The sequence below is a fragment of the Bradyrhizobium sp. Kon10 genome, from assembly GCF_055807395.1.
Genome location: NZ_JBVVOZ010000011.1, coordinates 168,923 through 220,940 on the forward strand (window position 1 = coordinate 168,923; position 52,018 = coordinate 220,940).

50 protein-coding genes and 1 pseudogene (1 of these 51 only partly in view) are annotated in these 52,018 nt (G+C 64.3%); 13 read left to right on the forward strand and 38 right to left on the reverse strand.

Annotated features, from left to right (window positions below):
- From AC0L2O_RS17740 to AC0L2O_RS17750, 3 genes are all read right to left on the reverse strand, one after another.
- Nucleotides 1–201 carry the 5' end (the start) of a TetR/AcrR family transcriptional regulator gene (locus AC0L2O_RS17740; protein WP_473370602.1) on the reverse strand. 540 nt of this gene lie to the left of the window's left edge, so 201 of the gene's 741 nt are visible here — the first part of the coding sequence; the start codon lies at nt 199–201; its stop codon lies off the left edge, out of view.
- Between the two features lie 98 nt (nt 202–299).
- Complete coding sequence (locus tag AC0L2O_RS17745) at nt 300–662, reverse strand: hypothetical protein (RefSeq protein ID WP_473370603.1); 363 nt, start codon at nt 660–662, stop codon at nt 300–302.
- A 57-nt stretch (nt 663–719) separates the two neighbouring features.
- Nucleotides 720–1,127 carry a YciI family protein gene (locus AC0L2O_RS17750; RefSeq protein WP_473370604.1) on the reverse strand — a complete coding sequence of 136 codons (408 nt, stop codon included), beginning with the start codon at nt 1,125–1,127 and terminating at the stop codon, nt 720–722.
- Between the two features lie 234 nt (nt 1,128–1,361).
- Here AC0L2O_RS17750 and AC0L2O_RS17755 point away from each other — a divergent pair, with 234 nt between their 5' ends.
- Together AC0L2O_RS17755 and AC0L2O_RS17760 are read left to right on the forward strand one after the other, a co-directional pair.
- A complete protein-coding gene (locus AC0L2O_RS17755; RefSeq protein WP_369721417.1) occupies nt 1,362–2,150 on the forward strand; it encodes an SDR family NAD(P)-dependent oxidoreductase in 789 nt (262 codons plus the stop codon).
- A 33-nt stretch (nt 2,151–2,183) separates the two neighbouring features.
- The gene (locus AC0L2O_RS17760) at nt 2,184–2,597 is read left to right on the forward strand and encodes a hypothetical protein (RefSeq protein ID WP_369726649.1); all 414 of its coding nucleotides are present in this window, start codon (nt 2,184–2,186) and stop codon (nt 2,595–2,597) included.
- A 400-nt stretch (nt 2,598–2,997) separates the two neighbouring features.
- On the opposite strand, the gene AC0L2O_RS17765 is transcribed toward AC0L2O_RS17760, so the two are convergent.
- The 4 genes from AC0L2O_RS17765 to AC0L2O_RS17780 all read right to left on the reverse strand — a co-directional run bounded on the left by AC0L2O_RS17765 (nt 2,998) and on the right by AC0L2O_RS17780 (nt 5,751).
- A complete protein-coding gene (locus tag AC0L2O_RS17765; protein ID WP_473370605.1) occupies nt 2,998–3,411 on the reverse strand; it encodes a VOC family protein in 414 nt (137 codons plus the stop codon).
- A 26-nt stretch (nt 3,412–3,437) separates the two neighbouring features.
- Nucleotides 3,438–3,974 (reverse strand): SRPBCC family protein, encoded by a 537-nt coding sequence (locus AC0L2O_RS17770; protein WP_473370606.1) that lies wholly within the window; start codon nt 3,972–3,974, stop codon nt 3,438–3,440.
- Between the two features lie 110 nt (nt 3,975–4,084).
- On the reverse strand, nt 4,085–5,386 hold the full coding sequence (locus AC0L2O_RS17775) for an RNA polymerase sigma factor (RefSeq protein WP_369721414.1): 1,302 nt from the start codon (nt 5,384–5,386) through the stop codon (nt 4,085–4,087).
- Nucleotides 5,383–5,751 (reverse strand): YciI family protein, encoded by a 369-nt coding sequence (locus AC0L2O_RS17780; protein WP_409192075.1) that lies wholly within the window; start codon nt 5,749–5,751, stop codon nt 5,383–5,385. The genes AC0L2O_RS17775 and AC0L2O_RS17780 overlap by 4 nt, the downstream gene beginning before the upstream one ends.
- A gap of 142 nt (nt 5,752–5,893) precedes the next feature.
- On the opposite strand from AC0L2O_RS17780, the gene AC0L2O_RS17785 reads away from it, so the two are divergent.
- Complete coding sequence (locus AC0L2O_RS17785) at nt 5,894–6,859, forward strand: 2-hydroxyacid dehydrogenase (protein ID WP_473370607.1); 966 nt, start codon at nt 5,894–5,896, stop codon at nt 6,857–6,859.
- A gap of 270 nt (nt 6,860–7,129) precedes the next feature.
- Nucleotides 7,130–9,097 carry a methyl-accepting chemotaxis protein gene (locus AC0L2O_RS17790; protein WP_473370608.1) on the forward strand — a complete coding sequence of 656 codons (1,968 nt, stop codon included), beginning with the start codon at nt 7,130–7,132 and terminating at the stop codon, nt 9,095–9,097.
- A 99-nt stretch (nt 9,098–9,196) separates the two neighbouring features.
- Here AC0L2O_RS17790 and AC0L2O_RS17795 read toward each other — a convergent pair whose 3' ends face one another.
- Nucleotides 9,197–9,895, reverse strand: coding sequence for a TetR/AcrR family transcriptional regulator (locus tag AC0L2O_RS17795; protein ID WP_473370609.1), 699 nt, complete (start codon nt 9,893–9,895; stop codon nt 9,197–9,199).
- A 110-nt stretch (nt 9,896–10,005) separates the two neighbouring features.
- On the opposite strand from AC0L2O_RS17795, the gene AC0L2O_RS17800 reads away from it, so the two are divergent.
- Complete coding sequence (locus tag AC0L2O_RS17800) at nt 10,006–10,650, forward strand: glutathione binding-like protein (protein ID WP_473370610.1); 645 nt, start codon at nt 10,006–10,008, stop codon at nt 10,648–10,650.
- A gap of 53 nt (nt 10,651–10,703) precedes the next feature.
- Here AC0L2O_RS17800 and AC0L2O_RS17805 read toward each other — a convergent pair whose 3' ends face one another.
- Nucleotides 10,704–12,362: a hydantoinase B/oxoprolinase family protein gene (locus AC0L2O_RS17805; protein WP_473370611.1), complete on the reverse strand. Its 1,659-nt coding sequence runs from the start codon at nt 12,360–12,362 to the stop codon at nt 10,704–10,706.
- 2 nt (nt 12,363–12,364) lie between these two features.
- The gene (locus AC0L2O_RS17810; RefSeq protein ID WP_473370612.1) at nt 12,365–14,449 is read right to left on the reverse strand and encodes a hydantoinase/oxoprolinase family protein; all 2,085 of its coding nucleotides are present in this window, start codon (nt 14,447–14,449) and stop codon (nt 12,365–12,367) included.
- Nucleotides 14,450–14,462: 13 nt separating this feature from the next.
- On the opposite strand from AC0L2O_RS17810, the gene AC0L2O_RS17815 reads away from it, so the two are divergent.
- Entirely contained in the window at nt 14,463–14,612 is a 150-nt protein-coding gene (locus AC0L2O_RS17815; protein ID WP_409192070.1) for a hypothetical protein, read from the forward strand.
- On the opposite strand, the gene AC0L2O_RS17820 is transcribed toward AC0L2O_RS17815, so the two are convergent.
- Entirely contained in the window at nt 14,609–15,544 is a 936-nt protein-coding gene (locus tag AC0L2O_RS17820) for an NmrA family NAD(P)-binding protein (RefSeq protein ID WP_473370613.1), read from the reverse strand. The two genes, AC0L2O_RS17815 and AC0L2O_RS17820, sit on opposite strands and share 4 nt — an antisense overlap.
- Between AC0L2O_RS17820 and AC0L2O_RS17825 the strand changes: the two genes are divergently transcribed.
- Nucleotides 15,532–16,284: a TetR/AcrR family transcriptional regulator gene (locus tag AC0L2O_RS17825; RefSeq protein ID WP_473370614.1), complete on the forward strand. Its 753-nt coding sequence runs from the start codon at nt 15,532–15,534 to the stop codon at nt 16,282–16,284. The two genes, AC0L2O_RS17820 and AC0L2O_RS17825, sit on opposite strands and share 13 nt — an antisense overlap.
- Before the next feature lie 48 nt (nt 16,285–16,332).
- Here the strand turns inward: AC0L2O_RS17825 and AC0L2O_RS17830 are convergent, their stop codons facing one another.
- The 3 genes from AC0L2O_RS17830 to AC0L2O_RS17840 all read right to left on the reverse strand — a co-directional run bounded on the left by AC0L2O_RS17830 (nt 16,333) and on the right by AC0L2O_RS17840 (nt 19,423).
- Nucleotides 16,333–17,139, reverse strand: coding sequence for an NAD-dependent protein deacetylase (locus AC0L2O_RS17830; protein WP_473370615.1), 807 nt, complete (start codon nt 17,137–17,139; stop codon nt 16,333–16,335).
- A 54-nt stretch (nt 17,140–17,193) separates the two neighbouring features.
- A complete protein-coding gene (locus AC0L2O_RS17835; protein WP_473370616.1) occupies nt 17,194–18,030 on the reverse strand; it encodes an SDR family oxidoreductase in 837 nt (278 codons plus the stop codon).
- Nucleotides 18,031–18,103: 73 nt separating this feature from the next.
- The gene (locus AC0L2O_RS17840; RefSeq protein ID WP_473370617.1) at nt 18,104–19,423 is read right to left on the reverse strand and encodes a solute carrier family 23 protein; all 1,320 of its coding nucleotides are present in this window, start codon (nt 19,421–19,423) and stop codon (nt 18,104–18,106) included.
- A 120-nt stretch (nt 19,424–19,543) separates the two neighbouring features.
- Here AC0L2O_RS17840 and AC0L2O_RS17845 point away from each other — a divergent pair, with 120 nt between their 5' ends.
- A complete protein-coding gene (locus AC0L2O_RS17845) occupies nt 19,544–20,878 on the forward strand; it encodes a dicarboxylate/amino acid:cation symporter (protein WP_473370618.1) in 1,335 nt (444 codons plus the stop codon).
- A gap of 246 nt (nt 20,879–21,124) precedes the next feature.
- On the opposite strand, the gene AC0L2O_RS17850 is transcribed toward AC0L2O_RS17845, so the two are convergent.
- From AC0L2O_RS17850 to AC0L2O_RS17860, 3 genes are read right to left on the reverse strand one after another with little or no spacing between them, the layout of a single operon-like run.
- Nucleotides 21,125–22,372 carry a metal-dependent hydrolase family protein gene (locus AC0L2O_RS17850; protein WP_473370619.1) on the reverse strand — a complete coding sequence of 416 codons (1,248 nt, stop codon included), beginning with the start codon at nt 22,370–22,372 and terminating at the stop codon, nt 21,125–21,127.
- A gap of 18 nt (nt 22,373–22,390) precedes the next feature.
- The gene (locus AC0L2O_RS17855; RefSeq protein ID WP_369721400.1) at nt 22,391–22,888 is read right to left on the reverse strand and encodes a GAF domain-containing protein; all 498 of its coding nucleotides are present in this window, start codon (nt 22,886–22,888) and stop codon (nt 22,391–22,393) included.
- Complete coding sequence (locus tag AC0L2O_RS17860) at nt 22,885–24,243, reverse strand: MFS transporter (RefSeq protein ID WP_473370620.1); 1,359 nt, start codon at nt 24,241–24,243, stop codon at nt 22,885–22,887. The genes AC0L2O_RS17855 and AC0L2O_RS17860 overlap by 4 nt, the downstream gene beginning before the upstream one ends.
- 117 nt (nt 24,244–24,360) lie before the next feature.
- On the opposite strand from AC0L2O_RS17860, the gene AC0L2O_RS17865 reads away from it, so the two are divergent.
- The gene (locus AC0L2O_RS17865; RefSeq protein WP_473370643.1) at nt 24,361–25,287 is read left to right on the forward strand and encodes a LysR family transcriptional regulator; all 927 of its coding nucleotides are present in this window, start codon (nt 24,361–24,363) and stop codon (nt 25,285–25,287) included.
- Nucleotides 25,288–25,291: 4 nt separating this feature from the next.
- Here the strand turns inward: AC0L2O_RS17865 and AC0L2O_RS17870 are convergent, their stop codons facing one another.
- Genes AC0L2O_RS17870 through AC0L2O_RS17910 form a run of 9 tightly spaced genes read right to left on the reverse strand, consistent with a single transcriptional unit; the run spans nt 25,292 to nt 33,432 of the window.
- Complete coding sequence (locus AC0L2O_RS17870) at nt 25,292–25,639, reverse strand: RidA family protein (protein ID WP_409192064.1); 348 nt, start codon at nt 25,637–25,639, stop codon at nt 25,292–25,294.
- Nucleotides 25,640–25,654: 15 nt separating this feature from the next.
- Nucleotides 25,655–26,776 (reverse strand): NAD(P)/FAD-dependent oxidoreductase, encoded by a 1,122-nt coding sequence (locus AC0L2O_RS17875; RefSeq protein WP_473370621.1) that lies wholly within the window; start codon nt 26,774–26,776, stop codon nt 25,655–25,657.
- The gene (locus AC0L2O_RS17880) at nt 26,773–28,191 is read right to left on the reverse strand and encodes an FAD/NAD(P)-dependent oxidoreductase (RefSeq protein WP_473370622.1); all 1,419 of its coding nucleotides are present in this window, start codon (nt 28,189–28,191) and stop codon (nt 26,773–26,775) included. Before AC0L2O_RS17880 ends, AC0L2O_RS17875 begins: the two co-directional genes overlap by 4 nt.
- Nucleotides 28,188–28,484 (reverse strand): (2Fe-2S)-binding protein, encoded by a 297-nt coding sequence (locus AC0L2O_RS17885; protein ID WP_473370623.1) that lies wholly within the window; start codon nt 28,482–28,484, stop codon nt 28,188–28,190. The genes AC0L2O_RS17880 and AC0L2O_RS17885 overlap by 4 nt, the downstream gene beginning before the upstream one ends.
- 30 nt (nt 28,485–28,514) lie before the next feature.
- The gene (locus AC0L2O_RS17890; RefSeq protein ID WP_473370624.1) at nt 28,515–29,651 is read right to left on the reverse strand and encodes an NAD(P)/FAD-dependent oxidoreductase; all 1,137 of its coding nucleotides are present in this window, start codon (nt 29,649–29,651) and stop codon (nt 28,515–28,517) included.
- Nucleotides 29,652–29,659: 8 nt separating this feature from the next.
- Nucleotides 29,660–30,466 carry an ABC transporter permease gene (locus AC0L2O_RS17895; protein ID WP_473370625.1) on the reverse strand — a complete coding sequence of 269 codons (807 nt, stop codon included), beginning with the start codon at nt 30,464–30,466 and terminating at the stop codon, nt 29,660–29,662.
- Nucleotides 30,463–31,338: an ABC transporter permease gene (locus tag AC0L2O_RS17900; protein WP_369721392.1), complete on the reverse strand. Its 876-nt coding sequence runs from the start codon at nt 31,336–31,338 to the stop codon at nt 30,463–30,465. The genes AC0L2O_RS17895 and AC0L2O_RS17900 overlap by 4 nt, the downstream gene beginning before the upstream one ends.
- Entirely contained in the window at nt 31,335–32,369 is a 1,035-nt protein-coding gene (locus tag AC0L2O_RS17905; RefSeq protein WP_473370626.1) for an ABC transporter ATP-binding protein, read from the reverse strand. Before AC0L2O_RS17905 ends, AC0L2O_RS17900 begins: the two co-directional genes overlap by 4 nt.
- A gap of 28 nt (nt 32,370–32,397) precedes the next feature.
- Nucleotides 32,398–33,432: an ABC transporter substrate-binding protein gene (locus tag AC0L2O_RS17910; RefSeq protein WP_473370627.1), complete on the reverse strand. Its 1,035-nt coding sequence runs from the start codon at nt 33,430–33,432 to the stop codon at nt 32,398–32,400.
- A gap of 136 nt (nt 33,433–33,568) precedes the next feature.
- Here AC0L2O_RS17910 and AC0L2O_RS17915 point away from each other — a divergent pair, with 136 nt between their 5' ends.
- On the forward strand, nt 33,569–34,468 hold the full coding sequence (locus AC0L2O_RS17915) for a LysR substrate-binding domain-containing protein (protein WP_369721390.1): 900 nt from the start codon (nt 33,569–33,571) through the stop codon (nt 34,466–34,468).
- A gap of 196 nt (nt 34,469–34,664) precedes the next feature.
- On the opposite strand, the gene AC0L2O_RS17920 is transcribed toward AC0L2O_RS17915, so the two are convergent.
- The 9 genes from AC0L2O_RS17920 to AC0L2O_RS17960 form a co-directional block, all read right to left on the reverse strand.
- Nucleotides 34,665–36,038 carry an amidohydrolase family protein gene (locus AC0L2O_RS17920; RefSeq protein WP_473370628.1) on the reverse strand — a complete coding sequence of 458 codons (1,374 nt, stop codon included), beginning with the start codon at nt 36,036–36,038 and terminating at the stop codon, nt 34,665–34,667.
- Nucleotides 36,035–37,618, reverse strand: a complete 1,584-nt coding sequence (locus AC0L2O_RS17925; RefSeq protein ID WP_473370629.1) for an ABC transporter substrate-binding protein — start codon at nt 37,616–37,618, stop codon at nt 36,035–36,037. The genes AC0L2O_RS17920 and AC0L2O_RS17925 overlap by 4 nt, the downstream gene beginning before the upstream one ends.
- A gap of 225 nt (nt 37,619–37,843) precedes the next feature.
- Entirely contained in the window at nt 37,844–38,500 is a 657-nt protein-coding gene (locus tag AC0L2O_RS17930) for an aspartate/glutamate racemase family protein (RefSeq protein ID WP_473370630.1), read from the reverse strand.
- Nucleotides 38,501–38,508: 8 nt separating this feature from the next.
- Nucleotides 38,509–39,393, reverse strand: a complete 885-nt coding sequence (locus AC0L2O_RS17935; RefSeq protein ID WP_473370631.1) for a polysaccharide deacetylase family protein — start codon at nt 39,391–39,393, stop codon at nt 38,509–38,511.
- Complete coding sequence (locus tag AC0L2O_RS17940; protein ID WP_473370632.1) at nt 39,380–40,195, reverse strand: ABC transporter substrate-binding protein; 816 nt, start codon at nt 40,193–40,195, stop codon at nt 39,380–39,382. Before AC0L2O_RS17940 ends, AC0L2O_RS17935 begins: the two co-directional genes overlap by 14 nt.
- A gap of 15 nt (nt 40,196–40,210) precedes the next feature.
- The gene (locus tag AC0L2O_RS17945; RefSeq protein ID WP_473370633.1) at nt 40,211–40,975 is read right to left on the reverse strand and encodes an amino acid ABC transporter ATP-binding protein; all 765 of its coding nucleotides are present in this window, start codon (nt 40,973–40,975) and stop codon (nt 40,211–40,213) included.
- Complete coding sequence (locus AC0L2O_RS17950; protein ID WP_473370634.1) at nt 40,972–41,829, reverse strand: amino acid ABC transporter permease; 858 nt, start codon at nt 41,827–41,829, stop codon at nt 40,972–40,974. Before AC0L2O_RS17950 ends, AC0L2O_RS17945 begins: the two co-directional genes overlap by 4 nt.
- On the reverse strand, nt 41,826–42,653 hold the full coding sequence (locus tag AC0L2O_RS17955; protein WP_473370635.1) for an ABC transporter substrate-binding protein: 828 nt from the start codon (nt 42,651–42,653) through the stop codon (nt 41,826–41,828). Before AC0L2O_RS17955 ends, AC0L2O_RS17950 begins: the two co-directional genes overlap by 4 nt.
- Nucleotides 42,654–42,699: 46 nt before the next feature.
- Nucleotides 42,700–43,656, reverse strand: coding sequence for an N-carbamoyl-D-amino-acid hydrolase (locus AC0L2O_RS17960; RefSeq protein ID WP_473370636.1), 957 nt, complete (start codon nt 43,654–43,656; stop codon nt 42,700–42,702).
- Nucleotides 43,657–43,807: 151 nt separating this feature from the next.
- Between AC0L2O_RS17960 and AC0L2O_RS17965 the strand changes: the two genes are divergently transcribed.
- Nucleotides 43,808–44,731, forward strand: coding sequence for a LysR family transcriptional regulator (locus AC0L2O_RS17965; protein ID WP_473370637.1), 924 nt, complete (start codon nt 43,808–43,810; stop codon nt 44,729–44,731).
- Nucleotides 44,732–44,769: 38 nt separating this feature from the next.
- A complete protein-coding gene (locus AC0L2O_RS17970; protein ID WP_473370638.1) occupies nt 44,770–45,474 on the forward strand; it encodes a type 1 glutamine amidotransferase in 705 nt (234 codons plus the stop codon).
- Nucleotides 45,475–45,517: 43 nt separating this feature from the next.
- Here the strand turns inward: AC0L2O_RS17970 and AC0L2O_RS17975 are convergent, their stop codons facing one another.
- Both AC0L2O_RS17975 and AC0L2O_RS17980 read right to left on the reverse strand, forming a co-directional pair.
- Entirely contained in the window at nt 45,518–45,985 is a 468-nt protein-coding gene (locus AC0L2O_RS17975) for a nuclear transport factor 2 family protein (RefSeq protein ID WP_473370639.1), read from the reverse strand.
- Between the two features lie 77 nt (nt 45,986–46,062).
- Nucleotides 46,063–46,467, reverse strand: a complete 405-nt coding sequence (locus tag AC0L2O_RS17980; RefSeq protein WP_473370640.1) for a YbgC/FadM family acyl-CoA thioesterase — start codon at nt 46,465–46,467, stop codon at nt 46,063–46,065.
- Nucleotides 46,468–47,673: 1,206 nt separating this feature from the next.
- Here AC0L2O_RS17980 and AC0L2O_RS17985 point away from each other — a divergent pair.
- Nucleotides 47,674–48,408 (forward strand): outer membrane protein, encoded by a 735-nt coding sequence (locus tag AC0L2O_RS17985; protein WP_473370644.1) that lies wholly within the window; start codon nt 47,674–47,676, stop codon nt 48,406–48,408.
- Between the two features lie 2,508 nt (nt 48,409–50,916).
- On the opposite strand, the pseudogene sbmA reads toward AC0L2O_RS17985, so the two are convergent.
- Nucleotides 50,917–52,018, reverse strand: a pseudogene (gene sbmA, locus AC0L2O_RS17990) (peptide antibiotic transporter SbmA); the annotation flags it as partial.

Sequence of the window (52,018 nt, forward strand, 5' to 3'; positions counted from 1 at the left end):
GGACAGCAGCTCTTCGCGATCGCGAAAATGCCGGTAAGGCGCCGCCGCGCTGACGCCGGCCATGCGCGCCGCGTCGGCAAAGGTGAAGCCGGCCGCGCCCTTCTCGGCGATCAGCCCGAGAGCGGCCTGCAACAGGGCTTCCTTCAGATTGCCGTGGTGATAGCCGCGCTCGGCGCGGCGCTCTTCCTTGCGCCAGCTCATGTGAACGGCTTTAACATGAGCCGGCGGTGAAGGTCACTAGCGCGGGCGGGATTTGATGAACCCGTATGTCCCGCAACCCCGGGGCGGTGCCTGAAGCCCTAGCTGCCCGGGATCGGAAGCACCGGCATGATCTCGACGCGTTCGCCGGGGAAGATCGCGAAGTGCGGATGGTTCTCGAACATCTTCGCCGCGGCCTCGTGCGAGGCGGCGCGGATCACGGTGAAGGCGCCCATCTCGTTGGCGATGTCGGCGACACCCTGGCCATCAACCCTCTTGGTCTTGCCCAGCGGGCCGCCCATGGCCTGGATCGCGCCCTGGTGCTTCTCGACCCAGGCTTTCCAGGCGGCCATGCCCTCCATTTCCTTTGCCTTGCGCTCCGCTTCCGACATGGCATTCCACGCGGCCATTTTCGCGCTCGTCTTGCTACCGAGGAAAACGGCGAGATAGGTATCGGTGCTCATCAGTTCGCTCCCATGGTTGACGGATTGACGAAAGCCGCGAGGCCGCGGCCGTGTTTGTTATTTCCTCTTCAAGTCCCCAAAGCCGGCGGCAACCTCCTGCACTTCCGGCGAAAAGTCGGCCATCTCCTGCACCTGCCGGATCTCGATGACCTCGTTGGCCGATGCCGGGCACTTCTTCGCCCAGGCAATCGCCTCCGCGCGCGAGGCGACGTCGATCATCCAATATCCGCCCAGGACTTCCTTGGCTTCGGTGAAGGGGCCGTCCGTGACAACAGGCACGTCGGTCGCAAACGTGACCCGCGCGCCCGTCGAGGGCGGGTGCAGGCCGTCCAGCGTGATCAGCACGCCGGCCTCGCTGAGCGCCTCGTTGTAACGCATCATCGCGGCGACGCGCTCGGGATCGAGTTGCACGTCCGCCGGTGCGGTCTCGTAACCGAGCGGGATCATCAGCATCATGAATCGCATGGAAGTCTCTTGCTGTTAAAAACGTTCGGATCGTTCCTCGCTTGTAAGACGAATGGCATTCCAAGGAACCGACAGGCGCGCGAAATTTATTTGCAGTCTCACGCCGAGGCTTGGGTTCCCCCGAGCAGGAGCAATCCGACATAGGCCGCCTCAGATACGTGGTCCCCCATTTGTGATCCCTTGCGCGTCACTGGCTAAACTGTCATGCCGCAGGCCCGAGCAATGGACCGCGCCATGACCTCCTCTCCCGCCAAAGTCGCCCTCGTGACCGGAGCCGCACGCGGTATCGGGCTTGCGACCGCGAAGAAATTCCTGGCCGAAGGCTGGCGCGTCGCGCTGCTCGATATCGAGGGCGAATTGCTCGGCCGCGCATCGGCCGAACTCGGTCAAAGCGAGGCGACGCTGGCGCTGACCTGCGACGTCTCCGACGCGGCCGCGGTCGGTGCCGCGATGACGGCGATCGAGCGGCGTTTCGGCCGGCTCGATGCGCTGGTCAACAATGCCGGGATTGCCGTGTTCGCACCCCTGATGGAGACCGCAGAGGCCGACTGGCGCCGCGTGATCGAGGTCAACCTCACCGGCCCGTTCCTCTGCACGAAGGCCGCGGTGCCGTTGATGCGCGACAACAATGGCGGCGCCATCGTCAACATCACCTCGATCTCGGCGGTGCGCGCCTCGACGCTCCGCTCGGCCTACGGCACCAGCAAGGCCGGGCTCGCGCACCTGACGAAACAGCTCGCGGTGGAGCTCGCATCGCTCAACATCCGCGTCAATGCCGTGGCACCAGGGCCGGTCGACACCGCCATGGCGAAGCAGGTGCACACGCCGGAAATCCGCGCCGACTATCACGACGCCATCCCGCTCAACCGCTACGGCCTGGAAGCGGAACTCGCGGAGGCGATCTACTTTCTATGCTCAGGAAGCGCGAGCTATATCACCGGCCAAATTTTGGCCGTTGATGGCGGCTTCGATGCTGCGGGTATCGGTCTGCCGACGCTGCGGGGCCAGCGGCGCAACGGTTAGGAGTGCTGCATGCAATGCCCCGCGTTCGTCACGATGATCACGCTGGCGACTGCGCTGTTCAGCTCCACGCCCGCGTCCGCTGAGGTCCGCATCATCCAGAGTCCGGGCGGACAGGTCGGACCGTTCCTTGATTTGTTCGAGAAGGTGCGCGATAGCGGCGAACGCGTCGTGATCGACGGGCCGTGCCTGTCCGCCTGCACGCTGGTGCTAAGCATCGTGCCGGGCGAGCGCATCTGCGTCACCCGGCGCGCAGTGCTTGGCTTCCATGCGGCGCGCTCGCTCGACCGGCGCGGACGCTTCTATGCCGAACCCGAGGCCTCCGACGCCGTGCTGCAAGCCTATCCCGGTCCGGTGCGCGACTGGATCAGCCGGCGCGGCGGCCTGACATCGCGCTTGCTTTTGCTCAGAGGCCGCGACCTCGCTGCCATCTATCCGCGCTGTCGATGACGATTCGAGGACTGGGGCCTCGGAACTTTCGTGCTAGCCGCGCGGCTGTTCTTCTAAAAGAAAACAGCCTGCATGATTGGCGCCAGCTTGATGCTGGCGCAGATCAGCATTCCCCAGAGAGCAAGATTAATTTGTAGCGCCGCCGCCATCGGTCGCTCCCTTCCAAGTCACGTCCACCCAAGATTGTATCTTTTGTGGTAATAGAATAAGCGATTCTGAGGTGGATTTTACAGCCTAATATTTCGCCAATTGTTGTGCGATGCGATGAGCGTCGCAATCCAAGTTCCCGGCATCGGTGCAGGGGACGGCACCATCGCGATTCGACGCGACGCCCTCTCTCGTAAATTAGAAAGAGAGAGCGTCGCGGCTCAACGCTTTACTCGGGCGATCACGCCCGTCCTCACGTCCCTTCCGCCGGGCAGTTCACCATCCAGGGGATGCCGAACTTGTCGACGCACATGCCAAATCCCTTGGCCCAGAAAGTCTTGCTGAAGGGCATGGTGACGGTGCCGCCATCGGCGAGCGCGTTGAACTTGCGCTCGGCATCGGCGACCTCGGTGACCGTCAACGAAATCGAAAACCCCTGCGGCTTCTCAACATGTTCCGGCGGCGCATCGGACGCCATCAGCACGCTGCCGTCCGGCAGCGACATCCGCGCATGCATGATCATGTTCTCGCGGCCGGGCGAGGGCCGCATGTCCGGCGGCCCCTCGGAGGCACGCATTATCATCTCGATCTTGCCACCGAGAACCTTGGCATAGAAGTTGAACGCAGCTTCGCAGGTGTCCTGATAGAACAGATAGGGATTGAGCATCGTTTCTCTCCTTGTCGTAGAGCTTTTTACTTCTCCGTGAGCTTCTTGAGGCTGGCGAGACCGGCCTCAAAATCCTTGCCGATCATGCTGTCCATGTTGACAAAGACCTGCATCAGCTTGGACAGGAACGGGGCCGGACCGTACATCGCCCACGTGACCAGTGTTGCATCGCCTTGCGGCACAAAGGTGAACTCGGCGATGTTGTGGCCCTCGAAGGGACGCTCGAAATCGAGCTTGATGCGCAGTTTCGACGGCGTGCTCGCCTCGAGGATCTCCATCTGGCCGGCACCGACATTGTTGTTGCCGTCCCAGGCATAGGTCGCGCCCTTTCCCAGCGCGGTTCCGCCGAAGCTGCGCTTCATGGCGGGGTCGCGACCCTCGTAGGGCGACCAGCTGGTCCAGAAGTGGAAATCGGCGACCATCGGATAGATGGCATCGGCCGGCGCCTTCACGGCGAGCGAGCGCTCGACGCGAAAATTGTCCGGCTTGGTCAGCGCGAAGACGAAGACGGCGGCGATCCCGGCCGTGAGCACGACGGTGACGATGGCAACAGCTTTCAGCATGAATGGCTCCCTGGACACGGGCCTAGGACGAAGCGGATTGCGTAAGTCCGACACGTCTGCACGAATCTTTTCGCCGTGGCCCGGGATGACGCCGTGGCAACAGAGACGCCCTATGTCGCCTTCGCACCTTTCCGGGTGTTTCCGTTGCCATCCTTCGGCTGGCTATCCCGGATCAGGCGATCGATGTGCATGCGGATGTGGGCGGCCTCCGCCGACGTATTGGCCAGCGCGATGGCGCGGTCGAAGGCGACGCGCGCTTCGTCATTGCGCCCGAGCTGCATCAGGAAGGCGCCGCGCACGCCGTAGAAATGGAAATAGTTGGCGAGTTTTGGCGCCAGAGGCTCGATCAGATCGAGCGCCGCCTGCGGCCCGCGCACCTTGGACACCGCGACCGCGCGGTTAAGCGTCACCACCGGCGAGGGCTGCATCAGCTCCAGCGCGCCGTAGAGCAGGTCGATCTGGGACCAGTCGGTCTCCTCCGGCGTGGCGGCGCGCGCATGCAGCGCGGCGATCGCGGCTTGGATCTGATAGGGTCCGCTGCGGTGATGACGCATCGCCTTGTCGATCAGCGCCAGACCCTCGGCGATCATGGTGCCGTTCCACAGCGAGCGGTCCTGGTCATCCAGCAGAATGAGCGAGCCGTCCTCGGCAAAGCGCGCTGCGCTGCGTGCATGCTGCAACAGCAGCAACGCCGCCAGTCCCATGATCTCCGGCTCGCTCTGGAACAGCCGCAGCAACAGCCGCGCCAGCCGGATCGCCTCCTCGCACAGCGGCTTTCTGATTTCGGCGGTGTCGCCGCTGGCCGAATAGCCCTCGTTGAAGATCAAATAGATCATCGCCGCGACGCCGGCGAGCCGCTCCGAGCGCTCGACCGCGCCGGGCGTCTCGAACGGCACGCCGGCATCCGCGACCCTCGCCTTGGCGCGGGTAATGCGCTGCTCCATCGCCGCGTCCGAGACCAGGAAGGCCCGCGCGATCTGCTTCACGGTCAGGCCGGAGACGATGCGAAGCGCGAGCGCGATCTGCTGCGTCGCCGGCAGCTGCGGATGGCAGCAGATGAACATCAGCCGCAAGATATCGTCGCGATAATGCGAGCCGTCGAGGCGTTCGGCAAGTGCGCCTTCGGCGTCGTCGAGATCGGAGATCGCCTGATCGTCCTCCGGCAACGGCTGCTGCTTGCGGGTGCGGCGCACCTCGTCGATCGCGACGTTGCGGCCGACCATGATCAGCCAGGCCGCGGGATCGCGCGGCGGCCCGTTCTGCGGCCAAGTTTTCAGCGCGCGCAAGGACGCGTTCTGGAAGGCTTCCTCGGCGGTATCGAGATCGCGGAAATAACGGAGCAGCGCGCCGACCGCCTGAGGTCGCGCCGAGGTCAGCGCGGTCTCGATCCAGCCGGTATCAGCTTCGCTCACGTCAGATTTCCTCCGGGCCTGAACACGCCCACGGGGCGCACCTCATAGGCGCCGCCGGGATTGGCCGCGCCGAGGTCGCGCGCGACATCGAGCGCCTCGTCAAGGTTCTTGCAATCGACGATGTAGAAGCCGAGCAACTGCTCCTTGGTCTCGGCATAGGGGCCGTCTATGACCAGCGGCGGCTCCTCCTTGCGCAGCGTCGCGGCTGCCGTGGTCGGCAACAGCCGCGCCACCGGGCCGAGCCGACCCTCCTTGGTGAGCTTGTCCTGCACCACGGCGAGCTTCTTCATCACCGCGTCGTCCTGGTCCTTGCTCCAGGAGCCGACGAAGTCCTCGTCATGGTAGCAAAGGATCGCATAAAGCATGGGCAGCACCTTCCCCGAACACTTGTTTTGAAGACGATCCAATATGCCCCGGCCCGACAGGGCTGCGGAAAAAATTTGCAAGAAAAAACCGGTGGATCGTGCCAAGGAGAGCCCTGAAACGGAACCCGACGAGGCGCTTCGAATGAGCAAAGGCACACTGGCCGTCCTGATCAACAGCACGCAGCAGAACTGGCTGCCGGAGCGTTGGAAGGCCCGGTTCGAGGCAGTCTGCGGCGACCGCGGCGTGGTGCTGCTGCCCGATGCCGGGCTCGATCCGGCGGAGGTGCACTATGCCGCGGTGTGGAAGCCGGTGCCGGGCGATCTCAAGGCATTCCCGAACTTGCGCGCGATCTTCAATCTCGGCGCCGGCGTCGATGCGCTGATGGCGGATAACAGCCTGCCCGACGTGCCGCTGGTCCGCGTCGCCGTGCCCGATCTCACCAACCGCATGACCGAATATGTCGTGCTGCACGTCTTGATGCACCACCGTCAGGAGCTTTATCTGCGGCAGTCGCAGCGCGAGAAGCTCTGGGCGCCAAGGTATCAGTGGCCGGCGAGCGCGGTCACGGTCGGCGTGATGGGGCTGGGCACGCTCGGCGCCGATGCGGCCGACGTGCTGCGGCGGCTCGGCTTCCGTGTGTCCGGCTGGAGCCGCAGCCCGCGCACGATCGAGGGCGTCGAATGCTTCCATGGCGCGGCGCAGATCGACGCGTTCCTGGGCGCGACCGACATCCTGGTCGCCCTGTTGCCGCTGACGCCGGACACGCACGGCATCCTCAATCGCGACGTTTTTACCAAGCTCAACCGCAACAGCCCGCTCGGCGCGCCCGTGCTGATCAATGCCGGCCGCGGCGGCCTCCAGAACGAAGCCGATATTCTGGCCTGCCTCGACGACGGCACGCTCGGCGCCGCCTCGCTCGACGTCTTCGTAGAGGAACCACAGCCAAAGGACAGCCGGTTCTGGACCCACCCGAAGGTGCTGCTGACGCCGCACAACGCTGCCGACACCGACGCGGATGCGATCTCGGCCTACGTCGCCGAGCAGATCGCGCGGTTCGAGGCGGACGGCGCGCTGGAGAATGTGGTGGACCGGGGAAGAGGGTATTAGGGCTCACCGGCATTACACATTCGATGTCGTCCCGGCGAAGGCCGGGACCATAACCACGGGGTGTAGTTTGGCGAAGAATCGCAGTTCGGTACTGCGACCGACCACTATCGATAGATGCCGCGGTATGGGTCCCGGCCTTCGCCGGGACGACACCGACGTTTTGGCCAATAGCTAGGACGGCTCGAACACCCCGTTCCCACTCCCTGTTCACCCTCTCTTAGCGAGAAGTTGATAGTCGTTCTTAACCAATGCTCAAAGAACGAGTCGGACATGCCGGTGACGCTTGGCCTCAGGATGCGGATCACGGTTGCGCTGGCGGCGACGGCGGCGGCGACCGCCCTGTTTGCCGTGCTTGGGGCGATGTGGATCATCGCGGGGATCATCGACCGCGCCGACCAGCGCGAGCTGCGCAGCCATTATGATGCGCTGCTGTCGCGGATTTCGGAAGAGTCCCACCGCGCCGCCGCCATGAGCGCGGTGGTGGCCGCAATGCCGGCGACGCAGGAGGCGATGGCCAAGCAGGATCGCAGCTCCCTGGTCGGACTGTTCGGGCCGGTGTTTGCCGCGACCAAGTCGGAATACGGCGTCGAGCAGTTCCAGTTCCATACGCCGCCCGCGACCTCCTTCCTACGCGTGCACCAGCCCGCCAAATTCGGCGACGACCTCTCCACTTTCCGCAAGACTGTTGTCGACGCCAACCAGGAGCACAAGGTCGTGGTCGGCCTCGAGGGCGGCCTCGCAGGGCTCGGCATCCGCGGCGTGGTGCCGATCGCGCAAGCCGGCAAGCATCTCGGTTCGGTGGAGTTCGGCCTGACCTTCGGCCAGTCATTCCTCGACGACTTCAGGGCCAGTCGCCACGTCGACATTGCCTTCCATCTCGCCGACGGCGGCGGCTTCAAGCTTTTCGGCGGCACGCTGAAGGGCAAGAGCTTCTTCGAAGCGGCTGATTACGGCCGCGCCACCGGGGGCAGCTTCACGGTGCGGCAAGCGAAGCTCGACGGCGCGCCGGTCGCGGCGCTGCTCGGGCCCATCAGGGATTTCTCCGGAAAACCGCTTGGCGCCGTCGAACTGGTGATGGACAACGCCGATTACGAAGCGTCCGCCGATCGCGCCTGGATATTGGCGATGGGAATTGCCGCTCTCGGCCTGATCCTCGCAGCGATCGTCGGCTATCTCATCGCCCGCAGCATCTCGCGGCCGATCCTGTCGATCACGACCGCCATGCGCGAGCTTGCGAACGGACGGCTCGAGGTCGTGATCCCCGCCAGCAAGGCGGATGACGAGGTCGGCGCGATGGCGAAGGCGGTCGCGGTGTTCCGCGACAACGCGCTGAACTTCAGCAAGCTTCAGGCCGAACAGGCCGACGCCAAGGCGCAGTCCGAATCGGAGAAGCGCCGTGCGTTTGCCGCGCTCGCCGACAATTTCGAGGCCAGCATCCGCGACGTCGTCACCACCGTGTCGGCAGCCGCGGTCGAGATGGAGCACACCGCGCGCTCGATGTCGGCCATCGTCGAGCAGTCACGGCAGCAGACCCGCACGGTGTCGTCGGCCTCGGCGCTCGCCTCGGAGAACGTGCAGACGGTGGCGGCCGCTGCCGAAGAGCTGTCCTCGTCGATGACCGAGATCAGCCGGCGGCTTGCCCATGCGACCGAAGTGGTCGGCAAGGCCGCGAGCGACGGACGGCAGTCGAATGCGCGCGTGCAGAGCCTGGCCGAGGCAGCCCAGAAGATCGGCGACGTGGTCTCCTTCATCAGCGGCATCGCGGGGCAAACCAATTTGCTGGCGCTCAATGCCACCATCGAAGCGGCGCGCGCGGGCGAGGCCGGCCGCGGCTTCGCGATCGTCGCCTCCGAGGTCAAGGCGCTGGCAACCCAGACCGCAAAGGCCACCGAGGAGATCGGGGCGCAGGTGACGGCCGTGCAGGGCGAGACCAGTGGCGCCGTGGAAGGCATCCAGTCGATCTGCGCGACGATCCAGCAGGTCGACGAAATCTCGGCGGCGATCGCGGCCGCGGTCGGCCAGCAAGGCACGGCGACCCAGGAGATCGCGCAGAACGTCCAGCAGGCCGCGGCCCGCACCGGCGAAGTCTCGCAGAACATCGCCGGTGTCACCGACGGCATCGCCGCCACGGGCACGGCGGCCGAGGAAGTGCTGGGTTCGGCGGTCGAGTTGTCCAGGCAGTCGCAACGGCTGCGCGATGAGGTCGACCGCTTCCTCGCGCATATCCGCGCGGCATAACGGTACGTGATCGCGCTGCTAACGTATGTCGTCCCGGCGAAGGCCGGGACCCATACCGCGTGATGCCGCGATGGTCTTCGGTACGAGGAGCTTGAACCCTCAATCCCTGTGGTTATGGGTCCCGGCCTTCGCCGGGACGACTCGACCGTTAGCGCCAGCTCCCACCATCAGATCAATCGCCCCGGTCACGATTGCCTCCAGTTCCTTCCGCGGCACTCGGACGCGGGAACGGACGGCGATCGAGTGCACTGTTGCCGAAGCGAGTTGCGCCAGCACGGCGGGGTCGGCGCTATCCGGCAATTCGCCCTTTTCCTTGGCGCGGCGGAAGCAACTGGCGAAAGCCTTGTCGAGTTCGGAGAGGCCGTCCAGCACCATGGCGCGGATATCGGGATCACCCACGGCTTCAGAGGCCGCGGTGACCACCGTGAAGCAGCCGCGCGGCCCCGTGTCGCCGGAGAGATAGATGTTCAGTGCGGAGGCGAAAATGCGTTCCAGACGCTGGCGCAGCGGCATCTCCTCGCGAAAGATCTCGCGCATCGAGGCGCGCGCGTCATCGCGGTAGCGCTGGTAGCTCTTGATGTAGAGCTCGCGCTTGTCGCCAAAGGCGCCGTAGAGGCTCGGCCGGTTCATGCCGGTCGCTTCGCTGAGATCGTCGAGCGAGGTGGCGGCAAAACCCTGGGTGCGGAACAGATCGAGCGCCTTGCGGAGCGCGACGTCGGGTTCGTAGGCACGCGGGCGGCCGCGGCGCTTCGGCTGCTCGGATGCCGCTGCAGGCGGTCCCTTTGATTTTTGTACCATCTCGCAATTAATCCTTGACCCTCGATATAATATGCAAGATAGTACAAAAATCAATCTGGCCAGGTTGAACTCTGAAGAAACACCCAGGGATTTGCCCAAGGAGGCCACAGATGGACGTCTATTTTTCGCCGCTCGCCTGTTCGATGGCGACCCGCATCGCGTTGTACGAAGCCGGCGCCGAAGCGAATTATCTCGAAGTCGATCCGCCGACCAAGACAGTGCTGAACGACGGCTCCGATTTTCGCGCCGTCAACCCGATCGGCCTGGTGCCGACGCTGCGCACCGACGACGGCGTGGTGCTGACCGAGAACGCCGCGATCCTGCAATATGTCGCCGACTTTTTCCCGCAGTCCGGCATCGGCACGCGACCCGGGATCGATCGCACGCGCCTGCATCAATGGCTCTGCTTCATCGGCACCGAACTGCACAAGGGCCTGTTCGTGCCCGTGCTCGACCGCAAGGCGCCCCAGGAAGCCAAAGCCTACGTGCTGGAGAAGAACCTGTCGCGGCTCGACTATCTCGACAACTACCTCAAGGGCCGCGACTTCCTGCTCGATCATTTCAGCGTCGCGGATGCGTATCTCGTCACGGTCATCAATTGGACCATGGCGACCCCGCCGATCGATCTGGCAAAATGGCCGAACGTGAAGGCTTACTACGAGCGCCATCGCCAGCGGCCGTCGATCGCAAAGGCCATCGCGGAAGAGTTCGAACTGTACAAGGCGGAGCAGGCGCGGAAGAAGGCGGCGGCGTAAGGCCAGCCCATCAATGGCAACGTCCCGGCCGCCAGGGGCGGGACGTTGGCGCGTTACCGCGCGTATCCGTAAACCGCAGCCGCATTGTCGACCGACACGAGGCCACTCTCGACGTCGTCCTTGACCGCCGCGCGATCGCGCTCGGTCGGTGCACCGATGCCGGCGCCGCCGGGCGTCAGGACCACCAGACGGTCGTCCGCCGGCACCTGCTGAAAACCCTTGCCGCGCAGCTTCTTTCCGGATTTCAGGCCGACATAGCCGGCCTCGCCGTCAAGGCCTCCGTCGCGGCCGCGCGGCGGATGATCGATGCGGTCGAATGCAGCGAGAATATCGAACGGCGCATCGACGCCGCTGCCGACCTCGATGATCTGGCCGAGGCCGCCGCGGCTGCGCCCTGCCCCGCCGGAATCCGGACGCAGCTCCTTGCGCCAGAAGATCAACGGCGTCTGCGTCTCCGCGATCTCGACCGGGGTGCCGCGCACGCCGCTGGGATAGGCGGTCGCCGACAGGCCGTCCTTCGCAAAGCGCGCACCGGTGCCGCCGTTGCTGGTGACCGCCATGGAGAATCCGTAGTTGCCGCCGGCGCCGCTTCGCGTCTGTCCGCGAACGTTGAGATTCCACAGGCAGGAGGTGCCTTCGGCCGGGACGCGCTCGGGGATGATCTGTCGCAGACAGCCGAACACGACGTCGGGCAGCATCTGGCCGATGATGTGGCGCGAGGCGACCGGCGCCGGCTTCGGCGCATTCAGGATTGCACCCGCAGGCGCGGACACCGTCAACGGCGAGAGCGAGCCGGCGTTGTTCGGGATCTGCGAGGCGACGACGCAGCCGAGACCGAACACGGTATAGGCCGTGGTGTAGGAGAGCGGCACGTTGATGCCGTACCTGGACGCGGCCGAAGTGCCGTCGAAATCGACGTGAATGCCGGCATCCGAGATCGTCAGCGTCGCCGCCAGCGTGACCGGGGCGTCGTAGCCGTCAACCACCATGCTGTTGCGCCAGCTGCCCTTCGGCAATTTTGCGATCTCGGCCAGCACCGCCTCGCGCGAGCGGTCGCAGATGTAGTCGCCGAGTTCGTCGAGCGTGTCGATGCCGAACGCGGTCATCATCTCGACCAGCCGCTCGCAACCGACATCGTTGCAGCCGGCGAGCGAATAGGTGTCGCCCTCGGTATCGATCGGCAGCCGCGTGTTGGTGCGGATCATCGCTATCAGCGTCTCGTTGACGATGCCCTGGTCGATCAGCTTCAGCATGGGGATGTAGAGCCCCTCCATGAACACGTCGGTGGCGTCGGGCCCGAAGCCGATACCGCCGATGTCCATGAGATGGCTGGTGCACGAGAACAGCGCCACCAACTTGCCGTCCTTGAAGCAGGGCGTGGTGACCACGAAATCGTTGAGATGACCGGTGCCCATCCAGGGATCGTTGGTGATGTAGGCATCGCCTTCTCTCATCGTCTGAAGCGGGAAGTGGGCGATGAAGTGCTTGACCGATTCCGCCATCGAGTTGACGTGACCGGGCGTGCCCGTCACCGCCTGTGCCAACATCCGCCCCTTGAGGTCGAACACGCCGGCGGAGAGGTCGCCGCATTCGCGCACAATCGGGCTGAAGGCGGTGCGCAGCAGCACCTGCGCCTGCTCTTCGACCACGGCGATCAGCCGGTGCCACATGATCTGGAGATCGATTAGGCTCGCGCCGCTTGGCTTGCTCATGGTCACGCCGCCTTCCGTTCCATGACGATGCTGCCGGCACCGTCGATATGGGCGTCAAAACTGGTGGAGACAAAGGTCGAGGTTTCGTCCTCCGCGATCACGGCAGGGCCGGCAATGGTCGCGCCGGGCGCCATATCCTCGCGCCGATAGAGCGGGATATCGATCACCTCCCCTGCCCGGCCGTCGAAGAATTTTCGGCTGCCGGAGGCCTTGCCAGCGGGCATCCGTGCCACATCGGCGACGCGGGCTGGATTGCGCGCCTCGGTGGTCGCGAGCACCGACCAGCTCAACACCTCGATCGCGGCGCCCGGGATCGATCGTTCGAACATCGCCGCATAGTCGGCCTCGAACGTCTCGCGAAGGCCCGCGAGATCAGCCGGCGTCAGCCGCCGGTTCGGCAGCTCGATCGCGATCTCGTGGCCCTGGCCGACATAGCGCATGAAGGCGGCGCGGCGTTCGTGTACCGGCGCGCCGGCGGCACCGGGCTCAACCAGCACACGCGCCTCGGCCGCCATCTCCCGAAGCAGATCCGAGACCGCGTCGGTGTCGAAATCGTCGAGCCGGACGTGACGGCTGCGCACCAGCTCATAGGCAATCGGAGCCGCAAGAAATCCAACCGCCGAGCCGACGCCCGCATTCGACGGCACGATCACCCGGGAGACGCCGATCTTCTCGGCGACGCGCGCCGCATGCAGCGGTGCGGCGCCACCGAACGCAATCAACGTGTGCTCGCCGACCACGGCACCGCGCTCGACCGCATGCACGCGCGCCGCGCTCGCCATGTTCTCGCAGACGACCTCGTGCACGGCATAGGCTGCCGTTTCCGCCGACAGGCCCAGCGGCTCACCGACGCTGCTCAACAGCGCCCGTTTCGATAGCTCCGGGTCGAGCTTCATCGTGCCACCCGCAAAATCGTCGGGATCGATCATGCCGAGGGCTACGTCGGCATCCGTCACGGCCGGGCGCTGGCCGCCGCGGCCGTAGCAGGCCGGGCCCGGTTCGGACGAGGCGCTCTCCGGACCGACGGTGACGCGCTTCATGGCGTCGACATGCGCGATCGAGCCGCCGCCGGCGCCGATCTCGACCATCTCGATCACGGGAATCCGGACCGGCAGGCCGGAGCCTTTGAGGAAACGCGCGGCACGATCGACCTCGAACACGCGCGAGGTCTCGGGCTGATAGTTTTCGATCAGGCAGATCTTTGCGGTGGTGCCGCCCATGTCAAAGGAGAGCACCTTGCTCTCGCCGAGCCGTGCCGCGATCTGCGCCGCGAAAATGGCGCCGCCGGCCGGGCCGGATTCGACCAGCCGCACCGGAAACCGCCGCGCCGTCTCGAGCGAGGTGACGCCGCCGCCGGAGGTGACGAGATAGATGGCGCCGCGGTACTGCTCGATCTGCAAGGCATCGGACATGCGGGCGAGATAGCCGTCGATCAGCGGCTGCACATAGGCGTTGGCCACGGCGGTCGAGGTACGCTCATATTCACGGATTTCCGGACACACGGCCGAGGACACGGTCAGCGAGATGCCGGGGATCTCCTCTGCCAGGATCGCAGCCGTGCGCCGCTCGTGCTCGGGATTGGCGTAGGAATGCAGGAACGCGATCGCAACGCTCTCGATGTTCAGCGCACGCAATTTCGGCGCCAGCGCACGCACAGCGGCCTCGTCGAGCGGGAGACGGACCGCACCGTGCGCGTCGATGCGCTCGGGCACGGTGAAGCGCAGATTGCGCGGCGCCAGCGGCTTCGGCTTGTCGATGCTGAGATCGTACTGGTCGTAGCGGCTCTCGGTGCCGATATCGAGCACGTCGCGGAAGCCGTCCGTCGCGATCAGCGCTGTCTTCGCGCCGCGCCGCTCGATGATTGCGTTGGTGGCGAGCGTGGTGCCGTGGATGAAGACGTCGATGTCGCTGAAATGCGCACATGCATCGCCCAGAATGAGACGCATTCCGTCCAGCACCGCTTCCTCCGGCCGGGTCGGCGTCGTCAGCAGCTTGCGGGTCTTGCGCATCTCACCCACATCGAGCACGATATCCGTGAATGTGCCGCCGATATCGACCGCAAGCCGCACCTCGGCTCCCTCAAGCATTCCAAAGCTCTCCGTGCTGATCGTCAAATTGCGCGAAAACCGCAGCAATTCTCATACCAGCGACGGCGCCGATGGTGAAGCGCGTGGCACCTATGCGGCGGAGCGAGTGCCGTTGGTGCACTCACAGCAGGAATGCAAGCGCCGCTTGGCGGCGGCGCGCTAGCCTTTCGCGTTGGCGCCAAGTGCCGTCACGGCCAGCTCTGACTGACGCTCGCGAACGAATTGCTCAAAGGTCTTGGGTTTGGTGCCGCCAATTTCTTCGATGGCGTCGGTCACGGCGAACCGGGTGGTCCCGGGCGAAAGCGCAGCGGCCCGGAGCGCCTTCCACAACGAGGAGAGATGCTCGACCGCATGCGAATTCCAGCGTCGCGCGAGAACCTCGCTCCGCCACTCCTCGTCGGTGACTTCCTCATAATGGATGTCCCTGTTGAAGACCCGGGCGAAGGCGCCGACGATGTCCGCGACGGAGTTGACGCTTCCTAGAACGGGATATGCGGTTCCTGCGGCCCTCTCGGGGCCGGTGAGCAGGCCCACAGCGATCCGCGCGACGTCTTCGGCCGAGATCATCGGCAGAATGGTGCTTTCATTCCCGAGCGGCAGTCGGATCGCACCGCGGGCCGGCAAGCTCGCGCCAATCAGACGCGCCACCGTCTCGTAGAACACGGCAGCCCGGAGGTGCAGCGGGCCGACACCTGCCCACTCGAACACCTGTTCTGCCAGGTAGTTCTGCCTCATGCGCGGCGTCGGCGCGTCGATCGACGACCGATACATTACGAGATTGACGAGCCGGGACACACCATGCCTGCGCGCGGCGAACGCCATGCCTGCGGTGGCGTCAGCCAGTCCGTCCTGGACCGGATAGGCAAAGTAGATCGACGAAACGTCCCTTACTGCCTGTTCGACAGACCGGGCATCGAGGAAATCGCCGACGAAGATTTCAGCACCGAGTGATTTCAGGCGATCGGACCGTTGGTCGATTTGGCGCACAAACGCACGGACCCGCACACCGCGTGCCAGCAGCATCTCGGAAACATGCCGACCGGTGCTGCCCTGGATGCCACCCGCTGCCGAGGTCACGAGGATTGTCTTCGTCATCACAACGATCCTTTACTGCCGGAGTCGGCCTTGGTACGATCAAGTACCACGCTGCCAGCGATATGGTACTAACCAGTACCGAGTCAAGCGAAAAGAATGCGCCGATGAGTCCGAGAAAGAAGCCGCCCGAGAACGACGCTGAAGGCGCCGGGATCCGGAACAGGATCCTGGGCGCGGCCTTTTCCGCGTTCATGGAGGGCGGCTATGCGCAGACCAGCACGCTGGAGATTGCAACGCGCGCACGGGTTTCGAAGAGGGAGCTCTACGCGCTCTTCGGCAACAAGGAAGCGATGCTGGTCGCATGCATCACCGAACGGGCCCAGCGGCTCCAGGCACCGCTCGATCTACCGGCGCTGCGCGACCGGGAAAGCCTCGCCAAGGTGCTGACCGCGGTGGGAACAACTCTCCTGACAGAGGCGACCGATCCGGTCGTCGTCGCCATGTTCCGGCTGGCCATATCCGAGGCAGTGCAGGCGCCAAAGGTTGCACAGGCGCTGGATTCGATGGCTCGCAAGCCCATGCGTGATTCACTCCGCCTGATCATGCAAAACGCCAAGTCAGCAGGACTTGTTGCTGGAGATGCCGACGCAATGGTTCAGCAATTTTGGGGGCTGCTGTGGGGCGATCTGTTGACCGGTCTGCTGCTTCAGGCGACCAGTCGCCCCAGTGCCGGCGAGATCGCGCGGCGGGCGAGCGATACGTCGTCGGCATTCCTGCGGCTTTATCCGGAGCCAAGCTGACCGCGATGCGAGCCGCATCCCCTCTCGAGTAGGCGGTTTGGCGTGGCCTCAGAGCAGGAATGCAAGGGCTGCTTCGCAGCGCTCCTCGACCTTGAGCGTCAGCAGATCGTCGGCGCGGGTGCGTCCGAGATTGACTGCGGCGATCGGGATCTGCCGCTGCGCGGCGGCCCGCACGAAGCGGAAGCTGGAATAGACCATCAGCGACGAGCCGACGATCAGCATCGCATCGGCCTGCGCCAGATGATCCTGCGCGGTCGCGACCACGTCGCGCGGCACGTTCTCGCCGAAGAAGACGACGTCGGGCTTGAGAATGCCGCCGCAGGATTCGCAGGCCGGCACCGTGAAGTACGAGAAATCCACGTGCTCCAGATCGGCATCGCCGTCCGGCGCGTCCGCGGCATCGAGCCCCAGCCACTCCGCATTGGCGCGGCTGAGTGCATCCTGGAATTCGTGACGCGGCGTCTTGCCGCCGCATCCCATGCAGCGGACGAGGTCGAGCCGGCCGTGCAGATCGATCACCCGCCGGTGGCCGGCGGATTGATGCAGGCGGTCGACGTTCTGGGTCAGCAGCATCCCGCACCGCCCGCCGGCCTCGAGCCGAGCCAGCGCATGGTGCGCGTCGTTCGGGCGGGCCTGGCCGAACCGCCGCCATCCGATCAGGCTGCGCGCCCAATAGCGTTGCCTCGTACGCTCTTCCGACATGAAAGCCTGGAAATTGACCGGCTGGGTCCGCTTCCAGTTGCCCTGGCTGTCGCGATAATCGGGAATGCCCGAATTGGTGCTGCAGCCGGCCCCGGTCAGCACGAACAGATTTTCGTGCCGTTCGACGAAATCCTGGAGCGGATGATTGGCCATGGCGCAGATGTAGTCGCCTTGGCCCGCCTTTACCAGATGCGCCCGTGCAGCGGGCTAACTTGCCCAGTTGTCGCGAAACTCGGGAAACAGCGTCAGGCCGCCGCAGGCATAGATCGTCTGCCCCGTGATGTAGCTCGCATCATCCGAGGCGAGGAAGGCGAACACGGCGGCGATCTCTTCCGGCGTGCCGACGCGCCCGAGCGGAATGTGGCTTGCGACGTTGGCGCGCTTTTCAGCGTCGCCGGTCCAGGCCGCGTTGATCGGCGTATCGATCGCCCCCGGTCCGACCGCGTTGACCCGGATGCCGCGGCCGGCGAATTCGAGCGCCAGTGTGCGCGTCAGATTGGCCATGCCGCCCTTGCTGATCGAATAAGCGAGATAGCCGGGCTTCGGGATGATCTGGTGAACGCTGGAGCAGTTGATGATGCTGCCGCCTCCGCCGCGCGCGACGAAATGCGCCAGCGCCTTCTGCGCGCAAAGCACCGCGCCATTCAGATTGACGTCGATGATGCGGCGATAGGTTTCGATGTCGAGCGCCTCGCTCGGCGACTCCTTTTGGAAGCCGGCGTTGTTGACGAGGCAGTCGAGACGCTTCCAGCGCGCCAGGACGGTCTCGAACATCACGGCGACCTCCTGCTCCTTGCTGACGTCGGCCTTCACAATGACATGATCGAGCTTGCCATGGCTGCGATCGATCGAGGCCGTCCGCGCAAGCGCGAGCGTCTCCTCCGCTCTTTGGGGATGATCGAAATAGTTGATGGCGACGGTCGCGCCTTCCTGAGCGAGCCGGATGGCGACGGCGCGCCCGATGCCCTGGGAGGCGCCGGTCACCAACGCATATCGACCGACGAGGCGCGAGGGAAACTGGGTTGAAAGATCAGTTTGCGGCATTGATTTTCTCCGGAGTGCCTCATCATCGGCGGGAGACGCGTTTTGTTCCATCCCCTCAGCGCATCCCTGGGACTCACTCCGTACGACGTGCGAGCGGCGAAGTCAGGATCTGATAAAGGATGATGGCGCCGAAAGTCGCGGTGCCGATCCCGCCGATCGTGAATGCGCCGAATTTGAGCGTGAGATCGCCGGCGCCCGCCGTCAAGGCCACGGCGACGGTGATCAGGTTGGCAGGATTGGCGAAGTCGACCTTGTTCTCCACCCAGATCCGGCCCGCCATGGCGGCGATCAATCCGAACAATACGATCGAGAGACCGCCGATGACAGGCCCCGGGATCGACAGGATCAGCGCGCCGAATTTCGGCGAGAAGCCGAGCAGGATCGACACAAGGGCCGCGAAGGCGAACAGCAGCGTGGAATAGACCTTCGTCGCCGCCATCACGCCGATATTCTCGGCATAGGTGGTGACGCCGGTGCCGCCGCCGCACGCCGCCACGATCGTCGCCAGGCTGTCGGCGAACAGGGCGCGGCCGAGATAGTCATCGAGGCTCCGGCCCGTCATGGCGCCGACAGCCTTGATGTGACCGAGATTCTCGGCGACGAGAATGATGGCAACCGGCGCGATCAGGACAATCGCATCGGCTTGGAAGGTCGGCGTGGTGAAGCTCGGCAGCCCGATCCACGGCGCAGCCGCAAGCTGGGAGAACTCGATCGGCTTGCCGAATCCCAGGCCGTTGGCGAACAGCAGGTACAAAAGATATCCGCCGATCGCGCCGAGGATGATCGGCAGGCGTCGCCACAGGCCAGGCGCGGCAACGGCCACCACGCCGATGATCAGAACGGTCGCTAGCCCGATCCATGTGTCGAACGCGCCGGCGCTCACAGCCTTGACTGCCACGGGCGCGAGGTTGAGGCCGATTGCGGCGACCACGGCGCCGGTGACGGCCGGCGGCAGCAGTTTCTCAACCCAGCCCACCCCCGACCACATCACGATCAGCGCAATTACGCCGTAGAGCACGCCGGCCCCGACGATTCCGCCGAGCGCAACCGACAGATTCGGATTCGGGCCGTGCCCGGCATAGCCGGTGGCAGCGATGACCACGGCGATGAACGCGAAGCTCGAGCCGAGATAGCTCGGCACGCGCCCTGCGACGATCACGAAGAAGATCAGCGTGCCGATGCCGGAAAACAGCACCGCAACATTGGGATCGAACCCCATCAGCAGCGGTGCGATGATCGTCGAACCCGACATTGCGACGCAATGCTGCAGAGCGGAGACGACCGTCTGGCCCCATGGCAGCCGCTCCTCGGGCATGATCACGCCGGATGTCTTCAGCTTCCAATTTGGAAAATAGCCTTGCTCTTGCCCTTCGGACCCCGTTGCTGTCGACATGTTTCCCCCATTGCGGTGCAGCGATGCATCTTCGTGCGAACAGACCAAAATGTGATTATCGCTTCTGCTGCATCACATGATGTAACTCGCGCAAGATCAATGCGTTTCGGGCCACACACTATGACACAAGTCGCGATCCAGCCAGCCATCCACCGCCGGCATCAGCCCTGGTACAGGATCCTCTATATCCAGGTCCTGATCGCGATCGCACTCGGTGTGCTCATCGGCTATTTTTATCCCGATCTCGGCAAGGAACTGAAGCCGCTCGGCGATGGCTTCATCGCGCTCATCAAGATGATGATCGCGCCGGTGATCTTCTGCACCGTCGTGCACGGCATCTCCTCGATGGGCGACCTCAAGCGCGTCGGAAGGGTCGGGCTGAAGTCGCTGATCTATTTCGAGACGGTCTCGACCGTTGCGCTCGCGATGGGCCTGCTGGTCGGCGAAGTGCTCCGGCCCGGCAACGGCTTCAACATCGATCCCGCGACGATCGATCCGAAGTCGGTCGCGACCTACGTCACCAAGGCCAAGGAGGACGGCATCGTCGCCCATCTGATGGGGATCATCCCCGACAGCTATTTGGGCGCGATCGCGCGCGGCGACCTGCTCCAGGTGCTCTTGATCTCGATTCTCTCGGGCTTTGCCATTGCTTTACTCGGCAAAGCCGGCGAACCGATTGCGGATGCGGTCGACATGGCCGCAAAGATGTTCTTCGGCATCATCCGCATCATCGTGCGCGTGGCTCCGATCGGGGCCTTCGGCGCGATGGCGTTCACCGTCGGTGCCTACGGCCTCGGCTCGCTGCTCAATCTCCTGGCGCTGATCGGCACGTTCTACCTGACCAGCATCCTGTTCGTACTGCTCGTGCTCGGCTCGATCGCGCGGCTCGCCGGCTTCTCGATCCTGCGCTTCATAGCCTACATCAAGGACGAGCTGCTGATCGTGCTCGGCACCTCCTCGTCGGAGACGGTGCTGCCGCAGATGATCCAGAAGATGGAGCATCTCGGCGCCTCACGCTCGGTGGTCGGCCTCGTGATTCCGACCGGCTACAGCTTCAACCTCGACGGCACCAACATCTACATGACCTTGGCGACGCTGTTTCTGGCGCAGGCGACCAACACCCATCTGACGATCTGGCAGGAGCTGGGTATTCTCGGCATCGCGATGATCACCTCAAAGGGCGCCTCCGGCGTGACCGGCGCCGGCTTCATCACGCTCGCCGCGACGCTCTCGATCGTTCCTGACATTCCGATCCAGTCGATCGCGATCCTGGTCGGCATCGACAAGTTCATGAGCGAGTGTCGGGCGCTGACCAACCTGATCGGCAACGGCGTCGCCTGCGTCGTCATCAGCATCTCCGAGGGCGAGCTCGACCGCGACGCGCTGCACGAGACCATGGCGCATCCGCTGGAGATGGGCGAGGCGCTGGAGCCGGGTGGCGGCGCGTCGACATAGGCCGCAAATCGACGGCAGCTGCGGCCCGGTTCCGTTGCGGTAGTTTCCCGGAATGGAAAGTCGGTGCAATGCGCGTCACAACAACGGGGTTGGGATCACCGATTGATACTCATTCATTCCACCCGGCGCACTGGGGGCAGAGCGTCGGGTTTTTGGATATTGCTTTCTCCGTGGTTCCGGGCCGGTGGCTGCGGCTGACACGGAGGATTTGTCTCGTTTTGGGCGAAAGATAACCGCGCAAGGCAACTAAGCGGCCAGCCTGTCGAACTGGATCTGGCCCGCTTTCATCACCAGCGGAATGCGCTCGCCCTGGCCGAGCAGGCACGCGACGTCGAGCAACGGGTTGCCGTCGACCACCAGCATGTCAGCCACCGCTTCGGGCACGATCCGGCCGAGCTTGCCTTCCATGCCGAGCACCTCGGCACCGATCACGGTCGCGCTGGCGATGACGTCGCGCGCGCCGAGAATCTCGGCGCGGATGCGGAACTCGTCGCTCTGGAGGCGCTGCGACGGTCCAAGCAGATCGCTGCCAAAACCCATCTTCACCCCGGCCTTGCGATAGATCTCGAGCGAGCGCAGGCCGGCGTCGCGCACGTCGGCGATCTTGGCGACGCTTTCGGGCGGCAGACCATACTGCGCGCCTTCGTTGGCCAGCGCCTCATAGGTGACGAGCGTCGGCACCACATAGGCGCGCTGCTCGGCCATGAAGCGCGCGGTTGGTTCGTCGACGAGGTTGCCGTGCTCGATGGTGCGCACGCCGCAGCGGACCGCGCGCGTGATGGCGGCGGCCGTGTAGGCATGGGCGAGCACATAGGTCTGGCGGCCCCGCGCCTCCTCGACAATGGCGCGGATCTCGTCCTCGGAGTAGCCGAAGGCACCGACCGGATCGGTCGGGGACGCGACGCCGCCCGACGCCATGATCTTGATCTGGTCGGCGCCCATCTGGAGCTCCTCGCGCGCGGCCTTGCGCACGCCATCGACGCCGTCGGCGACCCGCGCCAGCGCGCCGACGCGGACGCAGCAGGGACAGGGCGCGTCGCTGGCAAGGTAATCCGAGCGCGCCCGCATGTCGCCGTGACCGCCGGTCTGGCTGAGCGCGCGGCCGGAGACGAACAGCCGTGGACCATCGGTCAGGCCGGTTTCGATCGCCTGCTTCAACGCATGGCCGGCGCCGCCGGCGTCGCGCACGGTCGTGAAACCTCGCCGCAGCATGCCGCGCAACAGCAGCGTCGAGCGCAGCGTCACCAGCACGTTCGGCATGTGGACCTGCTGCGCCAGATTGAGCTCGACCGCGATCGCATGCACGTGCAGATCGATCAGGCCGGGCATCAATGTCTTGCCGTTCAGATCGATGGTGCGATCGGCGGACGCTTGCAACGGCCGGTCCGAGACCTCCTTGATCAGATGATCCTCGACCAGGACGTGATATCCCTCCAGCAAATCCGGCTTGAGCGGATCGAGCAGAGCGGCGTTCTTGAGGAGGATCCTGGACATAGCGGTTTTCCTGTCTGATCAGGACGGTGCGAGCAGCGCGGGCAAGGCGAGCTGGGCGAACGGGAGACACACGGCGACATCGTCCTCGCCGTACCAATCCGCTTCATGGAGCAGGTTGAGCGAGCCGACGGTGCGCCCGCGCCAGCGCACCGGCATGTTGAGCACGCTGGCGCAGCCGAGCGAGGCGATCAGCTCGTGGTCGGAAAAGACATTGCGCAAATCGTGTTGCGTGCGGCCGATATAGGCTTCGCCGCGGTCGAGAACGGCCTCGGTCCACGGCCCCGGCGCGAGGCGCTTGCGTCCGCCCGCGGGATAGGGTCCGGGGAGATTGGAATAAACCCGCGCCGCTTCGCCGCTGTCGTCGTCGTAGGTCAGGATCGTGAACAGCTTGTGCCCAATCGCCGACTTCAGGGCTTCGTCGAGCGCCGCGAACAGCGCATCCGGCTGATCCGGCCTGCCCTGCGCGGCCGCGACCGCGCAGAGAACGGGATCGGCACGGTGTTGCGTCCGGATCATGCCGCTTCACCAGCCGCAATTTCCTCCAGCGAACGGCCGCGCGTCGGCACCCCCATCAGCACCACGGTGAGCGCGCCCAACAGCAGCACGCTGGTGGTTAGGCCGAACACGCCGGCGAAGCCGAAATTGGGATAGAGATAGCCGACAAGGATGGGCGAGACGATCGCACCGATGCGGCCGATCGCGGAGGCGAGCCCGGCGCCGGTGGTTCGGACCGCCGTCGGAAACACCTCCGCCGTATAGGCATAGACGCCGGCATAGGTGCCGTTCATGAAGAACGACAGCAAGATTCCCGCCAACATGATGTGCTGGTCGGTCTGCGCAAAGGCGAGCCCGAGCGCGCTGATGCCACCGAGCACCATGTAAGTCGCAATCGTCGCCTGCCGTCCGATGCGTTCGTTGAACCAGGCGGCGCTGAAATAGCCGGGGATCTGCGCGCAATAGATCGCGATCGAGTAGGCGAAGCTCTTGGTGATGCTCATGCCGTTCTGGACCAGAAGGCCGGGTATCCAGACAAAGAAGGAATAGTAGCTGAACGTGATCGCAAGCCACATGATCCAGGTCATGATGGTGATGCGCGCCTGCCGGCCCGCCAGCAGCACCGCGAAATTTGCGAGCAGCGTTCCGGCAGTCCCGACGGGTGCCGCGGCTTCGAGGATCGGCTGCGGCAGGACATGGCCCTCGCGCGCAAAGCCCGCCTCGATGCCGTCGAGGGTGGCTTCGGCTTCCTTCGCCCGTCCCCGGCTTTCGAGCCAGCGCGGCGATTCCGGCAAGGCCCGGCGCCACCACAACAGCATGACGACCGGCACAGCCGTGATGACCAGAACGATCCGCCAGCCATTGTCATAGGCGGGAACGATGAAGTAGCCGAGCAACGCGGCGGCGACGAAGCCGAAAGAGAAGAACCCGGCGAGAGCGCCGGTAAAGCTGCCGCGGTAGCGCCGCGCGACGAATTCAGCCAGATAGGGCGCGATGATCGCGCTCTCCGCGCCGGTACCCATGCCGGCGACGACACGGGCGGCGAAGAAGGCCGGCCAGGTGTCCACCGTGGCGCTGACGATCGACGCGGCGCAATAGAGCGCCAGCGCCGACATCATCACCGTGCGACGGCCGATCAGATCGCCAAGCGTTCCGGCCAGCAAGGCCCCGAACAGGAAGCCGATATAGGTGCTGCTGCCGAGCACGCCGATCTGGACACTCGACAGATTCCAGGCGGTGCGCAGCACCGGCAGGATGAAGGCGAGCACCGCCGCATCCATCGCGTCGAACGTGTAGCCGAGCCCGCCCATCAGCAAGAGATGCGTGTGGAAGCGCGCGAATGGAAGGCGCTCGATACGCGCCGATATCATCGACATGGAAGTCCCCCTCGATTGTCACGGCCCCGGCGCGCCGCCTGTCGTCGGAGGGAACAATAGACAAAGCGGAATTATCGTCATAATTTATAATCATGATCTAACATATCACCATGGTGAATATCTGCCGTGTCGTTCCGCGCACTCGACCTCAACCTCCTGAAAGTGTTCGAGGCCTTGATGACCGAGGGCAGCGTCACCCGCGCCGCAAACGCGCTGACGATGACGCAGCCGGCCGTCAGCAACGCGCTCGCGCGGCTGCGCGAGGCGCTCGGCGATCCCCTGTTCGTGCGGTCAGGCACCGGGATCAGTCCAACCCAGCGCGCGGTGGCGCTGTGGGAGCCGATCGGCGAGGCGCTCGAACGCATGCGCGGCGCACTCGACGAGCAGGTGTTCGATCCCGGCCGCGCGCAGATCGAGTTCAGCCTGTCGATGTCGGATTACGTGGCGTCGCTGGTCGTGCCGAAGCTCGTGAACCATCTTGGCGAAGTCGCGCCGAAGGCACGTGTCCATACCGTTCCCAATACCGTGGTCGAGATCGCAGACCAGCTCGAGGACAACAGGGTCGATTGCGTGTTGAGCGTCTATGTCAACGAGGCGCAGCAGCCGGCAGCGATTCGCTCACGTTCGCTGTGGACCGTCGATTATGCCTGCTTCATGCGGCGCGATCATCCGCTCGCCGCCGGGAAACGGCTTGGCACGCGCGCCTTCCTCAACGCCGGGCATGTCGATGTGAGCCTGGCCGGAAAGACCCTGCCGTCCTACGACCTCTTCCTTGCCTCGCGCGGGCTGTCGCGCAACCTGGTCGCAACAGTCAATCATTACAGCGCCGCCTACGAGATCGTGCGGCAGTCCGATCTCATCGCCGTGCTGCCGCGCGATCTTCGCTCGCAGTCCCGCCATGCGCCGTTCCTGCACACGATGCCGCTTCCGCTTCAAGCGCCGCCGCGCATCGTCAGCCTGTTCTGGCACCAGCGCAACGACACAGTCCCGGCGCAGCGCTGGCTGCGCGAGACCCTGGTCGGGATGTTCGCCAGATCGGACTGACCGGTCAGCCCTTGAGCGCGGTGACCACCACCTCGATCAGCGCGCTGCCGCCGAGGTCGGCGACGCCGACGGTGGCGCGGGTCGGCAGATTGTCGCCGAAGAATTCTGTCCAGGCCGCGTCCATCTCCTTTTTCTTGGACAAATCCGTGACGAAGATCGAGGCGCTGACGATTCGCGACTTGTCAGTGCCGGCCTCCTTCAGATAGCCCGCGATCTTGCCGAGGATGTTGCGGGTCTGATCGCCCATCGAGACCGAGGTATCGTCGGCGATGGTGCCGCCGAGGAAGAGGAAGCCGTTGGCCTCGACAGCGCGGTGCATGATGGGCGTGCGGATGCTGCGGGTGATGCTCATGATGTCCTCGTGTTGCTAGGGCGTGGTGGAATGGAAGCGGTCGATGCCGAGACCGCCGATCCGGGTTTGCGTCCCGCCGCTGACGATGAGCTCCGCCATCACGGCGCCGGCGCCCGGGCCGAGCTGGAAGCCGTGCAGCGAGAAGCCGAACTGGTGATAAAGGCCTTTGTGGCGGGCGCTCGGCCCGAACACCGGGAGATCGTCCTTCATCTTCGCTTCGATGCCGGCCCAGGCGCGCATGATGGTCGCATCGCGCATGACCGGAAACAATTCAAACACAGTGCGGGCGCTGGTCGCGAGGCCCTTCCAGTCCAGCACCGTCTCGTTGCGCTCCTGATACGGCTTTGCCAGATGGCCGCCGCCGATCAGCACTGTGCCGTTCTTGAACTGCTTGAAGGAGAGTTTCCGGCCACGCAGGATCACGACGGGATCAATGAAGTGCGGCACGCGCGAGGTGATCATCAACATCGGCGCCACGGTTTCGACCGGGACCGGCTCGCCGAGTGCAGCCGCGATCTTGCCGGCCCAGGCGCCGGCGGCGTTGACCAGCACCGGCGCGGCGTAGCTCTCAGTGCCGGCATCGACGTGCCAGAGCCCGTCGCTGTAGCGAATGTTGCTGGCCGCCATGCCCTCGCGCACGGTGGCGCCGAGTTGCTCCGCCTTGCGGCGCAAGGCCGTCGTCGTCTGCGCCGGATTGGCCGCGCCGTCGCGGCGCGAGACCACGCCGCCGGGACAGCTGTCGGCGACCGCAGGCACGAGACGCCGGAGTTCAGTCGCGTCGATCAGCTCCTCATGGGTGAAGCCGAGCCCGTTCAGCTCGGCGACGCGGGCGCGGCAGACCGCGAGCTCTTCCTCGTTCTCCGCGACGAGCACCTGGCCGTGGCTCTCAAAGCTGCAATCGTCGTCGACGAGCTCTGAAATTTTTTCCCAGATTCCCATCGATCGGATCGACAGCGGGATCTCGGGAATGTGCCGCGCCAGCTGGCGCACACCGCCGGCATTGACGCCGGAGGCGTGGCGGCCGGCATAGTCCTTTTCGATCAGCACCGGTTTCAGGCCGGCGAGGCAGAGATGCAGCGCAGTGGAGCATCCGTGGATGCCGCCACCGACGACGATCGCATCCACGTTTATGATCATCCGCGCACCACCGCCTTGATGTCGTCCTCGCTCTTCGGGACGGCAGCGAGCTCGGCAAGCGTGATCGGCTTCACCGGCGCGCGCAGCCGGTAATAGCCGATGTCCTGCGGGGTCTTGCCGCGCGCCTGCGCCATCAGCTCGGTGACGGTGAGGCCGCAGAGACGGCCTTGGCACGGACCCATGCCGGTGCGGCGATAGGCCTTGAGTTGATTTGGCCCGGTGGCGCCAATCGCGACGGAATCGAGGATGTCCTGTGCCGTGACCTCTTCGCAGCGGCAGACGATGGTATCGCCAGCCGGAATGCGGAACTGCGGCGCAGGCCGGAACAGCGTGTCGAGGAAGACGCGTCCGCGCTCGGCCTTGGCGAGATCGGAGCGCAGTGTGGCCATCGCGGGTAGCTTCGCCGCCGCCGCAGGCGCCAGGGCCTCCACCGCCGCGCGCGCCGCGATACGGCCGCGCACCACGGCCGCGCTCGCACCGCCGATGCCGGCGCCATCGCCGGCGATGGCGATGCCGGCAACCGACGAATTGCCATTCACATCGAGCACGGGCGACCAGGACAATTGCAGATCGTCCCAACGATGCTCGATTCCGGCCGCCATCGCCAGATTGACGTTGGGCACGACGCCCTGGTGCAGCAGCAGGAGATCGGCGGGAATGGTCTCGCGCTTGCCGCCGGCGACATAGCCGACATTCGCAAGCTGGCCGTCACCGGACGCAGAGAGCTCAGCGACACCGGAGACGACCTGCACCTTCGCCCTCACCTCACGCATCATCGACAGGCCTTTTGCGAAATAGGGCGAGGTCAGAAACGCGAAGGCGTGAGGCAGCGCGGCGAGATAATTGCCGCGCTCCGTCGTGTCGAGGATGCGGTCAATGCGGCCGCCGAGGCGCAGGATCTGCGCGGCGAGCAACCAGAGCAGCGGTCCCTGCCCGGCGATCACCGTCCGTCCATCGGGCACCAAGGCCGATGATTTCAGCAACGTCTGCGCGGCACCCGCGGTCATCACGCCCGGTAGCGTCCAGCCGGGAATCGGGAACGGCCGCTCCAGGGCACCGGTCGCAAGGATTACGCGCTTCGCCTTGACGAAAGCCGAGGCGCCGCCGACGGAGACGGCGATCTCGAGATTGCGGTCGAGGCTCCAGACCGTCGCACGGTGAATAACTTCCGCGCTGCTCGCGCCTAGCGCCTGCACGAGATCGGCACCGCCCCAATAATCGGCGCCGAGCTGATTGCGCTCCGTCACGGGCGTCGAAGAGATCGCGCGATAGACTTGGCCGCCGGGACCGACGTTCTCGTCGAGCAGGAGCGTCGACAAGCCGGCTTCGGCAGATGTCGCAGCCGCGGCAAGGCCAGCGGGCCCGGCCCCGACCACCACGACATCGTAGGCGTCACGCTTGGGAGCCATGGTCATTTTCCGATCTCCCGCTTGCCCTTCTGGATTTCGATCTGCATGCCCTCGGCGACCGGCACGAGGCAGCCCTGGCGGTTGCCGACACCGTCGATGGTGACGAGGCAGTCGAAGCACACGCCCATCATGCAGTAGGGCAGACGCGGGGCGCCGCTCACCGCGGTCGAGCGGCGCACGTCGCGGTTCGAGACCAGTAGCGCGGCGGAGACGGTGTCGCCCTGGCGTGCAGCGACGGCAACGCCGTCGACGAAGATTTGCACTTGTGGGCGTTTGTCCTGTTCGGATCGTCTAAACATGGGAATGCCTCTTGGCTCTTTCCTAAATCTCTAATAGCCGCTGCTGTTCGCCGCACCCGCGCCGCCAAACCGGCTCGCGGAGAACGCCCCGACCAGCTCCGGTTCCAGCGCGCCCTGGGCGACCATGCGCGCGATCTCGAAGGCGTGGTTGGAGGCGAGCGTCACGCCGGAATGGCAGCAGGCGACGAAGGCGCCGGGATGCGTTTCCGACTGGTCGTAGATCGGAAAGCCGTCCTGCGGCATGACGCGGATACCGGCCCAGCTTCTGACCACGTTGAGCCGCGACAGATGCGGGAACATCTTCTGCGCACGATCGGCCATGACGGCGCTGACCGAATGCTTCAGCGCGCGATCATCGAGCTCGTCCTCCTTGCTGTCGCCGATCATCACCGTGCCTTCGTCGGTCTGGCGGATCGTGGTCAGCGGATGCGGCAGGAACGGCATGGTGCGCTCGGTCACCACGATCTGGCCGCGGGTCGGGCCCATCGGCGCGGACAGGCCGACCATCGGCGCGAGCGTCTGGTTGGCATTGCCGGCGGCGAGCACGATTTTTGCGGCACGGAGTTCGCCCTGCGGCGTCGCCAGGCGGAATTCGCCGCCGCTCTTTGTGATCGCCGAGACCGGACGCTCCGGAAAATAGTCGATGTCGAATGCCTTGAATCCCGTGTGGAAAGCACGAAACGTGCGCAGCGAATTGACATGGCCATCGAGCGGACAAAAACTGCCGCCCGACACTTCCGGCCCGATCAGCGGCAGCGACTTCTTCACCTCGGACGCCGGCAGCATCTCCATCCTGTAGTCGGCGGCGCCGGTCTGGTTGTGCATGCGCTTGACCAGCTCAGTGCGCTGGCCGAATTCGTCTTCGCCCAGCGTGAGATGAAAGCCGCCATTCTGCTGAAGCGAAACGTCCAGCCCGGTCTGTTGCTTCAGCTCCGACGCGAGCCGGCCCCACGCTTGTGAGGCCTGCACGGTCCAGACCGTGTAGGCGGGCATGCCGAGCCCTTTGCTCTGGACCCAGACCAGCGCAAAATTCGCGCGGGAGGCGCGCTTGGTGATATCGCCCTCATCGAGCACGGCGACGCGTCTGCCAAGCCGGCCGAGGCCCCAGGCGATGGCGGAGCCAAGCAATCCGCCGCCGACGACAGCGACGTCGTAATCTGTTCGCATGGTTTCTCCTATCGCCCCGTATCGCCCTTGCCGGCGAGCACACGGTCGAGCCCGTAGAAGCGGTCGAGCAAAATCAGGGCGGTCATGGTGATCGCGATCACGCAGGCCGAGACCGACGTCACCAGCGGGTCGATGTTGTCCTGGATGTAGAGAAACATGCGCACCGGCAGCGTCTCGGTGCCCGGCGCCGCAAGAAAGACGGTCATGGTCAGATCGTCGAAGGACTGGATGAAAGCGAGTGCCCAGCCGCTGATGACGCCGGGCAGGATCAGCGGCAGCGTCACGCGGCGAAACAAGGTCCAGCCGCCGGCGCCAAGCGAGACCGCCGCCATCTCGACCGATAGGTCCATGCCGGTCGCAGCCGCGAGCGTCAGGCGCAGCGCGAACGGAAACACGATGATGACATGTGCGATGATCAGCGCCGCAAAACTGCCGCCGAGGCCCGCCGAGGTAAAGAAGCGCAGGAAGGCGATGCCGAGCACGACATGCGGGATCATCAGCGGCGACAGGAACAGCGCCGCCAGCGCGTCGCGGCCGCGGAAACGATGGCGCGCGATCGCCAGCGCCGCCGGGACCGCGAACAGCAGCGACACGAAGGAGGACAGCGCGCCGAGACCGAGACTGATCCAGAAGGCGTGAATGAATTCCGGATAGCTGGCGATCGCCCTGAACCAGCGCAGTGAGAAACCGTTGGTCGGCAGCGAGAGAAAGCCCTCAGGCGTGAAGGCGACGAGGCAGACCACCAGGATCGGCGCCACCATCACAATGACGAAGATGGTGTGGAAGATCAGCGCCAGCGGGCCGTTCCGTCTCATCGGAACACCTCGGCATAGCGGCGTTCGATCAGCGCGTTGCTGCCGACGACGATCAGGACCAGCGCCACCAGCAACAGCGTCGCGACCGCGGCGCCAAGCGGCCAGTTCAGCGTGTTGAGGAACTCGTCATAGGCCAGCGTCGCCGCGACCTTGAGGCGGCGGCCGCCGATGATCGCGGGCGTCGCAAAGGCGCTGGCCGAGAGCGAGAACACGATGATCGCGCCCGACAGCACGCCCGGCATGATCTGCGGCAGGATGATGCGGCGGATGATGGTGGTCGGGCCCGCGCCAAGCGAGAGTGCGGCATTCTCGATCTGCGGATCGAGCCGCTGCAGCGCCGCCCACACCGAGAGCACCATGAACGGCATCATCACATGCGCGAGGGCAACCACCATGCCGGTTTCGGTGAACATGAAGGGAATCGGGAAATGGATCACCCCAGCCGACATCAAGAGCTTGTTGACGAGACCGTTGTTGCCGCCAAACAAGAGCGCCCAGCCCAGCGTGCGCGCCACCACGGAGATCAGCAGTGGCCCGAGGATGACCAGCAAGAAGAGGCTCTTCCAGCGGCCGGTCATGCGATTGAGGATGTACGCCTCGGGCGCGCCAAGCACGGCGGTGAGCAGTGTGGTCAGGATCGCGATGCGAAACGTTCGCCAGAACATTTCTGCGTAATAGGGATCAGTCGCGATCTCGCGCCAGTTTTTCAGGATGAAGACCGCCTCGATGCCCTTGTACTGGCCCCAGTCGTGGAACGACAGCATCACGGTCATCGCCAGCGGAATCAGCAGCACGCCGACGAACAGCATCAAAGCTGGCGCGGTCAGCAGCCATGGCGCGCGTGCGCTTCGCTGCTCGGCGACCGCGCTCATGCGACGCCCCTCACGCTCATGTCTTCAAGCCGCCAGGTGAGACGAACCGCCTCGCCTTCGGCCGGCTGCCTCGCGCCGTCGTTCTGGCGGATCACGATCGCCGGGCCGCATTCGCTGTCGCATTGGAACAGCCAGTGATTGCCCTGGAAGATGCGGGTGACGATTTTCGCATTGAGGCCCGCGTCGCAAAACTCGATCCGCTCGGGGCGAATGCTGACGGTCACAGCACCGTTGAGGCCGGCCGGCGCCGGCGCGCTCCAGGATCCCGCAACAAGCCGCGCCGGCGTCACGGTCCGATCGATTGTTGCGGCAAAATCGTTGGTCTTGCCGAGGAATTGCGAGACGAAGGACGAGGCCGGACGCTCATAGGTGTCCTGCGGCGTGCCGATCTGCTCGATCCTGCCCTGGCTCATCACCACGATGCGATCAGATAGAGACATCGCCTCGTTCTGGTCGTGCGTGACCAGGATCGTGGTGGTGCCGATGGTGCGCTGGATCTGGCGCAGCTCGATCTGCATCTCCTCACGCAGCTTGGCGTCGAGATTCGACAATGGCTCGTCGAGCAGCAGCACGCTCGGCTTGATCACCAGCGCGCGCGCCAGCGCCACGCGCTGCTGCTGGCCACCGGACATGCGGCGCGGATGGCGATCCTCATAGCCGGCAAGCCCGACCATCGCGAGCGCGGCACGGACGCGCTCAGCACGCTCGCCGCGCGGCACCTTACGCATCTCCAGACCGAAGGCGACATTCTCCGCCGCGGTCATATGCGGAAACAGCGCGTAGCTCTGAAACACGATGCCGAGTCCACGCTGAGCCGGATGGATTGCCGCGAGGTCCTTGCCCTCCAGGCGGATCGCGCCGCGCGTGGGATCGAGGAAGCCCGCGATCATCTGCAACGTCGTGGTCTTGCCGCAGCCGGACGGGCCAAGAAAGGAGATGAACTCCCCCTTGCCCACCGACAGGCTGAAGTCGTCGACCACAGCCTGCGCGCCGAACTGCTTGGCGACCCGATCAAGCTCGAGATAGGACATGGCTCCGTCTCCGCTGCGAACGATCAGATCACCGCTCGACCTCGCGATTCCAGCGCTTGGTCCATTCCTCGCGCTTCTCGTTGATGACGGTCCAGTCCGGATTATAGAGCTTCGCCGCACGCTCGCCGATCGGCGCCATCTTGCCGAGCTCGGGCGGCACCACCAGCGATTTCAGCACCGGGCCGTAGCCGTAATCCTTCAGCATCACCAGCTGGATTTTTGGATCGAGCAGCATCTTGACGAAGCTGGACGCCAGAGGCGAGGCGTTCGGCTTGGCGATCGGACAGGCCGTCGTCAGCAGCGTCGCAGCGCCCTCCTTGGGATAGACGAAGTCGACGGGAAAACCGGTATTGGCAAAGCTCTGGACGCGACCGGTGCCCCACACCGCGATGACGGCCTGGCCGGACTGGAACAGCTCGGTCATCTTGCCCGGCGACGGCTCATAGGCGAGCACGTTCGGATTGATCTCTTCCTTGAAGATCTTGAAGCCGGGATCGACGTTGGACTCGCCGCCGCCATTCATCTTCGACAGCATCACCAGCGCTTCGAGACCGTAGGTGTTGTTGATCGGCGGGATCACGAGCTGCTTGGCGTATTTCGTGTCCTTCAGATCGTTCCATGACGTCGGCGGCGCCCAGCCCTTCTCGGCGAACACCTTGGTGTTGTACATCAACCCGGTCGCGACGATGCCGATCGCGACCGCGCGATCGTCCTTGAAGCGGGCGGTGTCGTAAAGGTCGGCGGGCAGGCCCTCGAGCTTGCCGCAAAAGCCGAGCTGGATGGCCTGGTACATCGGGCCGTCATCGACGATGGCGACGTCGATCTGCTGGTTGCCCTTCTGGGCCTGGAGCTTGGCCAGCGTGTCAGTGGAGTTGCCGGCGACGTATTCGACCTTGACGCCGTTCTCCTTCTCAAAATTGGGGATCACCTCGTCGCGGATGGTCTTCTCGAACGAGCCGCCATAGCCGGCGACATAAAGCGTTTTCTGCTGGGCGGAAGCGACCGACGGGATCGCAAGGAGTGCCGCGATGCTGACCGCGGTCAGAAGGCTGAGAGTCTTCATGTGGACCGATCTCCATCTGCCGAAAAAGCGGGCTGTCTCCAGCTCTGATGAAAAAGATCGCAAACCCGGGCTTCCATCGTCCAATGAATAATGGCACCCTCTACATGCCGAAATGTTATGAATGGAATCTGGCATTATGGCGCGAATCAATTCGCGGCAGGTGGAGGCTTTCCGCGCGACGATGCTCACCGGCAGCGTGACCGAGGCGGCGGCGCTGATGGCGGTGACGCAGCCGGCGGTCAGCCGGCTGTTGCGCGACCTCCAGGCGCTGCTGAAGATGGAGCTGTTTGAGCGGCGCGGCACTGGCCTGGTGCCGACCGCGGCTGCGATGGCGCTCTATACTGAAGTGGAGCGCTCCTTCGTCGGCCTCGAACGCATCACCGCGGCGGCGGAAGAAATCCGTGGCCGCCGCACCGGCTCGCTGCGCATCGCAGCGCTTCCGGCGCTGTCGAACGGCTATCTGCCGCGGCTCACCGGTCACTTCCTGAAGGAGCGGCCGAACCTCAACCTTGCCTTCTTCGGCGTGATCTCGCCGATCGTGGTCGACTGGGTGCTGAACAATCAATGCGACGTCGGCTTTGCCGAGGTGCCGATCGCGCATTCCGGCCTGCCGAGCTTGAGGCTGCCGGCACCGGCGCGCGTCGCGGTGCTTCCGACAGGCCATCGCCTCGCCGAAAAGGAGGTCTTGGAGCCGCACGATTTCGAGGGCGAGACTTTCATCTCGCTATCGGCGGGATCGTCGAGCCGCCACCTCGTCGACCAGGTCTTTCACCGTCACGATGTCCGCCGCGTGCTGCGGGTTGAGACTGCGCTGTCCGAGATCATGTGCGGCATGGTATCGTCCGGGCTTGGCGTCGCGATCTGCGATCCCTTCACCGCGCAGGAATTTTCCACCCGCGGCGTCGTCGTGCGCCGCTTCCTACCGCGCATCGACTTCGAATTCTCCGCAGTCTTTCCGGCCCAGCGCAGCCCCTCGCCGGTGGCGCTGGATCTGGTCGAGGCCATGCGCAAGTCGCTGGTGGAGTTCGAGGATTAGATTTGCCTTTGGACTGAATCGATTTGGCCACAGGCTCGCTGCAACCTCTCCCGCCTGCGGGAGAGGTCGGCGCGCAGCGCCGGGTGAGGGCTCTCTCTACGCGGGGAGTGTCTCTTTGTGGAGAGAGCCCTCTCCCAGCCCTCTCCCGCAAGCGGGAGAGGGAGCGCACCACCTTCGTGACTCCCTAGGAGAACACTCATCCCTTGAACGCCGCCTGCGCTTCCGGCAGATCCCAGATCTTGCCGATCGCAGCAGTGCCGGCAGCAATGATCGCCGCTTCATCGGCGCCGACATAGCGGCCCTCATCCACGAGCACGCGGCCGTCGACCACGACCTGATCGATATTGGCGCGGTTGGCGAGTGCGATCAGCGCGCGGCGTGGGTCGAACAGCGGCTGAAGATGCGGATGGGTGAGATTGACCACGGTGAGATCGGCGGTCGCGCCCGGCTCGATCCGGCCGAGATCCGGCCGCTTGATGACGTCGGCGGCAATCGCCGTGTTCGCCTCGATCAGCTCGGGCGAGTTCGCGACATCGGGGCGCGCTGAGGTGATCTTCGAGATCAGCGAGGCGGCGTTGAGTTCGCCGAGCAGGTCCATGTTGTAGCCGTCGGTGCCGACCACGGTGCGAACGCCGTGCTCCACAAACCGGCTGAACGCCGCGGTGACGCCGGCGCGCGCGAACACGCGCGGGCAGTTCAGCACGGTCATGCCGCGCGCGGCCATCAGCTTCAGGTCGTCGTCGCTGCTGAACATGCAGTGCGCCGCCATCAGGTCCGGCGCGAGCAGGCCGAGCCAATCGAGATATTGCGCCGGCGTGCGACCGCCATAGCGCGTGCCGATGGTCTCGACCTCGGCGCGACTCTGCGCCATATGCGTCGTGATGGGCACGCCGAGCTCGCGCGCCCGCACCGCGCAGGCCTTCAAGAGATCGGGACCGCAAGTGTCGGTCGCATGCGGGCTCATCGCGAGGCCGATGCGGCCGTCGCCGCGATTGTTCCAGCGCTGATAGAGCGCGTCCCAGGTCGCCATATCGGCGGTGCCGTCGTCGCCGGCATAGTGGACCACGCCATCGGCGCCCGCCTTGGCGTCGGAGGTCGAGAACAGATACGGCGCGCCGTAGAAGCGGATGCCCATCTCCTCGGCCGCATCGAACATCTCCGGGATCGAATTGCGGAACGGCTCCATCACCGTGGTGGCACCGCCCTTGAGGAGCTGAAGGATGCCGAGCCGCGCCACCGCGAGGCGCTCTTCCGGCGCCAGGATGTCGGCGCCGCGTTTGGTCAGCGGCAGCAGCACAGTGTAGATGATGCTCTGGTTATGCTTGCGGCCGTTGCCGTCCTCGGTATGGCTGCGCGCCACCGCCTCGCTAAAGCAGTGATTGTGCAGGTTCAACAGGCCCGGCAGCACGAAGCGGCCGGGGCGATCATAGACCTGCTCCGCGTGCGGCTTATCGCGTGTGACCGCGGCGATCTTCTTGCCTTCAACGAGGACCCAATGCTCGCGCAATACCTCCTGCGCGCCGTCCTTGCGTGACAGCACGTAGCTGCCAAAAATTGCGATCGTGCTCATGCGGGGCGTACGTTCCAGAAGACGGCGGTGCCGTCGAGAATGCCGGTGATGGCCTTGCGATAGGCGGTCGGCTGCTTGTACAGGCCGACCGGGATATAGGGGATTTCCTCAAACGCGACCGCCTGAATCTCGCGGCAGATGCGCTGCTGCTCAGCAAGCTCGGACGCCGCCAGCCATTGGCGGCGCAACGGCCCCATCCTCTCGCTCGCATACCAGCCGGCGACCTTGCCCTCGCCACGCAGATTGGTGTTGCCGGCCGGATTGAGCCAGTCGATGCCCTGCCAGTTGCCGACCGCTGCACTCCAGCCGCCCTGCGGAAGCGGATCGTTCTTGAGCTGACGCTGCAGCACCACGGCAAAATCGAGCCCGGCATATTCGACGTTCATGCCGGCCTTGCGCAGTGAGTCGACGGCGATCTCGCCGAGTGGCTTTTGCGCGAGCGAGTTGGTGGGCACGAGCAGCACGATCTTCTCGCCATTGTAGCCGGCGGCTTTCAGATCGGCTTTCACCCTGGCGTAGTCGCGCGGGCCGCGGAACACGTCGAGGCCGACCTCGCTCGCCATTGGCGTTCCCGGCGCGAAGTAGCCGATCGGCGACACTTGGTAGGCCGGATCGGTGCCGGCGACTGCCGTCATGAACAGGGACTGGTCGATCGCACCCAGCAGCGCGCGGCGAATCGCGGGATTGTCGAATGGCGGCTGGAGGTGGTTGAGGCGCAGCATGCAGGCGTAACCTCTGGGATCGAGCACGCGCGTGTCGATATCGCCGGCGGCCTTGATCACGGGCAACAGATCATGCGGCGTGGTCTCCTGCCAATCCTGCTCGCCGGTCTGAAGTGCGGCGACGCCGGTGCCCGCATCGGGCGTGGTGGTCCAGACCACGCGATCGTAGTGCACGATCTTCGGTCCCGCGGTCCAATCCGGCTTGCCGTCACTGCGCGGCTGATAGCGCTCGAATCGGGCATAGGCGTTGCGCGCGCCCTGCACGCGCTCGTCCGCGAGATAGCGGAAGGGGCCGCTGCCGATCACTTCGGTCAGCGGCTTGAACGGATCCTGGCTCGCCAGCCGCTCAGGCATCATGAAACAGGCATTGATCGCGGCCTTGCCGAGCGCTTGCGGCAGCAGTGGAAACTGACGCTTGAGACGGAAACGGATGGTACGGTCATCGACAGCCAGGAGCTCATCCGTAGCCTCCATCAGCTCACCGCCAAAACCATCGCGCGCCGCCCAGCGGCGGATGCTCGCGACGCAGTCGCGCGCCAGCACGCGCTCGCCGTCGTGCCAGAACAGGCCGTCGCGAAGGGTGAGGTCCCATTGCAATTGGTCGCCGGAGATGGCGTCGCCCGACAGCATCTGCGGCGAGACCTGGAGCGACGAGCTCATGCCGTAGAGCGTGTCGTAGACCATGAAGCCATGGTTTCGCGACACCTGCGCGGTCGAATAGATCGGATCGACGAAGGCGAGATCGATGACAGGGATGAAGCGTAGCGTGGTCTGGGATTGCGCGCGGACGATGCCCGGCAGCGAAAGCGCCGGCAGCGCTGCGGCGGCCTTAACAACCGAGCGGCGGGAGATGGGCATTACGAGAGGCTCCTGTGTGACGCTAGATCCAGCGACAGCGGCAGTGCGCCCCCTCCCCCGCTTGCGAGGGAGGGCTGGGGCGAGGGTGCATCCGCAGGCGAGGACCCCCAAGAGGAGAAAGCCCTCACCCGGCGCTTCGCGCCGACCTCTCCCGCAAGCGGGCGAGGTTGCAGCCACTGCGCGGTGAGAACGGTGTCAGAAAAGCCAGGCCTCATCACTTGCGTCTCATCCGTTGAGCAAGACCGCGCCGATCGCCACCGCCACCGCCTGCTGCGCCGGCTCGACCACGGGCGCACCGATGGCCTCAGCAATTGCAGCGCGATGCGAGGCCATGCCGGCGCAACCCATCACCACGACGTCGGCACGGCATTGCGCGACCAGCGCGCGACCGGCTTCGATCAAGCGGCTGCGGATATCAGCGCCTGCTGTCTCCGCTGCGCTCGCGCCGACGGACCAGCTTCCGGCATAGCGGCTGTCGACGCCCATGACCCGCGCCATGCGCTGCTGACGGCGGATGCTCGACGGCGACAGCGCGATGATCCCAAAACGTTCGCCGAGCATCAGCGCGCGGAAAATACCGCACTCGGCGATGCCCAGCACCGGACGTCCGTCCGCCGCCTCGCGCACCGCATGCAGGCCGGGATCGCTGAAGCAGGCGAGCACGAAGGCATCTGCATCGTCGCGCGACACACGGTTCACCAGCGGCATGACGACGCTGTCGGCATCGCGCTGCGAGCTGATGCCGGGCGGTCCCTCGGCAAGGCCGACCACCTCGATCTCCGGCCCGCCAGCGATGCGAAGCGGTGCGACCGCGTGGTCGATCGCGGCCGTCACCGATGCGGAGGAGTTGGGATTGATGACGAGAATGCGGCGGCGGGTCATGGCATTGCTCAGCTGTTATCAGCCTCGTGACGCAGGAAGTTGGCGGCGATCTTCTCGCCAGTTGTGATCCAGACGTCCGGGCAGGATTTTGCGTAGGTCAGGAACTCGCGCAAGAGGCGCAGCCGCATCGGACGGCCGCTGCATTGCGGGTGCAGCACCGTGGTCACCATGGCGCCCCAGTCCCGGGTTTCGTCGAGCTCGTCCTTCCAGATCGACAGCACGTGCTCCTTGGGAAAGATCGAGCGCGGGCTGAAGCGGGCGGAGAGGCCGTGCATCCAGTCGTCATAGCTCGCGGTCACCGGCAGCTCGATCGTTCCAGGCTTGCCGTCGGCGAGACGATGGCGATACGGCCGCACGTCGTCGCGGAAGGAAGAAGTGTAGACGATGCCGTGGCGCACCAACGCGACCCGCAGCTCCTCGGTGAACTCGCCATAGGGCGCGCGATAGCCGGTCGGCCTGATGCCGAGCCGGCGCTTCAGCGCCTCGAAGCCGCGCTCCAGCTCCTCCTCGATCCAGGGATCGCCGGGATCCGGCAGCAGATGATGATAGCCGTGATGGCCGATTTCATGACCGGCGTTGAGGATCGATTCCGCCATCGCCGGATGCGCGTCGACCGACCATCCCGTGATGAAGAACGTCGCCTTGAGATCGAGTTGGTCGAGCAGCTCCAAAAGCTTCGGCGTGCCGACGCGCGCCTCATAGCCGCCATAGCTCATGGTGATGAGCCGCTGCGCATGGACCGCGTCCTTGCTGGTCCAGGCGCTCTCCGCGTCCACGTCGAACGACAAGAACATCGCCGAATTGTACGGCTTGGGCCAGGGATATTCCGGCGCGGGATCCGCGGTGTTGGCCGGAACGAGCGGGATGCTCTGGAGTGCCTTACTGTCCAGCATTGATGGTCGCCTTCTCTATGCCGTTATCGTTGAGTTTCCACTTCGCCAGCAGAGCACGATAGGTGCCGTCCGCGATCAGCGCATCGAGCGCCTCGACCATACCCTGCTGCAACGCCTTTTCCTTGACCGGCAGCGCAATGCCCGTGAACTGCGTCGCGAACGGATCGCCGACCGGCGCATAGGCGCCCGGCTCGATGTCCATCAGATAGGGCAGCGTCTCGTTGCCTTGCACGGCGGCGTCGATGCGGCCCTGCCTGAGCTGCGTGCGCGCATCCGCCGAGCCGTCCGTACCGACGAACTGGATCGGATTGCCGCCGCAATTCTTCTGGCTCCATTTGTCGATCTCTGCCGGAAACATGGTCCGGCGACTGGCGCCGACTTTCTTGCCGCATAGCGCAGCCATGTCCTTGAACTCGGACGCACGGGATTGCTGCACGAAGAATTTTGGACCGCTACGCAGATAGTCGACGAAGGAGGCAATCTCGTGCCGGCTCGCATAGTCGGTGAAGCCGGACAGGACGGCATCCACCCGGCCCGTCGAGATCGACGGCATGAATTCGGCAAAGCTGGTTTCCGTCCATTCGATCTTGACGCCGAGCTTACGCCCGAGCGCCTCGCCGAGATCGACGTCGAAGCCAGACAGCGTATTGGTGGCGGGATCGCGGAATTCCATCGGCGGATAGTTCGGCACCAGCGCGACCTTGATGCTACCGCGCTTGGCGATCTCCGCCGGCAGCTCGATCGCCATCGCAGATGCGCTCAAAGCCCCCAAAACTGCCGCCACAACCAAAACTGTCTTCATCAACAAGCCCCCATCTCAGATCACTGCCGAAAGAAATGCCTTGGTGCGCTCCTCGCGCGGCGCGCCCAAGACCTCCGTAGCGCGCCCCTGCTCGACGATCGCGCCCTGATCCATATAGACAACGCGGTCGGCGACTTCGCGAGCAAAGCCGAGCTCGTGCGTCACCACCAGCATGGTCATGCCGCTCCGTGCCAACTCCTTCATGACCGCGAGCACCTCGCCGACCAGCTCGGGATCGAGCGCGCTGGTCGGCTCGTCGAACAGCATCAGCATTGGCTTCATCGCAAGCGCACGCGCAATCGCCACGCGCTGCTGCTGGCCGCCGGAAAGCTGCGCGGGATACGCGTCGGCCTTTGCCGACAAGCCGACGCGACGGAGCAGTTCGAGCGCCTCGGCGCGCACCTCACCGGGCTTGCGTCCCTGTACCTGGAGCGGTCCTTCGGTAATGTTGTCGAGCGCCGTCTTGTGCGGGAACAAATTGAAGCGCTGGAACACCATGCCGGTCTTCAGCCGCTGCCGGCCAATCTCGCGCTCGCGAAGCCGATAGAGCCGCCCGCCCTGCTCGCGCACGCCCAAAAGTTCGCCGTCGAGCCAGATGCCACCATTATCGATGGCGGCGAGCTGGTTGATGCAGCGAAGCAGCGTGGTCTTGCCCGACCCGGACGCGCCGATCAGACACACCACCTCGCCGGGCCAGATGTCGAGCGAGACATTTTTGAGAGCTTGAAACTCGCCAAAACTCTTGCTGACGGAGCGGATCGCGACGAGGGGCTTTGTCATCGCGCCAACCGCAAGGTGCCGCGGGCAAAACGGCGTTCGAGCAGCATCTGGAGCGGCGTCAGGACCGAGACCACGAGCAGGTACCAGAGCCCGGCAACGATCAGGAGTTCGATTACCCGGGAATTGGCGTAATAGATGTTTTCGGCGTTGTGCAGCACCTCCGGATACTGGATGACGCTCGCAAGCGAGGTCGCCTTCACCATGCCGATGAACTCGTTGCCGAGCGGCGGGATCACCACCCGCATCGCCTGCGGCAGGATGATCCGGCGCAGCGCGCGCAAACGCCCCATGCCGATCGCCTGCGCCGCCTCGTATTGCCCGATGTCGACCGACAGCATGCCGGCGCGCATCACCTCGGAGGTGTAGGCGCCCTGGTTGATGCCCAGCCCGAGCAGCGCGGCAAGGAACGGCGTCATCACGTCGACGGCGCGCGCGCTCCACAGACCGGGAATGCCGATGGTCGGAAACACCAGCGCTAGATTGAACCATAGCAAGAGTTGCAGAATGAGCGGCGTGCCGCGGAACAGCCAGGTGTAGCCGGCGGCGACGGTCTTCATCACCGGATTGGGCGACAGCCGCATGATCGCGACGACGACGCCCAGGAAAATGCCGAGCGCCATCGCCAGCACCGCCATCACCATGGTGTTGACGATGCCCTCGAGGATCACTTTTACAGTCAGGAAGCGGCCGACATACGACCATTCGATCTGGCCGTTCGCAAACGCGCGACCAATTGCAACGAGCGCAAGGATAATCACCGCCGCGCTGAGCCAGCGGAACCAATGCGGCTCGCGCGCGATCCGCATCCCCGACAGATCTGGAAAACCTTCCGCGAGTGCCGGTGCCGATTTCATTGCGGCGCCGCGTTGAGCATGGGCTGGGTCACCGCGTTCGCGCCAAGGCCCCATTTGTCGAGAACGGCCTTGTAGGACCCATCGGCGATCATGGCGGTGAGCTTCTCCGTCACGACCTCGCGAAGCGCCACATCGTCCTTGCGAAACATGATGCCCTGATAGCCCTTGGCGAAGGCTTCGCCAACGACGCGATATTTTCCGGGCTCCTGCGTTTGCGCATAAGGCAGCGTCTCGCTGCCCTGCACAGCCGCATCGATGCGGCCCTGCTTGAGCTGGTTGCGGACGTCGATCGAGTTCTCGCCTGGCACGTATTGAATGGCCGGTTTGCCGGCCGCCTCGCAGTTCTGCTTGCTCCACTTCTCGATCTCGACCGGAAAACTGGTGCTGCGCGTGGTGCCGACCTTCCTGCCGCAGAGATCGGTCGCCGCCTTCGCCTCGCTCTCTGTCATCACGAAGAACTGCGGGCCGGTGGTCAGATAATCGACGAAATCGGCGGTCTCGCGTCGCGAGGCGCGGTCGGAGATGCCGGAGAGAATGAAATCGGCGCGCTTGGTCTGGAGCGATGGGATCAACTCGGCGAACGGCGTCTCGCTCCAGACGATCTTCAGGCCGCCAAGCCGCTTGGCGAGTTCGTTCGCAAGATCAACGTCGAGCCCGACGAGTTCGCTGGTCGCGGGATCGCGGTATTCCATCGGCGCATAGGTGGAGTTGACGGTGAGCTTCAACGTGCCCGCTTGCTTGAACTCCGCGGGAAGCTCGGCGGCCCCTGCGGAGGCGAGGGCGGCCAGCGTGGCAAGACCGAGAGAAAGTGAAAGGCGTGTCATGTCAGTTCCTTTGCCAATCTTTTCCGTTGCCGGCACCGTGCCATGGTCAGTCAGCGTCGAGGACCGCGGGCTCGATGACGCCGGCGCGCTCGGTGAGGACCCTGTATTGCTCCGGCCGCCGGTGAGCGGCGAAATTGAACATCTTGTCCTTGCCCTGGCGGCAGAGGTCGAGATCGACGTCCGCGACGATCACCTCGTCGGTCAGCGTTGCGGCCTGCGCGACGATGCAGCCATTGGGGTCGACGATGCAGGAGCCGCCGATCAGCCCCGAGCCGTCCTCCTCGCCGGCCTTGGCGACCGAGATCGCCCAGGTGGCGTTCATGTAGGCGTTGGCCTGCGTCACCAGCGTCGAGTGGAAGGTACGCAAGGAGGCGTCTTCGGTGACGCCGCCATTGGGATCGTAGGCGGCCGAATTGTAGCCGATGCAGACGAGCTCGACGCCTTGCAAGCCGAGCACGCGCCAGGATTCCGGCCAACGGCGATCGTTGCAGATCATCATGCCCATGATCGCATGGGCCCAGGCCGAGCCGGCGCGGAATGCGGGAAAGCCAAGGTCGCCATAGTCGAAATAGCGCTTCTCGAGTTGCTGGTAGCGCGCGCCCGGGCGCGGCTCGACCGAGCCCGGCAGATGCACCTTGCGATAGCGGCCGAGAATATCGCCGTCGCGGTCCACCAGGATGGCGCAATTGTAGCGACGTCCATCCGGCGTCAGCTCGGCATAGCCGACATAGAAGCCGACGCGCAGCGCACGCGCGCGGTCGAACAGTTTTGCCACGGCCGGATTCGGAATGCTGCGCTCGAAATATTGGTCGAGCGCGTCGCCCTCCAGCAGCCAGCGTGGGAAGAAGGTGGTGAAGGCAAGCTCGGGAAATACCACGAGGCTCGCGCCGCGGCCAGCCGCCTCCTCGAGCAGCGCGAGCATCCGCCCAAGCGTATGCTCACGCGCGTCTGCTTTTTGCGTCGGCCCCATCTGGGCCGCGGCGGCGCGAAGGACACGAACCAAGATTGCCTCCAATCTGTGCGCAATGCTGCCTCAATGGGCGAATGAACCCTTTGATCCAGCGTGCAAATCCGCTGCCATTAGGCGCAAGCGGGGCTGCAGAAGCAATTCATCGTGCTATGATCTTTTGGCCCTGAGTATAATCGGCAGTGATATGAACCTGCGCCAGCTCGAGATCCTGCGTGCCGTCATCCGCCATCGCACCACGGTAGCGGCGGCCGACGAACTGGCGCTGTCGCAGCCCGCCGTCAGCAACGCGCTGAAGGCGATGGAAGCGCAGGCAGGCTTTGCGCTGTTCGAGCGCGTCAACAACCGGCTGTTTCCGACCGCGGAAGCCATGGCGCTCTACAAGGAGAGCGAGGCGATCTTCGCGCTGCACGCCAAGCTCGAGAACCGCGTCCGCGATCTGCGCGAGAACCGCTCCGGCCATCTCGCCATCGTGGCGACGCCGCCGCTCGCCTACAGCATCATTCCGTCCGCACTGTCGGGCTTCCTGCGCCGGCGGCCCGAGACGCGGGTATTTTTCGACGTGCGGCGCTATGAGGGCATCATCGAGGGCGTGCTCAGCCGTGTCGCCGAACTCGGCTTCGCGCTCGGGCTGACGCATCATCCCGGCATCGCACATGAGGTCGTGCATACCGGCGAAATGGTGTGCGTGATGCCGCCGCAGCATCCGCTCGCGGAACGGCCCGTCATCTCGGCCTCGGACCTGTCCCGCCTGCCCTTCATCGGGCTCGAACGTGGCACGCGGCTCGGCGAGGCCGTGCGGGACAGCTTTGCCCGTGCCGGCGCGCCGTTCCAGCCGACTGTCGAGGTGCGCTATTGCAACACGGCCTGCGTGCTCGCCGCCGCCGGTGTCGGCGCGGCGGTCGTCGACCCCTTCTCGCCACGGCAGAACGGCGGCCACGGCCTCGTCGTCCGGCCGTTCACGCCGACGACGCGTGCGGTGGCCTACATGCTGTGGTCGGAAGCCGAACCGCTGTCGCGGCTGGCAAAGGCCTTTCTCAGCGAGGTCCGCGAGCAAAGCGCATCGCTGGAGACCGCGACGCCACACGAATACAAGGCAGGGAGCGACTGAGCTTGCACCCCCGCGCGCAACCTCTTACCTGATGGCATATGGCACGCATCACCATCATCGAGACGGGGCAGGTCCCGCAAAAATATCGTGAGCGCCACGGCTCTTTTCCGGACATGTTCGAGCGCATGGTCCGCGCCGAGGATCCCACGGCCACGATCGACATCGTCAGCATTCCGAATGGCGATGCGCTTCCCGACCCCGACAAGGTCGAGGCCATCCTGATCACCGGCGCGGCCGCCGGCGTCTATGACGGACTCGACTGGATCGCACCGCTCGAGAATTTCGTCCGCAAGGCTTACGCCAACAACACACCGATGGTCGGCGTCTGCTTCGGCCATCAACTGATCGCCCAGGCGCTCGGCGGCACCGTCCGCAAGTCGGAGAAGGGCTGGAGCATCGGCCGGCACGTCTATCGGGTGCTGCCGGAGAACGGTGTCCTCGACGGCGACGCGGTCGCGATCGCCGCCTCACATCAGGACCAGGTGATCGAGCCGCCGAACGACGCGCTGACGATTCTCTCCTCCGACTTCACCCCGCATGCCGGCCTGCTCTACGCCAATGGCACGACGCTGTCGGTGCAACCGCATCCGGAGTTCGACGTGGATTTTGCGCAGGTGTGCTGCGAGCTGCGCGACGGCAAAGCGCCAGATGATGTCGTTGCGACGGCGAAGGCGTCGCTGGCCGAGCCGCTGGACAACGCGAAGCTGGGTGGAGCGATTACGCGATTTCTGGCGCGGCGCTGAGAATTCACCTCGCCCCACTTGCGGGGAGAGGGAGAGAAGCAGCTCAGAACGGGCTCTCCCCCAGCCCCACAACATCCGCCGGCCGCGGCCCAGGCGCTGCCCAGTGAAACCGGCGATCCTTCTCCGCAATCATGATGTCATTGATGGAGGCTTCTCGCCGCTTCATCAAGCCATGCTCGTCGAACTCCCACTGCTCGTTGCCGTAGGAGCGATACCACTGGCCCGACGCATCGTGCCATTCGTACTGGAAGCGCACCGCGATGCGGTTGCCGTCGAAGGCCCAGAGGTCCTTGATCAGCCGGTAGTCGTGCTCCTTCTCCCATTTGCGGGTGAGGAATGCGACGATGGCTTCGCGGCCCTGGAATACTTCCGAGCGATTGCGCCAGCGGCTGTCCTCGGTATAGGCCAGCGACACACGCGCCGGATCACGCGAATTCCAGGCGTCCTCGGCCATTCGCGCTTTTTGCGCGGCAGTTTCACGGGTGAACGGCGGAAGCGGCGGGCGCGACATGGAAGCCTCATCGGTTGGCGGGAGTGCAATCTATCGCCGCGCGCGGGGGAGTCGAGGGGCCGTCCGCTATCGCCCGATCACGAAATCAGATCAGCCTTCATCAAGGCTCGGATCGATTTCGGGATGGGCTGGGCGCGGCCACCGCTGATGAAGGCGACGCGCACCTCGGCCTTCACCAGCACGTCCACGCCGCGCCGCACCTCCTGCGCCAGCATGATGGATGCGCCTTTCACCGCGATCGGCCAGGTCACGATGTCGAGCACGTCATCCATCCGCGCCGGCTTGAGGAAGTCCAGATGCATCGAGCGGACGACGAAGGCGAAGCTCGAATCCTCCGTCGCGGCCTGCTCGAACAGCGCCTGCTGCTCGGCGCCCATCAGCCGCAAATGATTGGTGCGCCCGCGCTCCATGAAGCGCAGATAATTGGCGTGATAGACGATGCCGGAAAACTCTGGTTTGACGATATCGCAACAGGATACCAACTGCTTGATTTCGTTGGGGCGCTGGAGGGCGATAGCGTGAACAAGCGTAGATTTTTCTACGTCCCTTTCATGGCGGGCCGCAGCGCCTTCGGGATCAGCTTCAGTGTTCAGCTAGCTCGCCTCGAGAGAAATGTCAGCCCGGCGAGCATAGCGGCCCGAAGGGGCATGCGGGACGCGTGCAGCGACAACACCGGCGTTTGAGCGGCACGCGGGAACGGGGCAGCAATAACGCTCGCCACATGCGAGCTCGTTTTCCGAGTGCCCCCGGCGAGGAGCACTTTATGTCTTGCGCGAGGCATCGTCATCCGAAGGGCCGAGACAGGATGGCTCGGCAAGCTGGCTCATAGAGCCCCGTCCGCGGAGCGGACGCGCCCACAACCTAATCAGGCCCGTACTTGCGCCATGGGCGAAAACCGCGGCACTTATGAGCCTGAATTCGGGAAATCTTATCGCGGACCTCACACCACTGACCCACATTAAGAACGTGTGCGGTTGTTTGCGTGAGAGTTTCCGGGTTCGTTGCTCCGTCGGTGCCGCCTGACAGAAAGCCCAACCGATCGCTCCTGCATTGACGGTTTCATCCGCGGAGCCGGAGCAGGACTGGCGTGTATCGTACTCCGTCAACCAGCTCCATGGTGTGGCCGGAATGGTCGACGAACAGCTTCTCGCCGGCCACAGGATGGGCTTGAGGAGGCCGGCCCAATCCTTGTAGCGTTCGCAAAACCACGAATAGCTGAAGCAGTCGGAGTTAGGCCAAAGACCAAAGTAGCCGGGTTGCAGACTGTCAGCGGTGCGCGCCTCCTGGTTACCCCGATCGCAATCGCTGAAATAGCGATCACGATCTGCTGGAAACGGTGATCACGATGCTCTGGAATGGGCGATCACGATGGCTTGGAATCCGTGATCACGAACGGCTGGAACACGCACATACCGGGCGCCCCGTCGACCTACCACGCTACTAGCGTCGCGAAGTGGAGCGATGCCGTCAAGCTGTCGGGTGCGCGACAGGCAGGACACCGCGCTGATCTACGCTCGCAAGCGAAGGGGCAGGTCAAGCAGTTGGAGAGATCTGCAATGCCGCAACCTGACGCAGCGTTTGATTCACGCATTTCTTCCAGCGCCAATGTTGCGATGCAGTTACAGCAATTTGCGTGCACGTTGTTAAGACGCACCAGGCACGGGGGCACTCAAGACATGGGAATAGAAATGAAGAACTTGTTGCTTATGACAGTCAGTACGGTGGCGCTTGCTGCGGTGGCCCCCGCATTCAGTGCTGATCTGCCTACGCAACCCATCAGCCCTCTCTACACCACCGCTCCGGGACCTGTCGCGGCTGCAATCTACGATTGGAGTGCTTACTATTTCGGCGTGAACGGTGGTTTGAGCTCAGGCGCGAGTTGTTGGGAGTACCTTGGCAGCACGCCCGAGGGCTGTCATCATCCGACAGGCGGTACCGTGGGCCTCCAGATCGGCTATCGATGGCAGATGGGCCAGATCGTGCTGGGTGTTGAGGGCCAGGGCAACTGGGCTGATTTGACCGGGTCCAATCACAGCATCGCGTTTGCCGATACTACCAACCAGACTAAGATTGACGCGTTCGGTCTCATGACGGGGCAGATTGGTTATGCCTTCGGGAACAACGTACTTTACGGCAAAGGCGGCGCCGCAGTCACGAGCAACATCCATCAGATCAGCTCGACCGTGGCAGGAGCCGCTAGGAAAAGTGACGTTCTTTGGGGTGGTGCGTTGGGGGTCGGATTCGAGCACGGCCTCGCACCGAACTGGACGGTGGGCTTCGAGTACGACCACCTGTTCTTCCAGCCCCGCACGGAGAAATTCAGCGGGAACATTGGTGGGGCCGATCGCATCCGCGAGGGTCTCGATCTTATCACGGTACGGGTCAACTATAAGTTTGGCGGTCCGATTCTCCTTAAATATTGATCCGTAGTTGTGTCGATGGCCCCGGCCCAGCCGGGGCCATTTGAAGGAAAGTATGGCCCGCTCAGAGCCCGGCCATTCAGGCAATTCGGACGTGAGATTCAAGCGCCGCCTGCGCGATCCCGGCCCTTCGCCTTTCGCTGGCCTGCGACCCGATTACGGCTGACTTTCGGTGTCGAGTGTGCTCAGCGCTGAGCCGGCGGTTCCCCGCCAAGTGCTGCCGAGCTTGCCGTCCGGAGACGGAGGCGCTTACCCTGGCAAGGCGGCAGCCGCAAGCCAAGCAGTATCATTCCCGCGGCATCGACGCAGGTTCCGAGCTCGTCGCCCTTGCGACTACCCCTGTCCACAGGCAGACGAGATCGTCGAACACAGCTGCCTCCGCTGAGGCGGCCACGGCAAGATCCGCCTGCAAGCGTTGAGGACATAATAGATCGGCTCATCCGCGTCTGTCGCGAACCCGGACGATCGGCAGCTCGGCTTTCCAACATCTCACCGGCACGTCCGATCTTTCGGATCACTCGGCCTCGCCTGCTTCGGCTACTAGCGGCAACCGAGCAGGCGAGCACCCTGCCCTCCGACATCGCCGACATCGCACGCGAAGCGCCGATGCGGATCGAGGAGAAATCATCTGTGCCGCGGGCGGGACGCAACGACGTCAGTGACAGCCGCGGACGCGGGCGACCTCATGATGAAGCAAGGCGGCATCCACAGCAGGACTGACCCGAGTTTCTCCAGGACGCCATAACCCTCGCGCTCAGATGGCATCGCTGCCGGGCGCAAGCTCCATGGCCGGCAGACCTCTAATCTCGCGTCGCCTTGCAACCCGCCGAAACCCAGGCGGTCAGCCACGCCGGAGCGCGGGGAATAGGTTTGGAGTTCATTCTCGGTCCTTCACACCTCGAAGGGGGTTCTGCAGTTCGCACCCGTAGCAAGCACGACAGGATTCCTGCAGAGTCCGTAGCGCGAGACGCGTCAAGACAGTTGGATCCGTTGGATCCAAGTGACCTTGTGCGGCCAGAGCTAATACCTTTTCGGCGAGGCACGCCTTCAACGAAGACGTCCGGTTTGCTTCGGGCACCATCCCGATCGCATCGTCCAGAACACCTCGCAACAAAGCGCATAGTTTGGTTTTCGGTGTCATGCCGCCAATCCAAAAACAACGGAGATCTGGCCGACCTCGGCTCCGGCCCGCCTGGCCGGTGGCCCCCGGAAAGCCATGCGGAATAAACCTTCTTCCCTCCAGGGAGCGGGGGGAATAAGGGAGACGGCCGAGCCTACAAGTACAAGAGCTAGGTTTCGGTAATGTGACAGTTCGTGCTCCGCTCATTCTGGATGCATGACAGCTTAAGAAAGCATCCGGCGGATAGGACCTTTGGTTTTCAAGTCAGCGCTTGCTGACGCTATCAACAAAAGTTCGTAACATTTGGTGAGGATCGCCGAGCCGTGAATTGGGCAGCCTTAGTGGATTGCTTGTTCCGATCGCGCCAATTCCAGCTTAGGAGTTCGTCGCGCCTTTGAGCCGGATGTGCGGCGCGGTTGCTATAGTCGGCGAGCCACGCTTGTGAATCCACTCTGTTCAATCTGGCGGTCATGTTCACGGTCAGAGCTCCGGCTCGGCGGAAACGGATTGGTCCGCAGCCTCAGAGTTGTCACATCCCAGTTCTGGTAGTTGAAACGCGACGCAACATCATCTTGAACTCTTCTGGCACGGTTCACAGTTGAGCTTACGAGTGATAAGAATTTCTCTTCGAGATCATTTCGGCGTGCTCCGGCCAGCCCAGCTTGTCGCCGTCCAGGATCGCTGGTTCGAGTGGCTCGATATTCGCACCCAAACTTTCGCCCAGCTGCGCGATCCAGTGACGCTAGAACGAGCTTGGGTGCCACTGGGCTCGATTACCGTTCCGCCAGAACCAGAATGGACACCGACACATCCGGCGGTCACCATGGCTCACCGCCCCACGTAATGTCCCCTGTTTAGCACCGTATTCCACGGAGCGGATCAAGTTTGAAACATCCCCGCGTGGTCGTTCTGGCGTAGTCAGTCAGTGTCCAGTACCATGTGCGACACGATTATGATCGCTCGCGGGACAACGCCGTTGAGGCGTGTCTGACTCACACTGTCGAACTTACGACACGCTGGTACTTATTTGTAAAGCTAGGCGGTGTGGACCCTGAGAACCCATTTCCAGGAGCAAATCAGATTTATGGCTGTTTTCTCGGAGCAAGTCTTCGGTGTCATGAACCCGCTGGCTCGACCGCAGGTCGAACGCGATGCGGCTGCTTTGTAGCTTACCCGCGGCGGCTGTAATGGCCGCTACAGCCATCCGCCGCCCCTTTGCCTCAGTCCGCGCGCTGCAACAGCGCGCTAGCCGTCATCCACAACAACACGTCACGGGGGTTCCGATATGCAGTTACTAAGTTTCTCCACGCCGAGCGCCATTCTCTCGAGTGCCCCTTCTCACAACTTAAGCAATTCAGCAGCGTTGCAACCGATTGACACGGAACGGAAGGTCAGGTGTCCGTCAACTCCTCTACAGCTATAGGAATCATGTGGCTTGCTTCCTTATATGTCTCGATCGACGGCAGTGGCTCCCCGTGGAGCTTTGATTCAAAGCTCCGCAGCCGCTGATAGATCGAGATCAGTTCGACAATCGTGCTCCACGAGTTGACGAGATACTGAAACGAGGTTCGCACTTGCGTGAATGCGTTGAGGATTTGATTCATCGCGCCGAGGGTGATCTTGCCTGCGATGATCGTGGGCGCGAGCAGGAGGTAAGGAAATATGACGTCAGTCTGCAAATAGACGATCCGGCCGATATTGAAGTACATGAAGTTCAGATAGAGCCGGAAGTAATTCCTGCGAATGTCGCTAAACAGCACGCTTAATGTCGGAGCATTGGCACGCGCCGCATCATCCTCGCCGAGCACCAGCTCCTTGCGATAGGCCGCTTCGACCCGCTGGTTGAAAAATTCGATTCCGGGCAGACGGATGCCGATAAGCGCGAGAACGCCGGGCGGCGAACACCAGCGGATAAGGAATCGAGCCGAGCAGAGGCAGCTCCGTGATGTTACTGGACAGCCTCACCAGAACCGGCAGGAAGGCCAACAGCGTCAGCATCGCGCTGATGAGATTGACGCCTAGACCTTCCATGGTGCTGGCAAAGCGCATGGTGTCTTCCTGGACACGCTGGGAGGCGCCTTCTATCGTGCGCAGCCGTGGCCAGTTGGCGACATAGAAATCGTTCATCGCCGTGCGCCAGCGGAAGATGTAGTGGCTGACGAAAAATCGTGTCATCACGCCGACCACGACGGCCACGAGCGCGATGCCGGCAAAGGTCGACAATTCGTTGTAGAACTGCTCAACCGTGACCGGCGCCGACTTCGAAAGCGCAGCCTGGATCATGTCGTAGAACGGTCCATACCAGCTGTTGATCGCGACCGAGACCTGGACCTGAAAGTAAGAGGTGAACAGAATCAGCGCGGAGCCAAGAATGGACCACGTCGCCCAGGGATGCGGGGCAAATAACATCCATGCCGCCGCGAACACCGTAACGGCCAGCGCAAAATAGAGATCAAACCACAGCGCCGAGGCCGACCAGAACGTCGCAAGCCC

Bases quoted from the DNA above. Each gene is read 5' to 3' on its own strand.
- AC0L2O_RS17745 (WP_473370603.1), bottom strand. From the start codon at position 662: ATGAGCACCGATACCTATCTCGCCGTTTTCCTCGGTAGCAAGACGAGC.
- AC0L2O_RS17750 (WP_473370604.1), bottom strand. From the start codon at position 1,127: ATGCGATTCATGATGCTGATGATCCCGCTCGGTTACGAGACCGCACCG.
- AC0L2O_RS17755 (WP_369721417.1), top strand. From the start codon at position 1,362: ATGACCTCCTCTCCCGCCAAAGTCGCCCTCGTGACCGGAGCCGCACGC.
- AC0L2O_RS17760 (WP_369726649.1), top strand. From the start codon at position 2,184: ATGATCACGCTGGCGACTGCGCTGTTCAGCTCCACGCCCGCGTCCGCT.
- AC0L2O_RS17765 (WP_473370605.1), bottom strand. From the start codon at position 3,411: ATGCTCAATCCCTATCTGTTCTATCAGGACACCTGCGAAGCTGCGTTC.
- AC0L2O_RS17770 (WP_473370606.1), bottom strand. From the start codon at position 3,974: ATGCTGAAAGCTGTTGCCATCGTCACCGTCGTGCTCACGGCCGGGATC.
- AC0L2O_RS17780 (WP_409192075.1), bottom strand. From the start codon at position 5,751: ATGCTTTATGCGATCCTTTGCTACCATGACGAGGACTTCGTCGGCTCC.
- AC0L2O_RS17785 (WP_473370607.1), top strand. From the start codon at position 5,894: ATGAGCAAAGGCACACTGGCCGTCCTGATCAACAGCACGCAGCAGAAC.
- AC0L2O_RS17790 (WP_473370608.1), top strand. From the start codon at position 7,130: ATGCCGGTGACGCTTGGCCTCAGGATGCGGATCACGGTTGCGCTGGCG.
- AC0L2O_RS17795 (WP_473370609.1), bottom strand. From the start codon at position 9,895: ATGGTACAAAAATCAAAGGGACCGCCTGCAGCGGCATCCGAGCAGCCG.
- AC0L2O_RS17800 (WP_473370610.1), top strand. From the start codon at position 10,006: ATGGACGTCTATTTTTCGCCGCTCGCCTGTTCGATGGCGACCCGCATC.
- AC0L2O_RS17805 (WP_473370611.1), bottom strand. From the start codon at position 12,362: ATGAGCAAGCCAAGCGGCGCGAGCCTAATCGATCTCCAGATCATGTGG.
- AC0L2O_RS17810 (WP_473370612.1), bottom strand. From the start codon at position 14,449: ATGCTTGAGGGAGCCGAGGTGCGGCTTGCGGTCGATATCGGCGGCACA.
- AC0L2O_RS17820 (WP_473370613.1), bottom strand. From the start codon at position 15,544: ATGACGAAGACAATCCTCGTGACCTCGGCAGCGGGTGGCATCCAGGGC.
- AC0L2O_RS17830 (WP_473370615.1), bottom strand. From the start codon at position 17,139: ATGGCCAATCATCCGCTCCAGGATTTCGTCGAACGGCACGAAAATCTG.
- AC0L2O_RS17835 (WP_473370616.1), bottom strand. From the start codon at position 18,030: ATGCCGCAAACTGATCTTTCAACCCAGTTTCCCTCGCGCCTCGTCGGT.
- AC0L2O_RS17840 (WP_473370617.1), bottom strand. From the start codon at position 19,423: ATGTCGACAGCAACGGGGTCCGAAGGGCAAGAGCAAGGCTATTTTCCA.
- AC0L2O_RS17845 (WP_473370618.1), top strand. From the start codon at position 19,544: ATGACACAAGTCGCGATCCAGCCAGCCATCCACCGCCGGCATCAGCCC.
- AC0L2O_RS17850 (WP_473370619.1), bottom strand. From the start codon at position 22,372: ATGTCCAGGATCCTCCTCAAGAACGCCGCTCTGCTCGATCCGCTCAAG.
- AC0L2O_RS17855 (WP_369721400.1), bottom strand. From the start codon at position 22,888: ATGATCCGGACGCAACACCGTGCCGATCCCGTTCTCTGCGCGGTCGCG.
- AC0L2O_RS17860 (WP_473370620.1), bottom strand. From the start codon at position 24,243: ATGTCGATGATATCGGCGCGTATCGAGCGCCTTCCATTCGCGCGCTTC.
- AC0L2O_RS17870 (WP_409192064.1), bottom strand. From the start codon at position 25,639: ATGAGCATCACCCGCAGCATCCGCACGCCCATCATGCACCGCGCTGTC.
- AC0L2O_RS17875 (WP_473370621.1), bottom strand. From the start codon at position 26,776: ATGATCATAAACGTGGATGCGATCGTCGTCGGTGGCGGCATCCACGGA.
- AC0L2O_RS17880 (WP_473370622.1), bottom strand. From the start codon at position 28,191: ATGACCATGGCTCCCAAGCGTGACGCCTACGATGTCGTGGTGGTCGGG.
- AC0L2O_RS17885 (WP_473370623.1), bottom strand. From the start codon at position 28,484: ATGTTTAGACGATCCGAACAGGACAAACGCCCACAAGTGCAAATCTTC.
- AC0L2O_RS17890 (WP_473370624.1), bottom strand. From the start codon at position 29,651: ATGCGAACAGATTACGACGTCGCTGTCGTCGGCGGCGGATTGCTTGGC.
- AC0L2O_RS17895 (WP_473370625.1), bottom strand. From the start codon at position 30,466: ATGAGACGGAACGGCCCGCTGGCGCTGATCTTCCACACCATCTTCGTC.
- AC0L2O_RS17900 (WP_369721392.1), bottom strand. From the start codon at position 31,338: ATGAGCGCGGTCGCCGAGCAGCGAAGCGCACGCGCGCCATGGCTGCTG.
- AC0L2O_RS17905 (WP_473370626.1), bottom strand. From the start codon at position 32,369: ATGTCCTATCTCGAGCTTGATCGGGTCGCCAAGCAGTTCGGCGCGCAG.
- AC0L2O_RS17910 (WP_473370627.1), bottom strand. From the start codon at position 33,432: ATGAAGACTCTCAGCCTTCTGACCGCGGTCAGCATCGCGGCACTCCTT.
- AC0L2O_RS17915 (WP_369721390.1), top strand. From the start codon at position 33,569: ATGGCGCGAATCAATTCGCGGCAGGTGGAGGCTTTCCGCGCGACGATG.
- AC0L2O_RS17920 (WP_473370628.1), bottom strand. From the start codon at position 36,038: ATGAGCACGATCGCAATTTTTGGCAGCTACGTGCTGTCACGCAAGGAC.
- AC0L2O_RS17925 (WP_473370629.1), bottom strand. From the start codon at position 37,618: ATGCCCATCTCCCGCCGCTCGGTTGTTAAGGCCGCCGCAGCGCTGCCG.
- AC0L2O_RS17930 (WP_473370630.1), bottom strand. From the start codon at position 38,500: ATGACCCGCCGCCGCATTCTCGTCATCAATCCCAACTCCTCCGCATCG.
- AC0L2O_RS17935 (WP_473370631.1), bottom strand. From the start codon at position 39,393: ATGCTGGACAGTAAGGCACTCCAGAGCATCCCGCTCGTTCCGGCCAAC.
- AC0L2O_RS17940 (WP_473370632.1), bottom strand. From the start codon at position 40,195: ATGAAGACAGTTTTGGTTGTGGCGGCAGTTTTGGGGGCTTTGAGCGCA.
- AC0L2O_RS17945 (WP_473370633.1), bottom strand. From the start codon at position 40,975: ATGACAAAGCCCCTCGTCGCGATCCGCTCCGTCAGCAAGAGTTTTGGC.
- AC0L2O_RS17950 (WP_473370634.1), bottom strand. From the start codon at position 41,829: ATGAAATCGGCACCGGCACTCGCGGAAGGTTTTCCAGATCTGTCGGGG.
- AC0L2O_RS17955 (WP_473370635.1), bottom strand. From the start codon at position 42,653: ATGACACGCCTTTCACTTTCTCTCGGTCTTGCCACGCTGGCCGCCCTC.
- AC0L2O_RS17965 (WP_473370637.1), top strand. From the start codon at position 43,808: ATGAACCTGCGCCAGCTCGAGATCCTGCGTGCCGTCATCCGCCATCGC.
- AC0L2O_RS17970 (WP_473370638.1), top strand. From the start codon at position 44,770: ATGGCACGCATCACCATCATCGAGACGGGGCAGGTCCCGCAAAAATAT.
- AC0L2O_RS17975 (WP_473370639.1), bottom strand. From the start codon at position 45,985: ATGTCGCGCCCGCCGCTTCCGCCGTTCACCCGTGAAACTGCCGCGCAA.
- AC0L2O_RS17985 (WP_473370644.1), top strand. From the start codon at position 47,674: ATGAAGAACTTGTTGCTTATGACAGTCAGTACGGTGGCGCTTGCTGCG.